Origin of the sequence: Furfurilactobacillus rossiae DSM 15814, assembly GCF_000428925.1 — a bacterium.
Classification (GTDB): domain Bacteria; phylum Bacillota; class Bacilli; order Lactobacillales; family Lactobacillaceae; genus Furfurilactobacillus; species Furfurilactobacillus rossiae.
Genome location: NZ_AUAW01000017.1, coordinates 1 through 49,696, shown reverse-complemented (window position 1 = coordinate 49,696; position 49,696 = coordinate 1). Strand labels below are relative to the sequence as shown.

The window sequence follows — 49,696 nt, the reverse complement described above, 5'->3', positions numbered from 1 at the left end:
CGAATCTATGACTTAGAATTACGTCAACATCACATCACACACAGTATGTCTCGTGGTGGTAAACCTATTGATAATGGCGCCATGGAAACCTTTTGGAGTCATATCAAAGATGAATGGTTTGATCTACGACCGGCCGGCACGTTCAAAGAACTTGTCGCCTTAGTCGACGCTGGGATCGACTGGTATAACAATGGTCGTCCGCAAGAAACACTAAACGGCCTGACTCCGAATGAATATCGGAATCAGACCGTTCGCAAAGCAAGTTAATTTATATTATTTCGACTGTTTACTTGACTGGGTCATGTCCACCTGCTGGCTTGTGGGACTTACGCATTAACTTTTTTGCCTATGCTTTATCATTCTTTTGGATTGGCCTCATGTGGATGACCCATCACAATAATTGGCAACAAGTAAAATTGGTCAATGCTCAAACGGTTATTTGCACGCTACTAATGTTGTTTTTTGCTTCTTTATTTCCATACACGACCAGTTTAGTCGCGGACAATTTTGATAATCCCACGGCGCAAGCATTCTACGGCGTGGTCGTTCTTGCTGTGACCTTCAGTAACATGGCAATCTCACATTCAGTGAATGTGGCAAACGACGATCTGTCGCTTGGACTGCTGTATACGTTATCGGACCGGGCTGTGATTATTGATATTGCCATTAAAGTAACAGGGTTAGTACTTACATTAACGGTTTTCCCACCTGCAATGATGATTGCTATTTTTATAACGATGTTCGAGATAGGCGTAGCACATTTTTTTGCCAAGATAGATTAATTTTAAACGATCAGTAATGATATTTAAGCTGGAAGATGGTTATGGCCGTATCGGTCACGCTATAGACAATTTGATTTTCTTTGTCAATTCGCCGCGACCATGTTTCTGATAATTCATATGTTAGCGGTTCAGGTTTTCCCAAACCAGCAAAAGGCCGCCGTTGAATATCATTGATAAGCTTATTGATTCGTTTTAGTGTCTTTTTGTCTTCTTGTTGCCATGCGACGTATTCATTCCAAGCTATTGGGGAGAAAACAATATTGAACTTAATCATCTTGGAGGTTCTCCCATTCCTCAGGTGTCAGAATGTGACCTTGACCGCGATCAATTTGATTTAGAGAGGCTTGAAGCGCTTTTCGATTAGCAGATGTTGCTAATAAATAGTTTGTTTCTTTTAGGGAATTATATTCTTGTTCGCTGATTAAAACGACATTCTTTTGCTTAGGGCGCGTTATAATCAGCGGTTCATTAAGATCACTAACGTCATCAGCATATGATTTAAAGTTTTTTCGAAAATCGCTGACACTAGTTGCAGAGACATTTACTGCCATGAAAGAGACCCCCCTTTAGATAGTTTAGACATAGTATAACTCAGGCCTGGATTTATGTACATTTTTATGTACATAAATCCAGGCCTTGAAATAATACACTTATTGGAAAGGGGACATTCCTATATTGTCTATCAGGAAGGATGAGCATGATTTTTTAAAATCTTGTTTGTGTTTCCTGAATGTGGTTTGTTCGCACTGGTTTAGCATCGTCGCATTCGCCACCGCAGAAAGCTGTGCCTAATCAAAAATCGATCATTGGCAAAATGCGCCAACAACCGATTTTCTATTAGTGCTCGCTTCCTACCGCGGTTGTTCGCACTGGTTACTTGTTATGAACGAAGTCAACGACGTTACGGCCAACAACCTTGTTGTCCATTAATTCTTGGATCATGTCGTTAATTTCTGATAATTTACGAGTCTTAACGATTGGGTGAACCAAACCTTCAGCACCGAACTGGAATGTTTCGGCTAAGTCTTGGCGAGTACCAACCAATGAACCAGCAACGACGATACCATCAAGAACCGTCTTAGCAATGTTCAACTTCATGTCACCTTGTGGTAAGGCAACGGCAACTAATTTACCATCAGGACGGAGTGAGTCAACGGCTTGGTCGAAGGCTGCAGTAGTAACAGCAGTAACCAAGGCAGCGTGAACACCGCCAACCTTTTCTTGGATTTGCTTGTCAACATCACCATCGTGACGGTTGATCAGCAAGTCAGCACCGGCATCTTTAGCAGCTTGCAATTTGTCAGGGTTACCATCAACGGCAACGACGTGGGCACCAAATACGTGTTTAGCGTATTGGATAGCCAAGTTACCTAAACCACCGGCACCAACAACAGATACCCATTGGCCAGGCTTTACATCAGCAACTTTGATTGCTTTGTACATCGTAACACCGGCACAAGTTAAGGAAGTTGCTTCAACAGGGTCCAAGCCATCTGGAACCTTAACGGCGTAGTTAGCGTCAACGATAACTTGTTCAGCCATCGCACCGTCAACGGTGAAGCCAGAGTTTTCAACGTTACGGCAAAGTGTTTCACGGCCAGTTAGGCAGTATTCACAGTGGCCACAGCCCTTGAAGAACCAAGCGATAGATACACGGTCGCCAACTTTAACGGCATCAACGCCATCAGCAACCTTAGAAACGATCCCAACACCTTCATGACCGATAATCCGGCCAGGCTTTTCACCAAAGTCACCGGCAGCAACGTGAAGGTCAGTGTGACAAAGGCCACAGTATTCAACATCTACTAAAGCTTCACCAGGTTTTAAATCACGTAATGTAACATCTTTAACGTCAACAAATCCGTCGACTGGTTCTCTAACAACAGCAGCTTTCATGAAGCAATCTCCTTTATGTGTCCTTATTTGTTTACGTTTACATCATAGCAGGCAAACGGTTGAATTTAAAGTGAATAAATGAGCATTTGTAAATTTTTTACATGTTTTTAATTTAAACGTAAACGAAACGAACTTTATAAAACGGCAATATACGAATTTAAAGTAAGCAACTTACATAACTATTCTTGTGAAGAAATATCAATTAGCCGTTCATAGGCGACCTAATATAGGCGTCGTGATAGAATGAAGTAAGTAGGACAAACGAACTCAAAGGAGTGGATTTTTCTGTCATCCCAACGTTCAGAAGTTAAATTTAGCTGGTTGTTTGTAGCATCCATGTTGAATAACAGCGGGGCGAGTTTCTTATGGCCACTGACGACGATTTATCTACATAATTATCTTCATGAATCACTTACTTTATCGGGACTGGTGTTATTAGGTATGTCCTTGATGATGATTGTCGGTGATTCAGTCGGCGGTTATTTATTTGATCACTGGAAACCATATCAAACGGGAGTACTGTCAGCAGCATTGGCTACTTTAGCTGTGGTCGCCTTGATATTCTGGCATGGTTGGCCGATATATGGCATTTTGTTGCTAGTCGTCGGATTCGGCGACGGCGTTAACATGACCATTTTGAATTCACTGGCCACGTGGGTGAAGTCTACCTCGACACGGCATGTGTTTAACATGCTTTACGTGTCAATGAATATCGGTGTTGTGATTGGGACGTTGATTGTCGGCTATGCCATTAAGTTTGGTATTACGACAGTTTTCATCATTGCTGCCGTTTGTTACGCAGCGTTGACGCTTGTCGTGGCCTTACACTTTAATGTTAAGCCGCAAACACAAACGAACAGGTCAACGTCACAATATAAGGATACTAAGAGCAATGTCACATCAAAGCGTTCACGGCCAACTGTTTTGATTACCTTGATTTTAGTGTTGTTGTTGGCGATTAACCTGGCATACTCACAATGGGAAAGTGTGATTTCGGTTCACATGACCAATTTAGGCATTCCTGTGTTGAATTATAGTCTGTTGTGGACCTTGAACGGGGTCATTATCGTGTTGTTACAGCCAGTAATTACGCGCTGGAGTGAGCGATTTAAGATTGAAAACGTCATTGTTGTTGGGATCACTCTATTCGCAGCGTCATTCTTTATGCTAATTTTTGCCCGGACCTACGCAATGTTTGTGGTCACTATGATCGTGCTTACGTTTGGTGAAATGATTGGTCATCCGGCCTTGCCGGCTTGGATCGCAGTTAAAGCGCCGGCTAGTGAAGCCGGCCGCTATCAAGGCTTTGCCAACATGGCGATTGCGTTTGGCCGTGCATTGGGTCCACTATTTGGTGGCTTTATGCTAGATTATGCAACATTCCCCGTTTTATTCATGGCGGTTGGTGGTGTGCAGATGATTGCGTTGGTTGCCGTTTATTGGCGCGCACACTCAGAACGGGTCAAACAACAAGCTAAAATTTCGAAATAATGATTCGTTAAATGAAAAATATCCTGAACAATGCGGCACTTGCGAACGTGCCCATTGTTCAGGATATTTTTATTTGGCCGCTTGAATGGCCGTTTTAACGATTAAATCATAAATGCGAGCGACGTCGCGGGTCGTTCCGCGCAACTCATAATCGGCTAAAAACGGGAAGCCATATTTGTCGGCATAGCGACGTGCTGTTAAACAATATTGTTCGTTGAAATTACGGTTACCAGAACCAATCACGCCTAAACATTGCTTACGGTTATCATGATAGGCAATGTATTCACCAAGGACATTTGTCATTAGCTCTTTAACGCCATTGTCGATGCCATTGCCGCCGTCTAGATAGGTCGGAACAAACGCAAAGTAGGGCTCTGTTTCATCGATAAAATCTGATTGTTCAGAGATTTCTTCAACCTTCAGTGTGGGTTTGTCAGCATTTTCTTCATGCTGTTTGTCAGCATATTCAGCAAGGTGGCTGACGAAACTGCGGGTGTTTCCTTCAATAGATATGTAGCGAATGTTTAATGTCGTCATGCATATGAACTCCTCGTTTTTGATTTAAGTTGAGTGTACAGCAAGGATTTTTTTGAAACCAGTCTTGACGATTCACAATCTAGCTTCCAGACGCATCATGAACAGGCGTAAAATGGTGTTAACGGAGGAATTGTTAATGACACATTATTTAATTGTTACAGATATTGATGGCACGTTAATTCCGAAGAGCCAAATTGTGTCACCCCTGACGAAGGCGGTGTTTGCCAAACTTCGTGCGGATGGCCACGAAACATATATTGCTAGTGGACGATTGCTTGCATTGGCGCGGTCGATTGGCAACCAGCTGAGTCCAGACATGAACGTCATTTGTTCTAATGGCGCCGTAATTGCGCAAGGTAAGCAGATTCATCAAACGCTGCTTGGCTCGGATGCCGCCATCGCTGCGTATGAAATTTGTGAGCGCTACGGGTTAACGCTCCGTTTGTTCAACTTGAAGGATACTTTTCACACATCTACTGAACACGAGGCGATTGAGCACATGCGATTCTTACGCCGCGGCGTTGACACCGGTACGATTTACTTGAACGATATCGCCGATGTTAAAACGATTGCTGATACAATTACAAACGGCCTAGCGGTGTCACACGACCACAACAAGCTGGCGTTAGCGCGTCAGGCGTTTGCCGAGACTGGTTTATTCTCATTGTCAGCATCAAATCCGTGGAACATCGAGTTAATTCCCAAGGGTGTCAGTAAGGCAACTGCGCTAAGGTCGGTGCAACAACAGTTACGTATCGACGCTGCGCATACTATTGTGTTCGGTAATGGACTCAATGATGCGCCGATGTTTAGCGAGGCGCAGACCAGCGTTGCGATGGCTGATTCTCCACAAGTAGTGATTGATCAGGCGGCGACAACAACTGTTCCCGTCGATGAAGACGGTGTGCCAAAGTTCTTGATGAAGATGTTCGGTATCACTGCGTCAGACTTGCAGGAGGTTCAAGAAAAATGAGACCTGTAATTTTGTACGTTTCTACTAGTCTTGATGGGCGACTAGCTGATGCCAATGGGGGACTAGACTGGTTAACAAATACGGCTGTTGACGGGGATGCCGGTTATGACCGTTTGATGGGCGAAATTGACACCTTAATCATGGGCCGGACTACGTATGACTATGTGATTGATCATTCGGATACATACCCCTACAAGAATCTTAACAGTATTGTTCTCACTCATCATGATATTGCCGCAGCAGATGGTGTGCAGCCTTATCAGGGAGATGTTGTGACACTCGTTGACCAATTGCGTCAAAAATCAGGAAAGGCAATCTGGATTGTGGGTGGCGGTGAGATTGTCGGTGCCTTAATTCAGGCCGAACTTATCGATGATTTGAGATTGTTTGTTGCACCTGCGTTTCTTGGTGCTGGTCCAAAGCTTTGGCAACCGGGTGAGCAGGCAAAAAACTTTGAATTAGTGAACGTATCACGTGCCGGTCAGTTGGCTGAACTGGACTATCGTGTAAGGAACAAATAGCAGAAACATATGCATGAACACAGAAAAATTGAAACTGGGGGAGTTTTCAATGTTGTTAGCATCAGATTTAGATGATGGTCGGTCAGTCTATTTAAACGGTAAAAAACTGGATAGCCCGTCTAAGGAGCCTATTTTTATTAAGACGTTATCATATGTGAATGCTTATTATCGCTTACAGCAAACACATCCAGAGACGCATATGTATGCGGAAGATGGGCAACAATACGACATTGTCTTTAAAACACCGCATACGATTCAGGATCTGACGGCCAAACGGTGCGTATATCAAGACATTGCGATCCAATCATATGGCATGTTGGGTCGGACACCAGATTTTATTGATTCCGGAATACCAGCTTTTGCTGCGCACACAAAGTTTTTGGGATGCAATAAATACGCCAACTTTTCATCCAATGCTGATTCGTACTGTGCCAGGATCAAACAGTCTGATGTATTTGTATCTCATGCGTTGCAAAACCCGCAGATAGATCGTTCAAAAGAACTGCATGAAGTCACAAAGGGCGCTACAGGAATGAAAGCCAGCAAAGTTACTAATGAAGGCATTTACGTTAGTGGCGCTAAGATGGTAAACACCTTAGCACCGCTATCTAACGAACTGCTAATCTTTAACACACCAACGTTAGCGCCGGGAGATGAGGATTATGCACTGGCGTTTTGGTTGCCAATCAATTCTGATGGATTATCTATTATTTGCAGAAAGCCTTTTAATCGACCAGATCATAGTGAGTTTGACTATCCATTGAGTAATGCTTTTGATGAAATTGATGCTTACATCATATTTGAAGATGTCTTTATTCCTTGGTCAGATGTGTTTGTTTTTCAGGATGTAGAAAAATCAAATCAATTCTTTACAGAAAGTGGCTTATTTCAGCACACAACATTACAGGACCAGGCGCGAGGGTCGGTCAAACTTGAATTTGTGACGAGCCTGGCCATTGAACTAGCACAGCGTCTTGGTGTTGACAAATATTTAAACGTTCAGGAAATGTTGGGCAACCTAACGGCTAATTTGGAGTTAGTTCGCGGCGCGTTGGTTAATTCAGAACTAACCGGTTCAATGGATGACAGAGGTGTATTTGGCCCAAACTTGCAACCGTTGCTTGCGATTCGTGCTCAGTTGCCGAAAATGTACGAATTAGCGTTAACAACAATTCAAAAACTTGGTGCAGGATCAATGATGGGTGTGCCGGACGGCCGTGATTTTGATGGAAAGTTAGGACACGTGCTGGATGAAATGATGAGTAGCACATTAATGTCGGCCGAGTATCGTGCTAAGTTACTTAACCTGAGCTGGGATGTTAGTGGGGAAAGTTTTGGTCAACGGCAGTTAATGTATGAATATTATCATGGTGGTGATCCGGTTCGAATTCGTGCACAGCATTATCATAGCGAAGATTTACATATCGGCGATGCCATGTTGAAACGGATTTTGAAATAAATTGGATGCAAAAAAGACCAGGCAAACGTCATTTGCAGACGTTTGATTGGTCTTTTACTTTAAAGAATTAGTCTTCATTTGTATCTTGTGCTTCGGAATCACTATTTGTTTCATCATTTTCAACAGGTTTACGAATCACTTCAAACCAGTTAATATAGGCGTTTTCGTAATCAAGAGCGGTAAACTGGAAGTCACCAATTTGATAACTATCCCCGGCCTTGATGTCTGGATCAGCCTCGATGATGTAACCCGTCAGCGTAACCACTTCTGACTCTTCAAACTTCTTGATATCCGTTTGGAAGTAACGTTCAAAGTCATACAACGTCATCTTCCCGGAAACATGGTAAGAGCCATCGTCTTGCTTGAAGATATATTCGTCGGAAACATCGTCGATCTCGTCATGAACAGTGCCAAATAGTTCTTCGTAGATATCCTTATCCGTAACGATCCCAGAAGTACCACCATATTCATCAACAACCACAACGATTGGCGTTTGCTTGTTGATCATTTGTTTCAAAACATCTTGGATTGGCATGGTTTCAGGAACCGTGATGATATTCCGCAACACTTTCGCAACACTGATGGAATCATCGACCTGACTTTGACGAATTAAGTCATAGTTAAAGACGTAACCCAGAATTTTATCTTTGTCACCGTCAGCAACGACAGGAAGGCGACTGAATTGTTCAGTCAGGTAGACCTGCAAGGCATCTTTAACGGTGTCAGTGACGTCAACGACTTCCAACTGTGTGCGGTCAATCATGATGTCACGGGCAACTTTATCGTTCATTTCAAACGCTCGCTGAATGAACACGTAATCTTCTTGGTCCAGCTCACCACCTGAGACGGCGTTTCGTGACAAGTTCAGAATTTCAGCCTGGCTAAAGGCTTCATCACTTTCAGATGCAGGTTTCATCCCCATCATTTTCACGATTCCGTTTGCTGAAGTGTTCAGTAACCAAACGAATGGGTAGAAAGCGACGTGGAAGTAACGCAAAGGCGTAACAACCAACATCAAAACTTGGAATGGCCGGTCAATCGCGATGTTCTTTGGTACGATTTCGGTGATAACCACTTCAAAGTAAGTCAGCAAGATAATCCCAACAACAGAACCGATAGCATGTGCCAAGGTTGTGTTGAAATTGAGGTTAACGATGCCAAACAGGTCAACCAACATCGTTGTTACTGTTTCTTCACCAATCCAACCAAGGATGATCCCACACAGTGTGGTCCCAACCTGTGTTGTTGATAAATATTCATTTAAGTTGTGGACCATTCTGGTGGCCACATCGATCTTCTTTGATGTCTTTTCGCGTTTGTCCTGTTCTTCTTCCAGAACACTTGGCCGCGTTTGCACCAGCGCAAATTCAGCCGCCACGAAAAAGGTAGCAAATACAAAAGTAATTAGCATAATGACTAAGTTGCTAATTATTTCACCACTATCCAACGGAATATTCCCCATTTCTTGTTTCAAAAGTCTGCCACAATTATAACGCGCCAGCTATAGAGAACAAAACACTTTACGCGCTTATTCGCAAATAAGTAACGATTAAGTTGTCATTATTGACCTTAAACACTGCTCTAATACGTTGTGTCTTCTATGTTTAGTCATTTATGCTGTCGCTTACGGCCGCCAACATTGAAACTCCGTCGTGGGACCGGCTCAAGCCCCCTGAAAAGCGTGGTCTTTCACCTCGCCGTAAAGCCTCGTGAAGACCGCGAGTCTTTCCGACCGTCCGTAACCTAAATTCGGTCAAATCACCGAATTAACGTTACTTTCACGACTTGGTTTCAATGTTGACACCCTCTCGCTTCTATAGTAACGAGCAACCGACAATTATAAGCTTAGACTTTTATCTAAATGTTGAAAGAAACCAAACATTACATAGTGGAGGCAAATGGAGACAGAATTTCGTGAAGGCACCACTTAGCGGCAAGGGTTGAGCCGCTTAGTGAGTGCGGGACGAGCTTGAAGACGGGGTTAGGCTTCAAGTCGAGGTCGAAGACCGTGCCTTTCGGGCTGAGACCGGTCCCATGAAACGGCGCCTCTATTTGCTGGAACGACAGATATTAGGATGGCCAGCATAAAAGAGTGAATTCGCTTACCATTTAAAAAACACAGTGCTATGCTGGATTTATAAATAAAGAGGAGATGCTGATGATGGCAGACGAGAACGGACAATATAATGATGCCAACATTGAATATGACGATGCCGACGTTAAGAAAGCCCTAGATATTATTGCAGACAAGGGCTTTATTTCAGTAAAGGACTTTCCGAAATTAGACGATCGGGATTGGGCGCATGGCTTCTCGACTAAGATTATCGCAGCTTCAGAAGACCGTAACTCAGACCCATATATTTACTTTGAACAATTTGATTACGATGATTCATCCATTCATTCCGCAATTTGGGATATGGATCAAATCAAGACGCGTGAAGACGCATTACTTGTTTTGGGTAAAGAATTGGGCGTAAATGAGTTGAAGCCAAACGGTGGTTTGGTTGAAGATGAAACCTACTAAACAGTATAGACAGTAAGGCCGCGAATTCATAAAAAGTTCGCGGTCTTTTATTGTTTCAAAATTTGTTAGCAAGACACAACAGTACAGTGAAAACCGCTGTGTAGCCGAGTGGAGCAGACTGGAAACAGAGTCCCATGTCGACACTACTTAATGGGCGTACTTTGACCATTTAGTAGTGTGGAACGAGTTCTGAGACGGGCTGAGGCTCAGAATCGAGGTTGAAGACTCCGGTTCTCAGGAGGCTGAAACGGTTCCTCATGGGACGGCGTTTTCGGTCTGCGAAACGCGACCGCATCAAACGAACTCGCCTGTACACAGACTGCAATAATTTGAAATAATAAGTCAAAACACTTGAAAGTTTGACCAATACTGACTAATATAATCTGTGTAGATGGGAATAACCATTTAAGACTATTGAAAAGGAAGGCTTTTGATATGCGTTACGATTTAAGAAATGATGATTTTAACGACCCTCAGGACGACTTTTTCTTTGGTTTCCCACGTAACATGTTTGACATGACACGTCACGGTGGCTCAATGCGCGCCGATGTGGTTGAACATGACAAGGATTTCGAAGTAAGTGCCGAGTTGCCTGGTTTTAAAAAAGATGGCATTAACTTGCAATACAACAATGATACGTTGACCATTCAAGCTGAACATGAAAACGACCGTGAGGACAAAGATGATGATGGGCGTGTTCTTCGCCATGAACGTAGTTACAGTAATGTAAATCGTTCATTCTATTTGCCAAACGTTGATCGTGACAACATTGAAGCGCATTACGATGGCGGTGTATTGACCATCAAGTTGCCTAAGACGGATGCCAATGAAGAACGTAATCACAATATTGAAATTAACTAGTTTAAACATGCTTTCTAGGTAATGGTTTATCAGATGGTTTTACCAGCACATTTCCTGCTGATAAAACCATCTTTTTTCGTTTCAAACGGACTTTTTTGCGTATGTTTAACTAGGGCTAATCAAAGACCTGCGTCAAAACCTGCGCTATAATTGCTCATAAGAGTAACCGTGAGTTTGGGGTTGTTAGGAGGAACATCATGACACAGCGTAGCGCACAAGAAATGATGACATTGATTCAGTCCGTTGCCGAGAAGGACGATAATATTCGGGCGATTGGCATGGAGGGTTCACGTAACAATCCGGCGGCCCACCAGGATCAGTTTGCAGACTTTGATATTACTTATTTTGTAAAGGACCCGACACCGTTTCGGCAAAATGATGACTGGCTAAATGTGTTTGGCGAGCGATTGATGATGCAAAAGCCAACGGGTGCACTGTTTAGTGGCACAATGCAGCCATGGTACCCATATTTAATGCAGTTTACGGACGGCAATCGTCTAGATCTCAAGATTGCTTGTGTCGGGGACATGGAAGCTTATTTAGCGGCTGAGCACTTGAATACCGTGATTTTTGACAAGGATCATCCGGTTCAGGCACAACCTGAGACTTCTGACTGGGATTTTCACATTGCTCAACCAACGGAAGAGGACTATCAAAATTGTGTAAATGAGTTTTTCTGGGTCAGCTTGTACGTCATGAAGGGACTCAAACGTGGTGAGCTGTTGTATGCCAACCAATATATGGAAACGCCAGTCCGTGCAGAACTCTTAAAAATGTTGGAGTGGTCAGTGGGCGTTAACACTAACTTTCAGATCAGTGTTGGTAAGAATGACAGTCGACTAAAGGATAAATTACCGACAGAGGACTACGATAAGCTGATTGGAACATATCGTTTGGATAGCACGGCGGCAACATGGCAATCATTGCAAACTGCCAGCCAACTGTTCATTGAAACAGCGCGAATTGTTGCAGATCAACTTGGTTTTGACTTTCCCGAGTATCCTGCCCATGTTATTACTTACGAAGAGAAAGTTATGGGCGAATCATCTGCTGTTCAGCCGCAAAAGTAGGTGTAGTTCATGAGAGAATTGCGTCAACATTCAGAAGTAAGTAATATCGAGCTGTTTTACGATTTGATTTTTGCCTATGCGATTAGTCGCATCACGACGGTTCTACATTTAGTGCATCATGACACCATTCCTGCACTGTATTTGGTCGAATTTGCCGTCATGGTGTTTATGTTTTGGACGGTGTGGACGTATCAAACGGTGTTGGTTAACCGTTTTTTTCAAGAGAACATTCAACACAGCGTCTTCATGCTGTTTGACATGTTTATCGTGATTGTGTTGTCACAGTCACTGACACCGAATTTTGCGTCCACACAGATTACCTTTCCCGGGGCAACCTCGCTGTTACTGTTTAGCATTGCCGTTCAGTACTTAATACGCAGTCGTCATTTAACGGATCCACGACAACTGAAGGTGGCTTACGGCCTGGCACGTATTTTGATTATCACTAGTGTCATCGGTGCCATTACGATCATTCCGTGGGCGCCCTACAGTGTTCGTGAGGTTGTTTATATTTTGTCGATGATTTATGCCAACATTGCGCCAATCTTTATGAAGGACAGATTGACGGCCTTTCCAGCGATGTTTGAACATCTGACGGAACGGTATTCGTTGTTTACGTTGTTACTGTTTGGTGAAGCAATTATCGCAGTTACGGAAGTTGTCAATGTTCACCATTTTGACTGGCTGTCGATTCCGTTTTTCCTCATTATTGTGTCACTGTTTTGGGTCTACTTTACGATTTACCAGCAAGGCATTGACCGGCACAAACGGACGGCAGGCATTGCGCTCATTAATATTCACTATTTTGTATTTGTCGGTTTAGATTTAATCGCCGCTGTCGTGACGTTATACTTAAAGCACGAGTTGATTGGCTGGCAATTTGCACTACTAATGACGATTGGGCTGTGGTTTTTCTTAGGCGGTTCAGCGATGATGTTAGCCACCTATGGTTCTCATCGTGCAAACGAACATTGGCGCTTATTGTTTGGCAACGCGACGTGCGCGGCTATGGTTGCTGGTGCGGTTATTTGGGTTTGTCGTGATTGGCAAGATATCGTCATGGTTCTCATTGCTTTGTTTTTACTGGGTATTGCGTGGTGGTGGAATCGGGAAGTATCACGGTTAAGTACCAATACTGCGGAGTGAATAATAGAAAAAAGTTTGATCAAATTTGGTAAACAAGGAGGCCACAATGAGCGATCACGAAAATAAACCAATTTTAATTGGCGATGTTGGTGTACCAAAATCAAAACGTTCCAAACCACATACGAGTTCAACTAACGGCGCTGACATTGCGGCCGACCTCTTGGCTAAACACAAGAAGGCGCCGACTGAGCATAGTTCACGAATCAGTCGGACTAAAAACGAAGTGACGATGATTGAAGCGCAGAAACGTGCTGGTCGTTACAACGTTTATTTAGACGGTAAATATGCTTTTCCTATCAGTGAGTCAGTTATGATCAAATACCGAATTTTTAAGGGAATGGTCATCGATAAAGACTTACAAACGGAAATTATTGCAGCAGATGATGTCGCTAAAGCTTATAATCGAGCGCTAGACTACTTATCCGGTCAGTTGCGCTCTGAAAAAGAAGTTACGGACAAGCTTAAAACGCTGGAAATTGATGATGATGTCATTGAATCCACATTGGAGCGGTTACGAGAGTTCAATCTTCTGGATGATCAAGCTTACGCAAGTGCTTATGTTCGCACAATGCGCAATACATCGGACAAGGGGCCAATCGTTATTCGTCAACATTTGCGTCAAAAGGGGATCGGCGAAAATCTGATTGATAACGCATTGGTTGAATTTAAGGACGACGAATTGGTCGAAAATGGCGTGACGGTGGCTGAAAAACTAGCAAAACATTACGCTCGAAAGCCGTTTTCGACGCAAAGACAAAAGGTTATTCAAGGACTGATGACTAAAGGTTTTCAACGCGAAACCATTGATCAAGTCATGAATCAAATTGAACTCACACGTGACGAAGATACAGAAACGGACTTATTGACTCACGAAGCTCAGAAAGTTTGGCGGCGCAATCGTCGCTATGATGATCGGGAACGATTGAATCGGACTAAACGAACTTTATATGGTAAGGGCTATCAGTTTGACGATATTAATCGGGTGTTGGATACCCTGATTGAAGGCAACGATTAATTGAGAAATTAACTAATTGGTATAGCTAAAAAGATAAAAGCAAAACGTTGTTATTATGCAAGACGTTTTGCTTTTATTTTGGATTGGTTAAGAATATATTATAGAAAAATAATGTATTGCTAAGTTTACTATCAGAACGGGGGAATCGTCATGCTTACCAATTCTGAATTGAAGAAAAATGCACGTCAGACGTTGCGTGGTAACTGGCAACGTGCAATTAAATTGACGATTGTGCCAGTGATTTTGGGATTGATCTCATGGGGTTATCTGTATGGTAACTTCAAATGGCCAAGCAATAGTTTCTTTGTTGATCAGCCCAGTTTGTCATTTACCATTGTTTCGGTAGCCTTGTCGATTGGGGTCATGTATACACTATTAGATTGGGTCAGAGATAAGGATGTCATCAACCAGTCACTACCAGCTCACGTATTTGGATTATCCATAAATACAATGTTAGCGTTATTAGTGCAGGCTCTGTTTATGAGTTTTGTTATCTTGATCGGCAGTCTCTTAATTGTCCCTGGCGTTATCTTTTGGCTAATGTTTTCGCAGTCAGTTTATATTTATAAAGATCAACACGAAGCAGATCCAAACATGAACGTCTGGTCAGGAGTAATCAACAGCGTATCTCTAAGTGAGTCGATGATGATTGGCCATAAATGGGAGCTATTCAAACTGAAGTTGAGTTTTCTTGGATGGCTTTTGTTGAGTATTGCTACTTTTGGAATTGGTTTCATTTGGTTAGCGCCGTATTATCAATTGACGGTGACAGGCTACTATGTTGCACTGGCCGCTGAAAATCGTGAACAGATTCCACAACATGCCTAAACTCATAAAAATAGTAATAGCGACAAACAATTTGTGTTTAAGCAACTTTTCAAGTACCTTTATTTCAGGGACTTTGTTGGCGTCATGCCAACAGTGTCATTTGAAAGGGGTACTTTTTTAATGAAAACAAGAGCTGAGTTAAAACAAGATGCAAAGGACTTGTTGCGTGGACACTGGGGACGGGCAATTCTGCTGGTAATTATTCCACTGATTTTGTCATGGTTCAGTGGCTCGTATCAGACACATCAGGCCAATTTTTACGCTGATATGACAAACATGAATGTTCATATGTCATTTTGGCCATTTATTTTGAGTGTGCTGGCGTGGGGCATTAATCTTGGTGTCACTTATACGTTCTTAGACTGGATTCGTAATCCCAAACGGACGGTAAATCCCGGGACTGATGCTTTTCGGGTTATCGGCTCAGCAGCTATCTTTGGCTTGCTGGCAATGGGGATAATTGCAAGTTTTATAATCGGAATCGGATTTGTGTTAGCAATCATTCCAGGATTTATTTTTGCCTTGATGTTTTCACAGTCAGTTTATGTTTATAAAGATTTGCACGATAGTGATCCACAAGCGTCCATCTGGTCGGGGGTCTGGACGAGTTTGGCACTCAGCCGTCAGTTGATGATTGGACACAAATGGGAATACTTTGTGATGCAACTAAGCTTTATTGGTTGGTGGCTGCTGTGCGGGATTTCACTCGGAATTGCAACACTGTGGGTAACACCGTATTATGACGCGACAATGGCTGCTTATTATGATGAACTTGAAGCAACTAGCAATATCAACATTGCCTTTCGTGATGTGAATGAACCATAATATAGTCAAATAACAGCTTCATCTAGTTTACAAAACTAGATGAAGCTGTTATTCTATCCTTAGAGCATAACTAGTCAAAGTGTCTAAGGAGGACAATGAGCATGGCTGATTCTTTTAATGACTATCACAAGTGGGAACAACACCTTGCGGAGGTTAAACTACCTAAGTGGGATGAGCTACCAAAGTTTGATCTCTATATGGATCAAGTTGTCGCTTATGTTAATGACACCTTGGGGCCACTGGATGTTGATTCGGTGACACCGGCAATGATCAATAATTACGTTAAACACAACATTATTTTGGCACCGGTCAAGAAGAAGTATCAGGTGATGCAGGTGGCAGATATTTTGTTGATAGGTTTGCTAAAACCAACGTATTCGATGGATACAATTCGCCAGGGAATGGATCAAGTTACTGCAAGCTTATTCCCCAAGCGCGCATATGATACGTTTATTGACCTTATGCTGGCTGGGCTGCAGGGCACGCTGAGCACAGATGCAGCGACCAACTTGAATGATCAAATGATGAAGATTGCAGTTAACGCAGTGTTAGATAAGATGAAGTCAGAAAAGTTACTGGCACTCACGAAAGAGATTGTGAAGCCAAAGCCAGTTGAACAAAAGTAGGAGAGCGGGACATAACACGTTTCGGCTTTCTCAGGTAACACAAATAACGCGTTTGTGGGTGATTTTCCCATGAACGTTTTATTTGTGTTGGATGAGCAAAAGTCAGTGTGATGTCTCGCGTTTAGAGCAATTTTTCATCCGCAAGACCTTTTGTGGCTGAAGAAAAATTGCTTGCTGAAACTTCCTGCTGAAACTGCTTGCTGAAACTACCTGCTGACATTTTGTTAAAACAAGAGGTGGGCAGTTATGTTTCAGACTTTTTTGCACAATGTATCCCGTCAATTCCATTTATTAGGTAGAATAAAATACAAAGATAACTAAACTAGACGGGGAGAAAACATGCGAAATCGCCAGAATGTAATATATGCTGTAGTAGCGGCTGTAGTTGTCGCAATTGTCTTTGGGGCGTTTACGTTGAGTCGTCAGGCCAGCGGGCCAGTCAATCAAAGTCAACAACAGACGACTCAATCCAGTCATGAACAAACATCTGAGCAGGGAAGTACTCAAGCTACGGATGCTGCTGCCTTAGCGAAGCTAACTTATGCGTCGGGTAAACCTGCGGTGGTTGCAGTCAACCATAATCGCAGTACGCTAAACAAGAACGATTGGCAACGTAATCATGTGATTTACAGTGCACTGGATAATGAAAACCGGACGTCAACGGCTAACACAGCCTATTTAGAGTCCCGCAACGTGGCCAACGATTCGCTGAGGGTTCGACAATATGTTCAACCCACGGGCTGGCATCAAAAGATGGTCAACGGTCAAGCCATTATTAATCGCGGTCATTTGATTGCCTATTCACTATCAGGCGGGATCGATCAGGATGGCGAGTACAGTCCAAACAATGAATCGGGCGATCAGAACAATCCAAAGAACTTGTTCACCCAAACGGCTTTTAGCAATCAAACGCTACAAACGATTTACGAAAGCAAGGTGCGCAACGCACTGCGTGATAATAAGAAGGTTATTTATCAGGCCCAGGCCATTTTTCAAGGAGATAACGAGATGGCTAATGGCGTCCATTTACAGGCGATTTCAACGGATGGCAGTTTGAATTTTAATGTTTACATTTTCAACGTGCAGCCTGATTTTCAGTTTGATTACGCAACTGGTCGTTCTAAGGTAGATCGAGGGATGGATGTGCCGACACCAGATGAATCACCAGAATATTAGTTTTAAATGTGGACCTTGTTTTGCTAGCCCCGTTCAGAAGTAAATCTTATTCGTTATGAGATAAATAGTCGCCGTAAAGATCGTTAAGATTTTTTACGGCGACTATTTATGTTTTACGACTACTGCGGCAATATTTATGTAAGTTAGCGCAGTACCGCACATGAATTTGATAACTAGTTTAAATATTCACAATAGCTTTTCAAATTTAAAAAAGTGCTGTTAGAAAAAATGTTACGGAACTAAATCCCTTGATGATAAAGATGTAAACGCTTACCATAATTTTATTTGTTAATTTGTGAGCAAAAGGACTTGCAAAGTTTTTACATGGTGATATGATACTAATTGTGAAAGAGATAACAATAACCTTTAAATTGATGGAGGAAATCAAACAATGGTTGTTAAAACTGATAAGAAGGCTGAAAAAGACACAACTGATATCGCAGAAACGATTCAGAAGTTAGTCGACAAAGGCCATGAAGCATTAGCCAAAATGGACGACTTTGACCAAAAACGCATTGACCACATCGTGCACGAAATGGCCATGGCTGCCTTGGACCAACACATGGAACTAGCTAAGCTAGCTGTTGAAGAAACAGGCCGTGGTGTTGTTGAAGATAAAGCAATTAAAAACATTTTTGCCTCAGAAAATATTTGGCACAAGATCAAGGATGACAAGACTGTTGGTATCATCCGTGAAGATGATGTTGAAGAAATCACTGAAGTTGCTGAACCACTTGGTGTTATTGCTGGTATCACACCAGTTACTAACCCAACTTCAACGGTTGTCTTCAAAGCAGAAATTGCCGTTAAGACACGGAACCCAATCATCTTTGCTTTCCACCCACAAGCACAAAAATCTTGTGTGGCAGCTGGTAAAGTTGTTCGCGACGCTGCGATTGCCGCTGGTGCCCCTGAGGGCATGATCCAATGGATCGAAACACCATCTATTGAAGCAACGAACCTGTTGATCAACAACGATGGCATTGCCTCAACGTTAGCTACTGGTGGTCCTGGCATGGTTAAGGCTGCTTACTCAACTGGTAAGCCTGCCTTAGGTGTTGGACCTGGTAACGGTCCTGTCTACGTTGAAAAGTCTGCTAACATCAAACGTGCTGTTAACGATATTACTTTATCTAAGACGTTTGATAATGGGATGGTTTGTGCTTCTGAAAACTCAGCTGTTATCGATGCTGACATTTACGATGACGTAATGGCTGAATTCAAACGTTTGGGCTCAGTTGTTATCAAGAAGGCTGACCAGAAGAAGTTGGCCGATGCAATGTTTAACCCAGTTACGCACGGTGTCAAAGGACCTATCGCTGGTAAGTCAGCATTCGAAATTGCTAAGTTAGCTGGTATCAAAGTCCCAGAAGACACTAAAGTGCTGTTAGCTGAAATCGATGGTGTTGGTCCTGATTACCCATTGTCAGCTGAAAAATTATCACCAGTTCTGTCCGTTTACAAGGCAGCAACACGTGAAGCAGCTTTGAAGACTTGTGAAGAATTACTAGACTTTGGTGGTCTTGGCCATACAGCCGGTCTCCAAAGTGAAGATCAAGATTTGATGAACGAATTCGGTATTCGCATGAAGGCTAGCCGTGTCTTGATTAACACACCTTCCGCCGTTGGTGGGATTGGTAACATCTACAACAACATGATTCCTTCCTTGACCTTAGGAACTGGTTCATGGGGTAAGAACGCCGTTTCGCACAACGTTTCATCATTTGATTTAATCAACGTTAAAACGATTGCCAAACGGAGAAATAACATGCAATGGATTAAGATTCCAAGTAAAGTTTACTTTGAAAAGAACTCTGTTCGTTACTTAACTGATATGCAAGGTGTCGAAAAAGTCTTCGTTGTTGCTTCACCTTCAATGGTTAAGAACGGCTACGTTGACATCGTCCGCGATCGTCTTCGCAAACGTCCAAATGCCGCAAGTATTCAAATCGAAGTCTTTGACCAGGTTGAACCAGACCCATCAACAGACACGGTTGACCGCGGTGTTCGTTTGATGAACGAATTCAAGCCTGACACGATTGTCGCCATCGGTGGTGGTTCGCCACTTGATGCCGCTAAGAACATGTGGATGTTCTACGAGCATCCAGATGCAGACTTCTTCGGTGCTAAGCAGAAGTACTTGGATATCCGTAAGCGGACATACACGTTTGAAAAGCCTAACAAGGCTAAGTTCGTTGCTATCCCAACAACTTCAGGTACTGGTTCAGAAGTAACACCATTCGCTGTTATTACTGACTCCAAGACTCACGTTAAGTACCCATTGGCTGACTACGCTTTGACACCAGATGTTGCCATTGTGGACCCTCAGTTCATCATGACTGTTCCAAAGCGGACGATTGCTTACTCTGGGTTGGATGTCTTCTGTCACGCCATTGAATCATACGTTTCAAGCTTGGCCTCAGACTACACGAAGCCATGGTCATTACAAGCATTGAAGTTGGTTTACAACAACTTGACTGCTTCATACAACGGTGACGCTCACGCCAAGGAAGAAATGCACAATGCTTCAACCTTAGCTGGTATGGCCTTTGCCAACGCATTCTTGGGTGTTAACCACTCTGTTGCCCACAAACTTGGTGGGGAATTCGGCTTAGCTCATGGCCTATGTATCGCCATCACTTTGCCACACACGATTCGTTACAACGCCCAGATGCCTACTAAGTTGGCTATGTGGCCTAAGTACGAATACTACCGTGCTGACGAAGACTACGCTGAAGCTGCTCGTTACCTTGGTTTGAAGGGTGACACAACTGAAGAATTAGTTGAAGCTTTAGTTCAAGCATTTATCGACTTGGCACACAGTGTCGGTGTTGAATTGAGCTTGAAGGCTAACGGCGTGGACAAGAAGCATTTCGATGCAACTGTCGACAAATTAGCAGAATTGGCTTACGAAGATCAATGTACAACTGCCAACCCTAAGGAACCTCTGATTTCTGAATTGAAGGAAATCTTGGAAGAGGATTACGACGGTAAGGGTGTTGAAACTAAGACTCGCGGTGCTTACTAAGATTCAGTATTCTTTGAAATAAATGATGCTTGAAAAAGTCGTTACCGATGAAAAATTGGTAGCGACCTTTTTTGTTGTCCTATTTGTTAGTGCAGTGTTTAGTTAGTGGGGAAGCAGACGCTTGCGGTTGTCAAACATGAACGCCGACGTGGGACCGGTTCAAGCCGGAAGTTCACCGTCTTTCACCTCGCCGTAAAGCCGAAGTTCGCGTCTTCACGACCGTCCTGTGGCGTAAATCCGGCATAAAAGCCGCCTGATTAACGCCACGTTCACGACTTGCATTCATGTTTGACGCCCTTCAGCTCAGATTGCGATGTACATGTGGACTTAAGTGCAAAATTTAAGCAAACAGAGGCTTTCATTAGTCTGAGGGTAATGATCAGTACAGCAACAATATTAAATAAACGATTTCGTACTTTCACCTTTATCATCTACAAAGAATCCTGTTCAAACTTCATTGAGTGCCATTTCATGTGTAAACACTGCATTCGTTGTAAAATAATTAAAAAGATTATAAATGATGATATAAGGCAGGTGTTATTTATGAAAGCAAGAATTAGTCGTTATGTCATTGGTATTATCACCATTTGGGTGATGCTATTTTTGTATCAAACGTCACAGCTTCCAGTACACATGCCTGAAATGATTGGCATACCGGAAACTAGAAATTATCAATGGCTGTTTATTGTCTTGGTGACAATTACTTCAATTTTATTTATTTGGCTGGAATTGTATACGATCGACGATGCGCGACGCTACTATGGTAATGCGTATATTGAGCATCAGCCTACTCGTAAGCATACATGGTTGATGTTTGGCGTCATGTTTTTCGCATTAATCGTATTTTTAATCATTGAACCACTCGTTAAAACGCCAATGCCAGAAAACGAGAAAATGATTGAACGGTCTATGATGGGGATGCCAATTCTTACCGCATACGTCGAAGTTGTTCTTGCACCGATAATTGAAGAATTGATTTTCCGACGGCTATTTTTTGTTTTCTTCTTCAAGGGAATGGTTAACCCGTGGAAACGAGTCTTGGGAATTGTTGTCAACGGGTTATTTTTTGCCAGTTTGCACACATCGCTACTCTCACCAGGTATGTGGGTCTACGCAGTGATGGGCATGATTTTTGCGACAACGTATGTGACAACCAAGAATGTTAAGTACAGTATTGCTCTTCATTTTCTTAATAATCTGATCTCTGTGCTTTAAAACTTCGTTAACATTAAATGACATGAGGAAGATGATTTCTTGGTAGAAGTGATTGGTTTAAAAGACATCAGCCAAATTGAGGCAAAAGATGATATTGGAAAACTGATTGTCACAGCGTTCTATGACAATGATGTTGTGATCAAACCGTACGATATATTATGCGTGACATCGAAAGTTGTTTCAGTTGCTGAGGAACGGCAAGTTTTGTTGTCTAGCGTTCAACCGTCAGCTGAAGCAATGAAGATTCATCAACAGGTTCCTCGAAAAGATGCTCGTTTAATTCAGTTAATGTTGAATGAAATTGATGATGCAAGTAGTGCACAGCTAACGATTAGTGAGAAATTTATAGGTGCACGGCTACCGAATGGCATGTTTTTAACGAGCGCTGGCGTAGATAAATTCGATTCGCAATCAGCTATTCTGTTACCAAGGGATCCAGACCGATCAGCCAAACGTATTGCGGAGACAATAACAAGATTGACTAGTGTGCCCGTTTCTGTTGTCATTACGGATAGCGATGGACGACCTGACAAAAAGGGTGCAACACAAGTAGCAATTGGTGTGTATGGATTAACGCCAATGCGGTCTACAGAAACATTGTGTGATATGGTCGCTGCTGCGGCTGGGTTGGAGATGGGACAGCGTGATGCAGGTATTCCAGTTGCAATAGTAAGTGGTCTAAAATATCAGTTTGATACCAATGCGAAGATTACTGACGCACTCAATTGACCGTATTTTCTGAATTTGTCAAAATTGCGCGCAAACTGTGCAAATTTGACACCGTTTCCGTTTGAGGCGATAATTATGCATTAAAGTTATTGTTTTGTTCTTAAGCAGCAACCCCCTGAGGAGGTTTTTATGCGGCCCCGCAATTATATCTATATTTTAATCGTTGCTTTGGCAGCAATTGGTGTCGGCGCTCTGACCGTTAAACCGGTGGCAGAGTCGAGGCCAGCCACTAGCCAAGCGCAGTCAAGTTCAACAAAGGCAACATCCAAGAAAGATTCATCAAAATCGGCTTCACAGAGTTCAACTAAAAAAACGACACCTAAAAAAGCACCTGCCAAAAAGATCAGCACAGAAACAGTTAGCAACTACACGCTGACAAAAACGGCGACTGACTTGCCGTCTGGCTTAGCAAGTGGACAGGCACCGGCAGGATGGTCAGCCCCGATCACCTTAAGATTGTCTAGTGCAGCATTGTCTGGTACATCAGAACAAAATATGGTTCGTTTTGATGGCTTACGCGCAGGAAGTCATTATCGTATTTGGGTCGCTCCCGTAACGTCCTCAGGAACTGCTAAGGCTTATAAAATCGATTATGAGCCAACGACATCATCGTCGTACGTTCCGACGCGTTTGTTGAGAACGGCATTGACGGAGGCACAGCAATCCGGCGATAGTGTAAGTCAGTTAGCGTTATACAACGTAAGAGAAAACGGCTAATTGAATATAAAAAAATTCGTAGATGGCCTTTCTAGTGAAGATTAGCCGAAGGGCGTCAATATTGGAACCAAGTCGTGAAGGTGCTGTTGATTCGGTGTTTTTCCGAATTTACAGCACGGACGGTCATGAAGACGTGGGTTGCGGCTTCATGGCGAAATGAGAGACTGTGGTTCAACAGGCTCGAATCAATCCCACGGCAGCGTTTCAATATTGACAACCGCAGGCGGTAGTAAAGCTTGTACAACTTCAAACAGTATGATAAAAAACACGCTGACTTCTCAGTTTTTTGAGAGGCTAGCGTGTTTACGTTTGCTAATATAAAAATTAGTCAAGGCAGTTTTCCTTGCACTCACCGCAACATACTGCCTATGATATGCCTAATAAATGGATTAAAAGTGGTGACGATAAATGACAGCAGACCGTATCAGAAGATATCTAATGGGAGCCGGCGCAATGTTTGGCCTGTTCCTGCTTGAACAAGTGGCAGCAACGCCTTCACAACTACCCAGCGTGCTAAAATTGACGAGTGTACCTGCTCAAATCACGTTGGGCGTAATTACCACAATATTAAGTATTCTAGTGTTCTGGGCGTTATGGAGAGCCTATAAAAATGGATTAGCTAACCGTGCACCGCGTTATTTTGATCAACAACCTACCCGTCGTCACAAATGGCTCGTACTTGGCCTGATGGCGTTGGCACTGATTGCGTTGATCGTGGCAGAAGGCTTGATTCACAGCAAGTCGTCGGAAAATCAAAAGGCCATTGAACAGATGTTTAAGACAACGCCGTGGTTAACTTTGTACTTTGGCGTGTTTGGCGCACCGATCCTGGAAGAACTCATTTTCCGTGGCCTGTTTTTTAATTACTTCTTCATGAAGTTGAACAAACGGTGGGTGAAAGTCCTGGGAATTATCGTGAATGGCCTGCTGTTTGCCCAACTGCACACAAATTTGTGGACACCAGATGCGTGGGTGTACTTTGTCATGGGTGCTATCTTAGCGACAACTTATGTTCAAACAAAAGATATCCGCTTCGACATTGGCCTCCACTTTGCAAATAATGCGTTTGCAATGTTCGCAATGCTAATCTAAATTTGCTGCAACTTGCTTTAGGTAGTCGTATGATTTGAGCATTTCGGTGGCTTTGGTAGGATCTGCCAGATTGATTTCGAAAATGCTGGATGCTTTAGGATTCAGCAACGGCAGCACGCGAGCCCAGTCAATTCGGCCAAGCCCAAGTGTTAGGCTATCGTGCGTTAGACCCATTGAATCGACGAGGTGGTAGTGAACGACATGATCACCCAGTTTGGCTAGGGATGCCGCTAACACGTCATTGCTGCCGTGATTCTTGATGAAACAATGGCTGGTATCAAACGCTAACCGGTAGTTACGATCGAAAATAACTTGATCCATGTGAGGATCACCATAGAAAAATAGTGGCGAGATAGAGTTTTCGAACATGATGTGATTGCCGCCTTGTTTGGCGTATTCATCCAAACGTTCGAAGACAACATGTTGAGCTGTTTCAAAATTGGGATACAGATCGATGAAATGCTGCGTTTGCCGTGAGTAAGAACCGTGCAGTAATAACTGAATGTCGTTTTTAACGGCTAAATCTAGCAATGTGTCGGAACTGTACCGCAGAAAATGGTATAAGTCCGGCATTTCTTTTTTCGGCGTGACCATTTCGTTGAACCATTTGCCATATCGCATCGGTTGGTGCATCACAATCCGTGACGTGACAGCCTTTGCTTCATCAATGGCATCCTGCAAATGAGCGCGGCCTTCTGGGGTCAAGTCATGCTGATCTAAATAAAATTCGAACACATCGGGATGATACTGGATCCGGTTGCGGTATTGTGCGGGATCCGTGCTGCCTTTTAACCCAAGTAATACTTTCATATAAACCTCCTATGTTTTTAGATAAAGATATGTGACAGCCTATTAAAAATTGGTTATGTTCAATTCAAACGAACATAGCCAATTTTTTTACGTATGTTAAGTGTACGAGGAGATGGCTCAAGCAATTTTAGAAGGCAAACTTTTCTAAAAATTGAGCGACCCCGTCGTCATCGTTGTTACCCGTAACGTCGGTTCCCGCTGCTTTGATTTCGGGTTTGCCATTATCCATAACTACGCCGACTTTGGCTGCCTTCAACATACCTAAATCGTTTTCAGCGTCGCCGAATGACATCAGGTTATCAAACGTCATGTTGTAGTGCTTTAGCAGTGCGCTAAGACCAACGTGTTTGTCCATGTCTTTATCCAAAAATTCAAGAATTTTTGGTTGTGAGCGAACTGCGTGATATTTAGCATTCATTGCCGGTGTGAGGTTCGCAACGGCATCATCCAGTACATCTGCGTCATACGACATGACTGCTTTGCTGTAGTCACCCTCTGGCAAGTCTTTGAAATCGCGGTGAGTAAAGGTTAACCCGGCGTTGAGCATTTTTTCGTAATAGGAGTCAGGCAAGTCAGCCAGTGGCCACACTTGTTCAAAGTCCAAGACATCGAGTGGATAGTGGTGTTCATTACAATATTCGTGGAGTAAGGATAAATCTTCCTTTCTAATGCCTTGTTGAAAGAGCTTTTGGTGACCGACATTTTGAATGACTAATGCGCCATTAAATGTGATGGTGTAGTCGTCTTCATTAGTAAGTCCCAACTGTTCAATGTATTTCCAAATAGCGTTGATTGGTCTGCCAGTGCAGAGCACCACTTTGATGCCTTGTTGATGGAGTTGTTTTAGAATCTTTTCATTACGTGGACTGATTTTTTTGTCACTCGTCAGTAGAGTGCCGTCTAAGTCCAAAGCAACCATTTTAATCATGATAACCCTCCGTATTTGTGGACGATGCCACCGTGTTTTCAGTCTAATTCGTAAGGAAAACGAACACTAACGAATCAAACAAACTTACATCATAACGGTAGCATAGTTTGTTCAATCGAGAACAAGTTTTTCGTCAATTTCCAAAAAGGGGCGTGTTTTTGCTTAATTTGATTTAACTTTGTTAGGGAAGCCAGTAAAATAAAGTTAGCAAGAGAATTGCCCAGAATTTTAGCAAGAAAGTTGGGAGTGGGTAGGATGAATTATGAAAGTGAATATCGTTTTGATGGTAGCGAACGGCTTCATTTAAAGAATCAAGCAACCAGTTTGCCAAGCCCGGTGCCAGACAAGGATAAAATCAAGGCTCAGTTAGCTGACAACATTACGAAATTGGCCGATCTCCAGTCGCGTCTATATGCACAAGCTAGCTATGGTGTGGTTGTGTTGTTGCAAGGAATGGATGCAGCCGGTAAGGACAGCATGATTCGTCACGTGATGAGCGGTCTAGATCCAGAAGGCACATCAGTTGTGAGCTTCAAGCAACCAACAAGTAATGAGTTGGCCCACGATTATCTATGGCGAATTTCTTCTGCACTCCCACGTCGCGGCAGTATTCAAATTTTCAATCGCTCTCAGTATGAAGATGTGTTGATTAGCCGGGTTCATCCGGAAATTCTGTTGGGCCAGCATTTGCCTGGTATTAATCAGCTTAGCGACGTCACGGACGACTTTTTTAATCAACGTTTTCGTGACATCACACACTATGAAGAATATTTAAAACACAATGGTTTCATCATGGTGAAATTTTTCCTTCATTACTCGCGCGATGAACAGAAGCATCGGTTTGAAAAACGCATTGAAGTGCCTGATAAGAACTGGAAATTTTCCGCAGCTGACATTAAAGAACGTGCCTTTTGGGATGATTACCAGAAAGCCTATGAAGATATGCTGAATCACACGGCTACAAAGGAAAATCCGTGGTACATCATTCCATCAGATTCTAAATGGAATTCACGGATGGTTGTTTCGGATATTTTAACGACTAGATTGGCGGCCTTAAAGCCAGAATATCCAACCGTTACCGACGAGCAAAAGCAACAGTTACACGAAATTTTGAATCATTTGCAAACGGACAAAAAAGCGTGAAATAAGCAAGAGGGGGATGTCATGGCCAAAGGAAGTTTATATGGCGCAATGGTGATTAGCGCGCAGGACATGCAGCTAATTATTGTTGATGTTAAGAGACAGGCAGTCATTGAGCGGGTCAGTGCACCCATTCATCTAGGCAACGATTTGTTTGCGGGGAAACGAATTGACCCGGAACGGTCTGACGAAGTTGTTACGATTCTTCAGCGTTTCTTACAGTTGCTGAAGGACTATAACGTGACGGATTATCGCCTGGTGGCCTCACATACAATTACCAGAGCGGAGAACATTGATTACATTCGTGATCACATCTACATCATGACGGGCGTGACCTTGCATTTTATGACGGTCAATGAGGAATCGCTGTTTTCTTATGAAGCAGCGCAGTTATTGCCAAATTTCAACGAGCTCATTAGTGGTCGAACCGTGTTGATGCAGGTTGGTGCCAGCATGGTGCATTTCATGATGTTTGTTGATGGACATTTAACGTTAACCCGGGAGTTGTTCCTAGGTCCGCTTCAAGTTGCGACCCAGTTGCAAAATTTGGAGCATAAAGTGGAATCCTATCAGGAAGTTCTTAGCGATTATTTGCATTCAAAGCTAGTAAGTCTCTATCAGTACTTACCCGATGAGCCGTTTGATAAGGTGATTTTGATGGGTTCCAAGCTGAATTTGTTGGAGAATCTCATCCCTAAGGGAAAACGGTACGTTCAGTTAAGTCGCAAAGATTTTGATAAACAATTCCAGTCAGTTGTACAAATGACACCACAGGACATGTTGAATCAAAACAATCTGCCGGCTGATCAAGTTAATGAGGTGTTACCACTCTTTCTATTACTGGATGAGGTCTTCAATCATTTGCACACAAAGTCCATTCACTTAACTGACTTTAAAGTGATCGATGGCTGTGTCGTAGATGAAGAAATGAGTCGGAAGAAACACCCGCGGAATACCGATGCAGTTAGTCAGGTTATGTTGGGGGCCGCTTATGAGTTGGCTCGTAGATTTCACGTCGACGAGCGGCACCAACAGTCTGTCGTGTTATTTGCAACTCAATTGTTTGACCGCTTGAAAAAGATTCATGGGTTGGGTTCCCGTGAGCGCCTGTTACTTCAGTTGGCCGCTATTTTGCAAGACAGTGGTCTATTCATTGACAGTACGCAACATGCTTTTCACTCCGAGTACATTATCAATCACTCCGAAATGTTGGGCTTGCGCGCCGATGAACAGGTCGAGGTGGCGGCCATTGCCCGGTATCACAGTTCTGAAACGGTATCAGCTGATTTGAGCCGTTTTAACATCACAATGGATAATCGGTTAGTGATGGTTAAGTTGGCGGCTATTTTACGTTTGGCAGATGCGTTAGATGACAGTCGTCTGCATAAAATTTCTAAAATCAGCGTTTCCATCAAGAAACCAGAAATTATCATCCATGCCACTGCTAATGATGACATTGAATTAGAAACTTGGACTTTCAATGGCAAACGTAAATTCTTTGAAGAGGTTTATGGCATGACGCCGATTTTGAGAAGAACTGGTCGATTTTAGTGTAGATTACTGGTGTTGGTTAATAGCGATGAAACGACAGGCGTTTAGTGTGAATCAAATAAGCAAGCATGTATGAGAGTCGAACCAACAGGAGGGATAAGGATGGATTTTTCAGATCCAAGTTTATATGTCAACCGTGAGCTAAGTTGGGTTGACTTCGACGACCGTGTATTGGAAGAGGCGCGTGATAAAAACAATCCGTTATTGGAACGAGCGCGGTTTATTGGGATTACTCAAAGTAACCTGGATGAGTTTTTCATGGTTCGTGTAGCCTCACTGCGTAAGATGGAGGATGTTAATTACACCAAACCAGATGTGTCGGGGATGCAACCTAGTGAACAGCTGGAAGCAATCAGTGAAAAGGTTCACCAATTGGTTGAGAAACAATACAGTACGTTAAATCGTTCGATCGTGCCCCAGATGGAAACAATTGGCATTCATTTGCGTCAGTATGACGAGTTGAATTCTGCTCAAGTCAGTTTCTTGACGCAGTATTTCCGTGAAGTGTTGTACCCAGTGCTGACGCCAATGGCAGTGGATGTTTCTCGACCATTTCCGTTTATTAGCAACAATACCTTAAACATTGCCTTACGGTTGGTTAAGAACACTAAAGATGAAGAAAGCGGCAAAAAGGAACATCGTTTTGCGACGATTCAGGTACCGGATACATTTAACCGAGTGGTCAGTTTGCCTGGCACGAATGAGTTTATCTTGTTAGAAGAAGTCATCAAGCACTTTTTAGGTGAACTATTTTCTGGCTTTAAAGTGAAAGAAGCTCGTGCGTACCGAGTTATTCGAGATATGGACTTTGACGTAACCGAAGAGGATGCCAGCGACTTGCTAAAGGAAGTTGAACATGAACTAGCTGTCCGTGATCATACACAAGTTATGCGTTTGGAAATCGAAGCTGACATGTCCAAACAGTTGAGAAAACAACTGATTCACGATTTGCAGGCGCGAGAAAAGGACGTTTATGACATTAAAGGTCCCATCGATCTACGTTTCTTGAGCAAGCTAGTTAAGCAGGTGAAAGGGCACAGTGAGTTGATGTATCCGTCGTTCACCGGGTATATTCAACCAGCGTTGCGACAGGATAACTTGTTTGACGAAATTAAAAAACGCGATATCTTCGTTCAACATCCGTATGATAGTTTCGATCCAGTCGTAAAGTTTGTGCATGAAGCGGCGACGGATCCAGACACGCTAGCCATTAAAATGACGCTGTACCGGGTTTCTTCACAATCACCAATCATTAAGTACTTGGCGCAGGCCGCACGTAATGGGAAACAAGTTACCGTGCTTGTGGAATTGAAAGCACGGTTCGATGAAGAAAATAACGTGAAGTGGGCGCAAATGCTCGAACGCGAAGGTTGTCATGTTATTTATGGACTAGTTGGTTTAAAGACGCACTGCAAGTTACTGTTAGTCGTTCGTCAGGAACCCGATGGCATCAAACGATACATGCACATGGCGACGGGGAACTACAACGATGTGACGGCGCATTTATATACTGACATGGGGCTGTTTACAGCGGATCCATTGATGGGCATTGACGCTTCAAATATTTTTAACATGTTGTCCGGTTTTAGTGAGCCTGATCATTTTGAACGGGTGGCCATTGCGCCGACGACGTTACGTGGCTTTTTGTATGATCGCATTGATGATGAAATTGCTAACGCTAAGGCTGGTTTACCGGCGGCCATCAAGATGAAGATGAATTCACTGTCCGACAAGGGCATGATTGAGAAATTATATGACGCCTCGGCCGCTGGCGTTAAGATAAGCCTGATTGTCCGCGGCATTGTATGTTTAAAAGTTGGTGTGCCTGGTGTATCTGATAACATTACCGTTCATTCTATCGTTGGCCGCTTACTGGAACACAGCCGTATCTATGACTTTTATGCGAATGGCGAGCATCAATTGTACTTATCATCAGCTGATCTGATGACACGGAATATTAGCCGTCGGGTAGAACTACTCTTCCCCATCCTCCAGGATGACATTAAAGAACGGGTGGGTCACATTTATGATCAAATGTGGCATGATAATGTCAAAACGCGTGTGTTGCATGCAGATGGTACGTGGCAAAAGGTGGATCGACGTGGCTTAGCACCATTAGATGTTCAAGATAGCTTAATCAAAGAGGCTGCTCGCAAATCACAGGCAGATGCTAAGTTAGCAACCAGTCAACCGCAGACGCCATTCGTGCCGCTGATGCGACCATTGGATGAAACCACCACAGATGACGATGATTCTGATGACGAGTAATTTGAGATTAAACGTTGAACGAGTTTGATAAGGAGGGTAATTGTGGAAAATTTTGCGGTCATTGATTTAGGCTCCAATTCGTGTCGCATGACAGTTACGGAAATCAACGACGATGGTAGTTTTAAACGTAGCCAAATGAGCAAACAGTTTGTCCGTTTGTCAGAAGACATGGGGCAGTCTGGCGCATTACAACAAGCCCCCATGGATCGAACTATTGAAGCACTGAAGGGCTTTTATGAAGAGTATTCACAACTCCCAAACCTCACGTTAAAAGCTGTGGCAACGGCGGCAGTCCGGAATGCATCCAACCAGAAAGTGTTTTTAGATCGGGTTCGCTCAGAAGTTCATGGATTAAACATTGAAGTGATTTCTGGCACGGAAGAGGCCCATTATGACTACCTAGGGGTGATCAATACGTTACCCGTGACTAACTGCGTCATTATGGATACTGGTGGGGCTTCTTGTGAATTGGTTTTGGTTCAAAATGGACGAGAACAAAATTTAGTGAGTTTGCCTTTCGGATCAGTTAACTTGTCAGAAACCTTTTTAAAGCACGGCTTGGATCAGCTCGCCGCAGTGGACTTATTTAGACTGTCAACGGCTGTTCAGCGATTGTTTAATGGACTGTGGTGGCTTCAACGGGGGCAGAATTTGCCCCTCGTCGCATTGGGCGGGTCAAACCGAACTTTGGCAAAGATTCGGCGAAAGCAAAAGAATGTGGCTGATTTTGAGGATATTCACGGTTTTCGCATGAGTGTTTCCGAAGTTGACAATGTTTATGCGGAAATTATTGAACATAATTTGGCGGAGCGAAAGGCTATTCCTGGTCTCTCAAAAGATCGCGCGGATATTATTGCAGCAGGGATTACGCCAATTGTCACAATTATGCGATTTTTGGACTCTGGCCGCGTCATTTTCTCAGAAAATGGGGTTCGTGAAGGCATTTTGTATGAACATCTTGATCAGTTGCGGGCTAAAGGAAAAATTGGTAATAAGAAAGATAATATTTCCAACACTAAAAAGAGTGCTGGTAGCCGTAAGAAAGCTGATAAAAAATGAGTGCGTTTGAAATTGATCATTTTGTCCTTACAGTGGCCAGTATTGATCGGAGCGTGAAATTTTATCGGGATCGGTTAGGATTGACCACCGAACAATTTGAAGACGGTCGGACAGCGATTCGACTGTCTTCAAATCAGAAAATTAATCTCCAGATAAAAGCGCACCCTCATTTGCCGGTAGCTGCGCACCCGACGTTTGGTAGCAGTGATTTTTGTCTCATGACGGATAAGACGCCGAAGACCTTAGTCACATGGGCAGAGCAGCAACATTTAATTATCGAAACTGGCCCTGTGGTTCGCCATGGTGCAAGGGGGACGATGACATCGTTGTATGTTCGTGATCCGGATCAAAACTTGGTGGAACTAGCGGCTGTGGGAACGTTGTAGTCGTTTCCAGCAGAACTTATCGCAGAGATTCCAAAAAGAATAAGAAAAGAGTGGCAACTTAACGTAACTAACAGTTTATCAATCCGTTAGTTAGGCTAAGCCGCCACTCTTTTTAAATGATTTTTATTTTAGTTGTGCTTTAAGCACGACGATTGTCGTTTTCTGAATTAATGCAGAACGTTGTGAAGCCGACATTTTAGAATCTTGTTTAACTGCCTTAGCTACCTGCTCAGTAACCTTTGTTTTAATCGCTTGTTGTCGGACAGGTGATTTCATAATCTTGGCAAGTTGTTTGGCCTCAGTGGTGCTGAGACTTAACCACGTTTGTGGCAAACGGAACGTGTAATCACGGTGGGCAACACGGTTTTGTTCGCCAGAAAATGCAAACAGCGCATGTTGCCAATCGTTACGATATTGCCAACGAGAGGTGGTTACGGTTAAAGTTGCCTGATCGCTCGTCGCTATTTTTAGTTTGGAACTGACATGCTTAGTTGGCACTGCCTGTGGTTTGGCTTGCGACGTGTTGGTCCGGTACAGATAGACCTTTTCTGTGCCATTTCCTAAGGGTTGATAGAGAAGGACATTAGGCACACTAGCGGGTTGGTTCGGAATACTGGAGACCAACGTTGATGTCGTTCGTTGATGCGTCTTTACCATGCCGTACTGAAAATTGTCGTTTGCTATCAGTAAACCAATCATGCCCAAGAATAAAATCAGAAAACCGCCAATTAGCCAGCGGCGTAATTGATGACCATTGAGAAGCACGACGGCCCAAAATAACCCAAGCGTTGCAATAATTAATGCGATAATGACCATTATCCACGCCTCCTTAAGTTACCCGGTTTAATGCGGAAGGCTAGCACGAGACCAATTAATGCAAAGATAGTTGCAGTGAGGAAAGCTGCATGATAACCTGCCAGCGTTGCGGATAATGCGTGTGTACCATAGGTGAGTGGTGTGCTGTGCAGCAACGATTTAGCTGGCATATTAGAGTTGGTCACGTTTGTTAATACAGAAATGAGGATGGCCGTTCCCATTGACGAGAAGACCTGACGTCCAGTGTTGTTAACAGAGGTTCCGTGACTCATGAGGCTTAACGGTAGGGCGTTCATCCCGGTTGTCGTCACTGGCATCATGACCATTGAGATCCCAAACATTCGGATGGTGTACAGGATGGTAACGAAGATGATCGGGGTTGTTTCCGTCAATGTGACGAAGAATGCTGTTCCAATCGTCAGTAAGAACATCCCGGTGATTGCCAAACGGCGGGCTCCAATGCGGTCGAATATGCGACCGGTAATGGGACTCATGATTCCCATCATTAACGCTCCAGGCAACAGAATCAATCCAGAGTGAAAGGCTGATTCACCGCGAACTGTTTGAATATAGAGCGGCACCACCATTTCGGCGCCCATCATGGCCATGTTAACAACGGCTACTTCAATGACGGACAGGGTGTAAATTGGTGATTTGAACACCCGCAATTGCAGTAGCGGATTTTCGATCGTCAGTGACCGCCAAATGAATAAGCCAACGAAAACAAAGCCGATAATTAAGGTGATGTACACTTTCGGCGCCGTCCACGAGCTGGATCCGACACTACTGAATGCGTAAAGCATGCTCCCAAAACCGATTGTGGACAGTGCGACTGACACCCAATCCGCACTGGTTTTCTTTGTTGGAAAAATCTTACGCATGGTGAAGATAGCAAGGGTGAAGACGATGACTGGGAATGGCAAAATGACGACGAACAATGCTCGCCAAGAGTAATTGAGCAATAACCACCCAGACAGGGTAGGTCCGATGGCAGGCGCTAATCCGATAACAATTCCGGCTAAGCCCATGGCCGACCCACGACGTTCAGGCGGGAAGATTGTCAGCATTGTTGTTTGAAACGTTGGCGCGGTGATTCCAACGGCAACGGCTTCAATCAAACGGCCGGCTAGAAGCACGCCAAATGTTGGCGCAATCATACAAATAAAGGTACCGACAAAGAAAATGGCCATCGCGGTTAAGTACAGTGCCTTGGAACTGTAACGTTGCAACAGAAATGCGGAAATAGGGATGGTGATGCCCATCGCTAGCATGAATCCAGTGGTCAACCATTGAACGGAATCGGCATCGATATTGAACGTGCGCATTAGAGTTGGAAATGCGGTGGTAAGGGTCGTCTGCACGATAAATGTGCTAAACGTCCCTATAAGCATTGTGATGATGAGAAGCAAACGGTTATAGGGTTTGCCATTGGCATCGACCACTTTAAATTCGGATGATGAATTGGACACGAAAAAGCCTCCTTGTGAACAACATTTATGTAAACAGTCATAAAAATCGTTTTGACAATGAAATAGATAAGTGACGCTAACGAGGACAGTGACTGCCTCAGTCAATTGTGAAGTTGGCACAGTCAGGTACGTTAGCGCTAAAATAGATTGAACCAATCATTCAAAATGATGAAAGTCCAACAAAAAATTATACGCCATTTACTGATAAATTGTTAGTAAAAGGGCCGGAGGCAGATTGTGACAACAATGACCACTGTGATGAAGCAATTAAAACGCAATCGTTTAGTTTGGCTACTATGCGTTTGTGACATCCTATTGCCACTTGGGCTCACCGGTTGGCTCGCGTCATTACACGGCGTTGAGTTCGCAACAGTTGTGCCAATATTAGCGCAAACACGTGTTTTTGTGTTCTTTTTATCATGGGTTGTATCCGGCATTTTAATTAGCATGGCAAAAAAGAAAAATGGCAATGTGACGGGCAAACAAAGCTGGCAAAACCTCTTTTTAATGACGCTTTGTGTTGATATAGCACTGATGGTCGTTAATCAGGTGATATTACTAACTACTGGAACATTATTTTTAGGACATAACATTGTCTTCCCGTGGCGCCAGTACTGGCGAATGCAGTTAGGTCTGTTCCCACTGATATTAAGTGGCCAGGTGATCTATGAGGTCATTGGTATTCATAAGGTAAGCCGTATGGCGACAATGTGGTGGACACTAGCAGCGACATTTGGGTTAACTATTTTTATTGCTGTTGGACGGTTAATGTTTGACTGGTCGCAACAATTGCGATTAATATCAGTATTTAGTTTAGTGAGCGCGGGCTATTGGAGCACTTGGAATCAGGTATTGGCAAGCTGGCTTAGTAGCATGATTACCTGTGTACTGGCCGTATTAATCAGTTACTGCTGGCTCGGCAGGCACAAGCATTCGTCAAAGTAGTGTGCAAACGACAATGGTGCCGCGTTCAGGGATTGGAGATTGACAGTGAAAAAGAGAACAATGGTTAGTTTGGCAGCGCCATTTGTGATTGCAACGGGTGTTGCCGGCATTTCAGAACAACTGTATCGGTATGCCTTCAACCGCGTAAACAAGGTTCCTGAAACTTCGAAAGAGAAACAGAAATACGCGGATGCCTACTACGGTTATGTTGACTGGTTACGTAATCAGCCAACGCAGGTTTGGCATTTGCACGAGGATGATGCCGCGCATAAATTGGCAGCTACTTATTTAGCAGCAGATGTACAAACGACGGACACGGTGATCATTTCACACGGTTACAAGGGCAACGGCGAGACGATGGCCAACTACGCGAAAATGTTTCACGAGTTAGGTTACAACGTATTATTGCCTGATGATCGGGCGCATGGCCGATCTGCTGGTCGCTACATTACGTTTGGCTGGCTGGACCGCTTGGATTATTTGGATTGGATTCAGCGCGTTATCGAAGACACTGGTCAGGATGCGCGGATCGTCTTATTTGGTGTATCAATGGGCGGTGCCACGGTTGAGATGATGAGTGGGGAAGTCCTCCCAGAGCAAGTGCGTTGTATCATTGCGGATTGTGGCTATTCCAGCATTGATGACGAGTTGGTGTACTTGCTCAAACGAAATTTCCATTTACCAAAATACCCGTTTTTGCCAGCGGTGAACGCGATTAATCAGCGCAAACAAGGGTTTAGCCTGACGCAGGTTTCATCGGCTGAGCAACTCAAACGTAATCGCCGGCCAATTTTCTTCATTCATGGTGAAAAAGATATTTTCGTTCCTGCTGAAATGCTGGCGGCTAATTACGATGCGACTCAGGGACCAAAGGAAAAATGGGTCGTGAAGGATGCAACGCACGCTGAAAGCTTTTGGATTAATCCGGCAGCCTATCAACAGCATGTTAAACAATTTCTTGATCAATATTTGACCTATCGATTGCCACAAGAATAATTGTTGACTAGGTATTGATTAACGATAGATATATGGACATTGTTCTAGTCTAAAACGCTTCATCCCGTCATTTTGTTGTGACGACGGGATGAAGCGTTTTTGTGTTCAACATAGAGTTGAAGGTTTATTAACAATGAGTTGCAGCTTTAGTACCAATATAAATGCCACTTACGGTTGTCAATTTCCTGAGAGTGTCATTTAACGTTCAATGATGCCATGTAAGTAGCGGTTTATTTATCTGTAATAGGAGTGGAGCTGATTGGAAACAGAGATCCGTGTCGACAACACTTGGCGGCGTGAATTTGGCCGCTTAGTGTTGTGGGACGAGTTCTGAGACGAACTTTGGCTCAGAATCGAGGGAGAAAACCGTGGCTTGTGCGGGTTGAACCCGATCCCCACGGAGCGGCGTTTCCAGTCGGCGTAACGGGAGACGGCTGGACAAGTTGCAGTTTTTAACTTTTTATAGTTAGTTGGCACTGTTCAGATCACGCAACTGATATCCGATCAGTCCAACAACAAATAAAACCGCGGCTATCCCAGTTTGCCACCAGAATACAGACCAGTTCAGCGGCGAAGCGGGCACATGACCAATGAATCCAAATGGTGACAATTTGGTTGCCCACTCAGGTAAATCAAATAAGCGACCGAAGTAGTTCATCACAAAGGTTGCACCAAGGTAGAGCCAAACAAGACTGCGTAGTTTAGGCAGCCAACCAACGAGTAACGCACCGGCACCTAAGAAAATGAGTAGCGGCGAGATGTTGGCGAGCAAGCCATGAATAAATAGTTTGTTAGCCAAGGGGTGGTCTAACACCATGTTCGCTGCAACGGCTAAACCACCGACAGCTGCCACAAGCGCTAATAAACTGATGACGATGCCCCAAAGACTGAGAACCACGTTAAGCCGGAGACGGGAAACGGGCCGGGCATGCAGCATTTCAAGCATTCCCCGTTGCTCATCCGTGGCGATTCGATAAATAATTTGTAGACCGGGAATGATTGCACAAACCGTGAAAATGATCATTAGCAGGGCAATAAATGATTTTAGAACTTGAGTAGTGGCTAACGCGGCAGTATGAGGATCAGCTAACAATTTTACCGTAATAGGATTCGACTTGAGAATGTCAGCGACGGTGTTAAAAACGGAACCGTACATCGCGCCAAAAATACAGAGACCGATTACCCAAGCTAGTATAGTATTGCGCTCCAACCGGCCCACTAGTGAAATTGGCCCGCGAAGAAAAGGGCTGGCATGCCTCCGACCAGGCCGGGTGGCCAAAATACCTGCGTTAAGATCCCGGCGCGCTCGAAGCATGATTGCGAGGACCATGAAAACAACGATAGTGAGCAGCATTAACATGGCTGGAAGCCAATTGTTGTTGCGGTACGTTTGCAACTTTTCAACCCAACCAAGTGGAGAAAGCCATGTGTAGCGGGGATGTGAAACATCGGTTAACATGCGCCCAAGGTAGACAATGCCAAAGAGTAGGTAAGCAAGACTTGTTGCAGCACGGCTACTAGATGTTAGTTGTGCACAAACGATAGCAAGCAGACCAAACATCAGACCACTGAGTCCAAGGCTGACACCAAGAACAAGGTTGCCACCCGTATTAGTGCCATTTAAACCAGCAATTTGCAGGCCGCCTGCGTAAAGTAACGCTAACAGGCCGTTTGCAACCACTAATTCACTAATTGCTGCCATCATAGTGGCATAAGGGCCGACGTAGCGCGCTGATACCAGTTCCGTCACACCGCTATCTTCGTCACCACGTGTCAGTGCAATGGCTAATGAATAGTTCATAATGACTCCGAAAATGGCCATAAAAACCGTCATCTCGCCGGCAAAGACATCAGCGGAACTGTACGGGCCATGGGGGAGACGCCCAAAAAGTGAAATCATTGCCGGCGTATTTAACGTGGCAGTAATTTTTTCAATGGCGGTTTTGCTTCCGTATAAGTTATTGAACTTGGCTGCAATACTTGCGAATAAACCTCCTAGCGCAATCAGCCAAATCAACAACTTAAGCCAATCGCGCCGAAGATTGATTCGTAAGATTTGGCCTGTTTGAAAGAACGGTTGCTTAGGCATCAGGACCATCTCCCGTCGTTGAGTTCACAGGCCGCTCATTTTCACGGCCATAATAGCGTAAAAATAGATCCTCTAAAGTTGGCGGGGTGCTTCGTAACGTTAGGATTTGATGATCGGCTAAGTATTGAGTAATTGCAGTCATGGCGTCTGAATCGGCCGCAAAAATTGCCGTAGTTGGATTAGTTTGTTTGAGTTGATGAACACCAGGTTGATTGCTTAAGTCGGTCAATGGCGTTTTAGTAGTCACTGAAATCTGCGTGCGGGTCAAGTGTTGCATTTCCGTGAGCGTACCTGTTTCAATAATTTGACCTTCACGGATGATACCAATACGATCACACATTTGTTCAACTTCCGACAAAATATGGCTAGATAGCAAAATTGCTTTGCCAGCCGCCTTTAAGGCTTTTACTTCGTCCTGGGAAACCTGCTCATTGAGCGGGTCGAGGCCAGATGTTGGCTCGTCGAAGATATATAAATCGGCCCTTTGCGATAAGGCAGCAATCAGGGCAACTTTCTGCCGATTCCCCTTGGAATAGGTGCGTGCTTTCTTACCGATATCGAGTCCAAACGCCTTAATTAACTCATCCGTTCGTTTAGAATGTTGCTGGCGACTGAGCCGGAGAAATAGGTCGATAATTTCACCACCTGTAAGATTAGGCCACAAATAAACGTCGCCAGGAACATAGGCGATATTTTTATGAATACTGACCGCGTCGCGAAAAACGTCCTTCCCAAAAATGGTGGCCGTACCACCTGTTGCTCTTAATAGACCAAGTAATGTGCGAATTGTTGTTGATTTTCCGGCTCCGTTTGGACCAATAAACCCAAATACTTCACCAGGTTGTACGTCAAACGAGACATCGTGTAATGCTTGAAATTTACCAAATCGTTTTTGAAGATGAGATACGTGAATTACTGGGGATAATTGCATGGTTCAATGCCCCCTTTAGGCAGATGAAATTGCAGTTGGAAGACTTGTCAATTTGCAGGTTAAATATCCTGTCGCTGTCAGTGTAGAGTGCTATTCTGGGGGTGTCAATTTTAAAATTTTGCAGATGATAAAATAGTCGGAATATCGGCCGTCTCAGTTTAAATAAAAGACGTGTGATACAAATTCATTAATTAAATTGACGAACAACTGACAGTCTGCTGATAATTTGGGACGTAAATTGATTAAAATGGGTTTGCCGTGCGCATTTGAGCGGGCGGGTGCATTACAATCAATTGCGGGACAGCATTTAGCATGACAAATCAGAAAATTTATTTGCGTTGTCATGACCGTGTGGAAGTAGTCTTTTAGGAGCTACCTTCAAGTGCCGGTTCGGCGGCGACGCTTTTTCGTTAGAATCGTAGTAACAAAGTTTACTTGATGATGGATCATGGACGATGTGATCAGAGCGTTAGAGGTCATTGGTCCGCAGTAGGCCAGTAATCGTATCGGCAAATGATATGAGCAACGATAGTTTAGACGTTTTTGAACTAATGTCCGCTTTTTTAGAATGATGAATAGTTTTCAGTTGATAAAATGAAGACAAGTTGGTGGCGATACAACGTATATTGATTTAAGAGTTTATTGGCAACATAAAAAATAACGAGGCCCGATAAACGTAAGCACGATTGTTGGGATGTAAACAAGGTAAACAAAGGAGAAATCGTCATGATTCTTTACGTTTGTGAAGATAATTTAAAGGAACGACTATGGCTGACAACTTGCCTTGAAAACGAACTTAAAGAATTAAATATGGACATTCCGATTGAAAGCGAAGGGCGACCGGAAAAAGTGTTAGCAACATTGGCTGACCATCCGGGCCCAAACATTTATTTCTTGGACATTCAGCTTAATGCGGCGGTTGATGGTATTGAACTGGCTCGACGAATTCGCGAGGTGGACCCCTTAGGCTATATTGTCTATGTCTCTATTCGTGAGGATCGTGCGTTTGAAACAATCACGTCGATGACCATGCCTACAGGATTTCTTTCCAAGGAATTTATGTTTGATGCTGAGAAGTTTAAACCTCAGCTTCGCCAAATTTTAGTGACGATTCAGGATCATTTGAATCAGGTCCATCCGAACCAGCCGGCTTATTTAGAAATCAAGAACGGTGGTTTTTTAATTCGGTTGCGCCAAGATGATCTGTTATATATTGAAAAGGTGCGTCGGTTGAAAAAAGTTACGGTCGTCACGACAAATAACCGTTACGAGGTGAATGGCAGTATTCATGAATTAGCTAGTCATCTGACAGCAGACAATTTTTTTAATGGCTTTCAAAGTTATATTCTCAATACAGAACATATTCAGACCGTCAACTTTACGTTGGGGCATGTTACGATGAGTAACGGTGACGAGTTGAATTTCTCGCGTGGCACCATCAAAAAATTACGCGATTTTATTCGCGAAAAGTAGGCGACAGTATGGCAGAGGGACTGACCCCAGCAGAGCAAACACAATTGGATAAAATTGAGTCTTACGCACGTCAGCAACTTGGTAGCGATCGTTCGGGACATGATTTTTTCCATTTAGAACGGGTCGCAAAGTTAGCGGATCGAATTGAATTAATCGAACAAACAGGACAACGTTTTATTGTTTTAGCAGCGGCCTATTTGCACGATGTTATTGATGATAAGCTTGTTGAAGATCCTGAGGCCGCCCACGCGGCGTTGAAAGAACAACTTTCAAGCTGGGATGTGAATGAGGACAATGTAGCGGCTATTTTTGCAATTATTGATCACATGTCATTCAGCAAAAATCTTGGGCAACATCAGGCGCTGAGTCCGGCTGGTCAAATTGTTCAAGATGCCGATCGCATGGATGCCATTGGTGCGATTGGGATTGCTCGGACATTGACTTATGGTGGACATCATGACCGGGTACTGTATGATCCGGAGATTGAACCTCGTCACGATATGACCAAGGCAGAATACCGCAAAGCGGATGGCACCACGATTAACCACTTCTATGAAAAGTTGTTGCTTATTAAGGACCAGATGAATACGGTTACCGCAAGAAAAATGGCAGAACAACGCCAACGGGTGATGCTTGATTTTTTACGTGAATTCAAACAAGAGTGGAACGGCGAAGCCTAACCTTTTGAAGTGTAACTGACCAGAGACTAAAAACGCGCTGATTTCCAGAAAATGGAAATCAGCGTGTTTTTAGTTTTGGTAGAAGAATCATTTTATTTATCTTTAGTTAACCAACGAGTTACTAAATTTACGACTGCTGAAAGCACAACAACCAGACTAAGTGCAAAGAAGACGGGCACCAGGTGGGCACGAGACCACTCTGTAAATGTGCTGGTTAAGACGCCTGCACTTAAGCCAATTAAGCCGAGGAGCACGATGTAGGACGAAACGCCTGCACCGGAATTTCGTAAGTCAGCACTGCTGAGATCAAACCCACCAACGCTAAGATTCGTTACTAATACTGCCCAGATTAGCCAACGTCCCGTGTTGACTAATAGATTACCATCGGCCGTTGCCGGTTGAAACAGATTGTTAAGACTGGGGTGCATTGCAAACATTACCCAGTTGTGGAACATCGTTGGCCATAGCCAAGCGGTGAGTCCGAAAATAACGGCACTGACGCCGATAATTGGTGCAAAGCCGATAAAAAAGTTTCCCATCGTTTGGTAACTGTTGCCACTGTTCCAGCGGTGATTGACATAGCCGAGGGTTAACGCTTCTGGATCAGTGGCTTGTCTGTCCGGATGGGCAAATTTAATCAGCCTCAAACCAGTAATTTTATGACCAAATAATAATGCCATGATTAAATGGCTAGACTCGTGAACGATGATACCAAGGAATCCTAGGTAGACTTGAGCGTTCATACCATAGTAAGTGGCGAGCTGTTGTTTGGTATTTCGATTGATCAGTGTTAGCACCCAACTAAACAAAAGCGGTAGTGCTAACCCGTAAAAGAAGATGGTCAGCAGACTGATTAAAATCTGCTGACCTAACGTGCTAAATGACATTAAGTTATTCCTATTCTTCCTCTAAATCGGTAAATGTACCGTGAACTAATTCTGCGACAGCCGTTGCATCGACCTGAACAGAACGGCCAATTTTTCCTGATGAAACGACGATTTCACCTTGCTCTTGTGCAGCCGTGTCGAAGTAAATGGGATATTGGTATTTTTCCCAGATACCGATTGGCGTATTAGCGCCATGTTCATATCCAGTGGTGTTTAGCAAGTCTTTCAATGGCACCATGCCAACTTTTTTGTTACCAGAAGCTGCCGCCAACTTTTTATAACTCAGGTGGGTGTCAAGCGGAACAACACCGACCAGTGGACCAGTCACGTTGCCGGTTAGAACCAGTGTTTTATAGATATTGTGTTCATCATAATCTTCGTGATCAACATCCAGTTGAGCAACGTCTCCAGCTTGGTGGGTGGCAAACTCTATTTGTTTGTATGGAATCTTCGCCTTATCTAAGATTTTTTCGACGAGTGTTTTCTGAATTCTTTTTTTCTTAGCCATTAAATTGGACCTCCAAGAGATTAAAAATTGGTACGAACCTAAAACACAATTGGCCGGACCAATATTTTTCTGGTATACTCTCAATGAGTAGTATACAAGAGAAAGGAACCTTGCGTCGAGATGGCAGACTTAGTTTATAAAAATGTAATGCAAGACTTAAAACGTCGCATTAACGATAATCAGTTTCCAGATAAACGGCTGCCTGACGAGCGGAGCTTGAGTGAATCATACGAGGTGAGCCGTTCATCTGTTAAGCGAGCACTTAATGTACTGGCGCAACAGGGAATTATTTTTAAAAAGCGTGGGTCTGGTACGTTTGTGAACCCATTGTACATTAAAAATCAGGCTGTTTTCAGTTACGAAGGACGGAATCTTGGGGTTACGGATTCAATGAGAGTGGATGGCAAGAAGCCGAGCATTAAGTTACTCGACTTTCAAGTGATTCCGGCAACACCAGAATTACAGCAGGATCTATTCTTGAACGCCGATGATTTTGTGTATCAAATTAAACGTCTGCGATCACTTGATCAACAACCAGTGATGATTGAGACAGGGTTTATTCCAATTAAGATAATGCCAGAACTGTCAACAACGGTTGTATCAGGTTCGATTTTTAATTATTTGGAAGACAACAAACACGTCTCAGTCACCAAATCATTCATGACCGTTGAAGCCGAGCCTTCGGACGACAAGGATCAGGAATTGCTATCGCTGAAGCCAACTGAACCAGTCGGTGTGATGAGCGGGATTTTTTTCTTGGATGATGGGACCCCATTTGAAGTGTCAAACATGCGAATTCACTACAAGTATATGAAATACAACAACTTTGTGGATTTGGATGCAGACTAAATTAAATACGAGTTATTAGAAAACACTAAGAATATTAAGTTCTCAGTGTTTTTTAGGTTCAATTTAAGGCTTAATTTGTTAGCATTGGGGCGGATTAGCGAGGAACCGATCCCTATAATGCCGCTCTTTGATATGCAAATAAAGGCAAACTAACCAATAGAAACATTCGATCACGGTAATTGGGTCGTACCAATTTTCTAAAAGGTTGACTTTTATTTAAAAGCGTCTATTATAGTAACTGTAAATTGACCGGTAAAAAAGTCGGTGGATTTCACAGCAAATTTCGTGTTATTAAAAATTATCTCGAAGGAGTGTAAATATTCATGGCAGTTGATTACGACTCACAAGAATACTTAGACAAAGTTGACGCTTACTGGCGTGCGGCTAACTACCTTTCAGTTGGTCAGTTGTTCTTAAAGGACAACCCATTATTGAAGGGCGACTTGACGGCAGAAGACGTTAAAGTTAAGCCAATCGGTCACTGGGGCACAATCGTTCCACAAAACTTCATTTACGCACATTTAAACCGTGCCATCTTGAAGTATGACTTGAACATGTTCTATATCGAAGGTTCAGGTCACGGTGGTCAAGTTATGGTTTCAAACGCTTACCTTGACGGTTCATACACTGAACGTTACCCACGTATCACACGTGACGAACAAGGTATGCAACGCTTGTTCAAGCAATTCTCATTCCCAGGTGGGGTTGCTTCACATGCTGCTCCTGAAACACCAGGTTCTATCCACGAAGGTGGAGAACTTGGTTACTCTCTTTCACACGGTGTTGGTGCTATCTTAGATAACCCTGACGTTATTGCTGCTGTTGAAATTGGTGACGGGGAATCAGAAACTGGCCCATTGGCTGCTTCATGGTTCTCAAGCAAGTTCATCAACCCAATCCACGACGGTGCTGTATTACCAATTATTCAAGTTAACGGGTTTAAGATTTCTAACCCAACTATCCTTTCACGGATGAGCGATGCTGACTTGACTAAGTACTATCAAGGTATGGGCTGGAACCCTCGTTTCGTTGAAACTGATGGTTCAGACCACAAGAAGGCTCATCAAGACATGGCTAAGGCCATCGATGCATCTGTTGAAGAAATCAAGGCCATTCAAAAGAATGCCCGTGACAACAACGACGATTCATTACCTGTATGGCCATTGATCGTGCTTCGTGCACCTAAAGGCTGGACTGGTCCTAAGAAGGACTTGAACGGCGACCCAATTGAAAACTCATTCCGTGCTCACCAGGTTCCAATTCCGGTGGACGCAAACCACATGGAACACAAAGACATGTTGGTTGACTGGATGAAGTCATACAAGCCTGAAGAATTATTTAACGAAGACGGTACTCCTAAAGAAGTATTGTCAGAAGTTGAACCTAAGGGTGACAAACGTATGGCTATGAACCCTATCACTAACGGTGGGATTCACCCAGAACCATTGAAGATGGATGATGTTCGTAAGTTTGCCGTTCCTGAAAGTGACTTGAAGGATAACTCCAAGCAACGGATGGACATGGAAGTTATGTCACACTTTGCTGGTGACATCATGAAGGAAAACCCAACGAGCTTCCGGATCACTGGTCCTGATGAAACTCAATCAAACCGTTTGTGGGGTCTATGGGATGCTTCCAAGCGTCAATGGATGGAAGACATTCACGAACCAAACGACGAAAATGTCGCACATTCTGGTCAAGTTATTGACTCACAATTGTCAGAACACCAAGCTGAAGGTTGGCTTGAAGGTTACGTTCTGACTGGTCGTCACGGCTTCTTCGCTTCATACGAATCATTCACGCGTGTTATTGACTCAATGTTGACTCAACACTACAAGTGGTTACGTAAGGCGCAAGAACAAAACTGGCGTCATGACTACCCATCATTGAACATCATCAACACTTCCACTGTGTTCCAACAAGACCACAATGGTTACACTCACCAAGATCCCGGTATGATTGGTCATATGGCTGAAAAGGGTCACGAACTGGTTAACGAATACTTGCCAGCTGACGCTAACTCATTATTAGCTGTTATGAACAAGGCTTTGCAAAGTCGCGAAGTTATCAACTTGATTGTTGCTTCCAAGCACCCACGGACTCAGTGGTTCTCCATTGACGAAGCTACGGAACTTGTTAACAACGGTTTAGGTATCATTCCTTGGGCTTCTAACGATGATGGTGCAGAACCAGATGTTGTCTTTGCAGCAGCTGGTACTGAACCAACAATGGAAAGTTTAGCTGCAATTACCTTATTGCACGACAGCTTCCCTGACTTGAAGATTCGCTTCATCAACGTTGTTGACCTATTGAAGTTACGTAAGAAGGGTGACGACCAAGACAACCGTGGTTTGACTGACGAAGAATTCGACAGTTACTTCACGACTGACAAGCCTGTTATCTTTGCTTTCCATGGCTTCGAAAACACATTGCGTGGTTTGGTTTACGACCGTCATAACCACAACATCCACTTCCACGGTTACCGTGAAAATGGGGACATCACTACACCATTTGACATGCGTGTCTTGAACGAATTGGACCGTTTCCACTTGGCTAAAGATGCCATCAATGCAACTAGCTTTGCTGAAAAGGCCGGCGAATTCAGTCAACACATGGACGACATGGTTGCTAAACACAACCAGTACATCCGTGATGAAGGTACTGATTTACCAGAAGTTAATGCATGGCAATGGAAAGACATTAAGTAGTCTAAACATTGATATAACAGGGTTTGCGTACTCCACTCGGAGCAATGCAAACCCTGTTTTTTTTGTGTGAAACGAGCTTTACTTGAATTTGGGCTGGTAATCATTTTGGTAATCATTTGGGCTGGATTTGACAATTTCAGCGTCCAATTCGTCCAATTTTGAGATGGCATTTTGTTTAATTTCTGGGGTAACTGTCGCATAGGTTCTGGTTGTAGATGGATCAGGGTGCCCCAATAAATGAATAGGGTTCACACAGTCCGTTTGGATTGCGTGAACCCTGTTTTTTTGTTTTCAATCGCAGAGTGGTGGATGAATGACGTCTTCGGTTGCCAAAACTGAACTCCAGCCGTGGGACCGGTTCGAACCCCTGAGATGCGGGTTTCTCACCTCGCCGTGAAGCCGAAGGGGCACGTCTTCACGACAGTCCTGTGCAGTAAATTCGACTCAAACCGTCTCATTAACAGCACCTTCACGGCTTCCTTTCAGTTTTAGCTCCCTTCCACTCCGCTACATTTCTGTTTTTGAATCTTAAAAAATCTGATGGAGCTTTAGTGTTTATAACCAAAGCAGAAGATAAAAAGAACATATATTCGCAAAATTTCATGATTGCAAAACCACTGTATTAGCAAGATAATATAGCCACGCTGTCAAAAACGCACAGACAAACGAGGAGGGTAACATGGCGAAGACCGAAGAAGTTGAATTGACTAACATGGTATTGGTGTCAGATAACGAAACCAACCAGATTTTGGTTGAGGATCGCAAAAATCCTGATTGGCCTGGTTACACATTTCCGGGTGGTCACGTGAAAGCCGGCGAAAGTTTTGTAGATTCTGCGATTCGAGAAGTAAAGGAAGAAACAGGCCTCGACATTCATAATCCCGTTTTTTGTGGGATTAAAGAATTTATGACTGAACATGGACGTTATGTTGTCGCCCTATTCAGAACGGATTCGTATTCAGGTGAGCTACGATCATCTGATGAAGGAAAGGTTTGCTGGATGCGCCGTGACGAAATGTTTCAGCATGAAATTGCGGATGGCATGGACAAACTGTTGAATGTTTTTGAAAAACGGAGTGTGTCTGAACTTACTTATTTAGAGAACCCGGACGGCGAATTTAAATGACCGAAGAAGCTGACGATCTGTTGTTTAGGCGTAGTAAACGAACGTTTAACGTGCGCGCGAGTGGACTGCTAGTCCGAGGGGACAAAGCGTTGTTTCATTGTAGTATTGATGACGATGGTCAGCCGTATTTTGCGTTAGTTGGCGGCAAAGTTAAGTTTGGTGAGTCCTCTGTTTCGGCGATTGAGCGCGAATATCGGGAAGAGCTGCATATCGATGTGAGGCCAAAATGTCTGTTATGGGTGATGGAGCATCAGTTTGGTACGTCAAAAGATGTCTGGCAACAGGTCAATTTCGTTCATTTACTCGACAGTCCACAATTAGGAAACTTGCCAAACGGACGTTTTACCATCGGTCGTCACACGTTTGAATGGATTGGCTTAAAGGATTTTCCGACCATGCCAATTTATCCAGCAATCGTTGGGCGGTCATCGACATTGCCCGCTGGCGTTCAATACGTGAACGATATTGACGACTAAAGTGATTGCTCGCTCGAAAAATGGTCACAAGTCGGGTATGATGAATGTACACAAATGGTTGCGAGAAATTTAGTGGCAATCAATAAAAATGAAGCGAGGCAGCGGGATGAAAACAGCTGTGATCACGGACAGCGCCAGTTACTTAGATCCTGAAGTAGCGAAGGCCGCTGGTATCCGAGTGGTGCCAATTACGGTGATTTTTGGCACCCAAACCTACTTAGAAAATGTTGATATTACCAGTGAACAGTTTTACAAACGAATGCGCGAAGAAAAGGCGATGCCATCTACTGCCCAAGTGACAATGATGCAAATGCAGGAGCAGTTTGATGAACTAATTAAAGAAGGTTATGACGAAGTGATTTGTATTCACTTGTCGAGTGGTATCACGACGTTCCTACAAAACCTTGAAGCCTATGCACCAACTGTCAAAGGTATCAAAGTCTATCCGTTTGATTCACGGATGGCTAGTGAAGGTGAAGCTTGGTTGGCATTACTGGCTGCTAAGATGGCTAAGGCTGGCAAGAATGCTGCTGAAATTTTGCCAGTGCTTGAACATTTGCGTGAGACGACCCATGTGTACTTTGTGGTGGACGATTTAAGTCACTTGTTACGGACGGGTCGGATTACGAACAGTTCCGCTTTTGTGGGGAACTTATTGCGGATCAAACCGATTCTGACGTTTGAAGATGCTAAAATTGTGGCCTTAACGAAGGAACGAACGGCCAAACGTGCCTTCCAGAAAGTTAAGCGTGATTTTGAAGCGTCATTGGGCGATGAAGATTATCCGGTGCGTGTTGGCGTGATTGACGGGAACAACCCCGATGCCAGTGCCACTTGGATGAGTGATTTAACCAGTGAAAACCTGAAAACGGACGGTGGCAAAGATCCTCAGTTTGAGGTTGCTCATATTGGGCCTTCCATCGGTGTCCATACTGGCGAAAAAGTCATGGGCCTCGTCTGGGCCGAAGACTGGCAAACACTGGGAGAAGAATAATAGAGTGATGCCGAAGCCCGGGAGAAACCGAGCAATAACGGGTAAGGCGAGACATTCGGTGGGCTTGCGAATGACTTGACTTACGTGTTATGCACA

General features: G+C 43.7%; 47 protein-coding genes. 34 read left to right on the top strand and 13 right to left on the bottom strand.

Translation table 11 applies throughout. The features are described from left to right. Positions 1-267: integrase core domain-containing protein (locus G400_RS0110315; RefSeq protein WP_027827224.1), on the top strand; the 267-nt coding region annotated here is incomplete at its 5' end. 23 nt (positions 268-290) lie between these two features. Continuing rightward, positions 291-782 carry a TMEM175 family protein gene (locus G400_RS15080; protein WP_049973573.1) on the top strand — a complete coding sequence of 164 codons (492 nt, stop codon included), beginning with the start codon at positions 291-293 and terminating at the stop codon, positions 780-782. Positions 783-792: 10 nt separating this feature from the next. On the opposite strand, the gene G400_RS0110305 is transcribed toward G400_RS15080, so the two are convergent. From G400_RS0110305 to adhP, 3 genes are all read right to left on the bottom strand, one after another. Next, entirely contained in the window at positions 793-1,056 is a 264-nt protein-coding gene (locus tag G400_RS0110305) for a Txe/YoeB family addiction module toxin (RefSeq protein ID WP_017261596.1), read from the bottom strand. Then, the gene (locus G400_RS0110300) at positions 1,049-1,333 is read right to left on the bottom strand and encodes a type II toxin-antitoxin system Phd/YefM family antitoxin (RefSeq protein WP_017261595.1); all 285 of its coding nucleotides are present in this window, start codon (positions 1,331-1,333) and stop codon (positions 1,049-1,051) included. Before G400_RS0110300 ends, G400_RS0110305 begins: the two co-directional genes overlap by 8 nt. Positions 1,334-1,655: 322 nt before the next feature. Further along, the gene (gene adhP / locus G400_RS0110295) at positions 1,656-2,678 is read right to left on the bottom strand and encodes an alcohol dehydrogenase AdhP (protein WP_017261594.1); all 1,023 of its coding nucleotides are present in this window, start codon (positions 2,676-2,678) and stop codon (positions 1,656-1,658) included. A gap of 321 nt (positions 2,679-2,999) precedes the next feature. On the opposite strand from adhP, the gene G400_RS0110290 reads away from it, so the two are divergent. Continuing rightward, a complete protein-coding gene (locus tag G400_RS0110290; protein WP_263640340.1) occupies positions 3,000-4,169 on the top strand; it encodes an MDR family MFS transporter in 1,170 nt (389 codons plus the stop codon). 69 nt (positions 4,170-4,238) lie between these two features. On the opposite strand, the gene nrdI is transcribed toward G400_RS0110290, so the two are convergent. Continuing rightward, positions 4,239-4,706 (bottom strand): class Ib ribonucleoside-diphosphate reductase assembly flavoprotein NrdI, encoded by a 468-nt coding sequence (gene nrdI / locus G400_RS0110285; RefSeq protein ID WP_017261592.1) that lies wholly within the window; start codon positions 4,704-4,706, stop codon positions 4,239-4,241. A gap of 136 nt (positions 4,707-4,842) precedes the next feature. On the opposite strand from nrdI, the gene G400_RS15075 reads away from it, so the two are divergent. Genes G400_RS15075 through G400_RS0110270 form a run of 3 tightly spaced genes read left to right on the top strand, consistent with a single transcriptional unit; the run spans position 4,843 to position 7,659 of the window. After that, positions 4,843-5,679 carry an HAD family hydrolase gene (locus G400_RS15075; RefSeq protein ID WP_017261591.1) on the top strand — a complete coding sequence of 279 codons (837 nt, stop codon included), beginning with the start codon at positions 4,843-4,845 and terminating at the stop codon, positions 5,677-5,679. After that, a complete protein-coding gene (locus tag G400_RS0110275; protein WP_017261590.1) occupies positions 5,676-6,200 on the top strand; it encodes a dihydrofolate reductase family protein in 525 nt (174 codons plus the stop codon). The genes G400_RS15075 and G400_RS0110275 overlap by 4 nt, the downstream gene beginning before the upstream one ends. 49 nt (positions 6,201-6,249) lie before the next feature. Continuing rightward, positions 6,250-7,659, top strand: a complete 1,410-nt coding sequence (locus G400_RS0110270) for a 4-hydroxyphenylacetate 3-hydroxylase N-terminal domain-containing protein (RefSeq protein WP_017261589.1) — start codon at positions 6,250-6,252, stop codon at positions 7,657-7,659. Positions 7,660-7,726: 67 nt separating this feature from the next. Here the strand turns inward: G400_RS0110270 and G400_RS0110265 are convergent, their stop codons facing one another. Continuing rightward, positions 7,727-9,106, bottom strand: a complete 1,380-nt coding sequence (locus tag G400_RS0110265; protein ID WP_017261588.1) for a hemolysin family protein — start codon at positions 9,104-9,106, stop codon at positions 7,727-7,729. 711 nt (positions 9,107-9,817) lie between these two features. On the opposite strand from G400_RS0110265, the gene G400_RS0110260 reads away from it, so the two are divergent. The 14 genes from G400_RS0110260 (at position 9,818) to G400_RS15060 (ending at position 24,511) form a co-directional block, all read left to right on the top strand. After that, complete coding sequence (locus tag G400_RS0110260; RefSeq protein ID WP_017261587.1) at positions 9,818-10,183, top strand: hypothetical protein; 366 nt, start codon at positions 9,818-9,820, stop codon at positions 10,181-10,183. 435 nt (positions 10,184-10,618) lie between these two features. After that, on the top strand, positions 10,619-11,044 hold the full coding sequence (locus tag G400_RS0110255; protein WP_017261586.1) for an Hsp20/alpha crystallin family protein: 426 nt from the start codon (positions 10,619-10,621) through the stop codon (positions 11,042-11,044). A 197-nt stretch (positions 11,045-11,241) separates the two neighbouring features. Continuing rightward, positions 11,242-12,114 (top strand): aminoglycoside 6-adenylyltransferase, encoded by an 873-nt coding sequence (locus tag G400_RS15070; protein WP_017261585.1) that lies wholly within the window; start codon positions 11,242-11,244, stop codon positions 12,112-12,114. Between the two features lie 9 nt (positions 12,115-12,123). Further along, complete coding sequence (locus G400_RS0110245) at positions 12,124-13,260, top strand: low temperature requirement protein A (RefSeq protein ID WP_017261584.1); 1,137 nt, start codon at positions 12,124-12,126, stop codon at positions 13,258-13,260. A gap of 229 nt (positions 13,261-13,489) precedes the next feature. Further along, entirely contained in the window at positions 13,490-14,275 is a 786-nt protein-coding gene (gene recX / locus G400_RS0110240; protein WP_152323522.1) for a recombination regulator RecX, read from the top strand. A 150-nt stretch (positions 14,276-14,425) separates the two neighbouring features. Continuing rightward, a complete protein-coding gene (locus G400_RS0110235; RefSeq protein ID WP_017261582.1) occupies positions 14,426-15,103 on the top strand; it encodes a DUF975 family protein in 678 nt (225 codons plus the stop codon). 120 nt (positions 15,104-15,223) lie between these two features. Continuing rightward, on the top strand, positions 15,224-15,928 hold the full coding sequence (locus G400_RS0110230) for a DUF975 family protein (RefSeq protein ID WP_017261581.1): 705 nt from the start codon (positions 15,224-15,226) through the stop codon (positions 15,926-15,928). Between the two features lie 101 nt (positions 15,929-16,029). Continuing rightward, positions 16,030-16,554: a DUF1836 domain-containing protein gene (locus G400_RS0110225; RefSeq protein WP_017261580.1), complete on the top strand. Its 525-nt coding sequence runs from the start codon at positions 16,030-16,032 to the stop codon at positions 16,552-16,554. 339 nt (positions 16,555-16,893) lie between these two features. After that, the gene (locus G400_RS0110220; RefSeq protein WP_017261579.1) at positions 16,894-17,730 is read left to right on the top strand and encodes a DNA/RNA non-specific endonuclease; all 837 of its coding nucleotides are present in this window, start codon (positions 16,894-16,896) and stop codon (positions 17,728-17,730) included. Between the two features lie 391 nt (positions 17,731-18,121). Further along, positions 18,122-20,758 carry a bifunctional acetaldehyde-CoA/alcohol dehydrogenase gene (gene adhE, locus G400_RS0110215; protein ID WP_017261578.1) on the top strand — a complete coding sequence of 879 codons (2,637 nt, stop codon included), beginning with the start codon at positions 18,122-18,124 and terminating at the stop codon, positions 20,756-20,758. A 543-nt stretch (positions 20,759-21,301) separates the two neighbouring features. Continuing rightward, positions 21,302-21,973: a CPBP family intramembrane glutamic endopeptidase gene (locus tag G400_RS15815; protein WP_017261576.1), complete on the top strand. Its 672-nt coding sequence runs from the start codon at positions 21,302-21,304 to the stop codon at positions 21,971-21,973. Between the two features lie 48 nt (positions 21,974-22,021). Continuing rightward, positions 22,022-22,702 carry a coenzyme F420-0:L-glutamate ligase gene (locus G400_RS0110200; protein WP_225351490.1) on the top strand — a complete coding sequence of 227 codons (681 nt, stop codon included), beginning with the start codon at positions 22,022-22,024 and terminating at the stop codon, positions 22,700-22,702. A gap of 129 nt (positions 22,703-22,831) precedes the next feature. After that, positions 22,832-23,419: a hypothetical protein gene (locus G400_RS0110195; RefSeq protein WP_017261574.1), complete on the top strand. Its 588-nt coding sequence runs from the start codon at positions 22,832-22,834 to the stop codon at positions 23,417-23,419. A 408-nt stretch (positions 23,420-23,827) separates the two neighbouring features. After that, positions 23,828-24,511, top strand: coding sequence for a CPBP family intramembrane glutamic endopeptidase (locus G400_RS15060; protein WP_081495835.1), 684 nt, complete (start codon positions 23,828-23,830; stop codon positions 24,509-24,511). Here G400_RS15060 and G400_RS0110180 read toward each other — a convergent pair. Both G400_RS0110180 and G400_RS0110175 read right to left on the bottom strand, forming a co-directional pair. After that, positions 24,503-25,321, bottom strand: a complete 819-nt coding sequence (locus tag G400_RS0110180; RefSeq protein ID WP_017261571.1) for a TIM barrel protein — start codon at positions 25,319-25,321, stop codon at positions 24,503-24,505. The genes G400_RS15060 and G400_RS0110180 overlap by 9 nt on opposite strands. A gap of 127 nt (positions 25,322-25,448) precedes the next feature. Next, positions 25,449-26,249 (bottom strand): Cof-type HAD-IIB family hydrolase, encoded by an 801-nt coding sequence (locus tag G400_RS0110175; protein ID WP_017261570.1) that lies wholly within the window; start codon positions 26,247-26,249, stop codon positions 25,449-25,451. 255 nt (positions 26,250-26,504) lie between these two features. Between G400_RS0110175 and G400_RS0110170 the strand changes: the two genes are divergently transcribed. The 5 genes from G400_RS0110170 (at position 26,505) to G400_RS0110150 (ending at position 32,653) form a co-directional block, all read left to right on the top strand. After that, on the top strand, positions 26,505-27,392 hold the full coding sequence (locus tag G400_RS0110170) for a PPK2 family polyphosphate kinase (RefSeq protein WP_017261569.1): 888 nt from the start codon (positions 26,505-26,507) through the stop codon (positions 27,390-27,392). A gap of 21 nt (positions 27,393-27,413) precedes the next feature. Then, positions 27,414-28,940 (top strand): Ppx/GppA phosphatase family protein, encoded by a 1,527-nt coding sequence (locus G400_RS0110165; protein WP_017261568.1) that lies wholly within the window; start codon positions 27,414-27,416, stop codon positions 28,938-28,940. A gap of 102 nt (positions 28,941-29,042) precedes the next feature. Beyond that, a complete protein-coding gene (locus G400_RS0110160) occupies positions 29,043-31,208 on the top strand; it encodes an RNA degradosome polyphosphate kinase (RefSeq protein WP_017261567.1) in 2,166 nt (721 codons plus the stop codon). A 39-nt stretch (positions 31,209-31,247) separates the two neighbouring features. Further along, a complete protein-coding gene (locus tag G400_RS0110155; RefSeq protein WP_179108747.1) occupies positions 31,248-32,267 on the top strand; it encodes a Ppx/GppA family phosphatase in 1,020 nt (339 codons plus the stop codon). Then, the gene (locus G400_RS0110150) at positions 32,264-32,653 is read left to right on the top strand and encodes a VOC family protein (protein WP_017261565.1); all 390 of its coding nucleotides are present in this window, start codon (positions 32,264-32,266) and stop codon (positions 32,651-32,653) included. The genes G400_RS0110155 and G400_RS0110150 overlap by 4 nt, the downstream gene beginning before the upstream one ends. A 123-nt stretch (positions 32,654-32,776) precedes the next feature. On the opposite strand, the gene G400_RS15055 is transcribed toward G400_RS0110150, so the two are convergent. Both G400_RS15055 and G400_RS0110140 read right to left on the bottom strand, forming a co-directional pair. Further along, on the bottom strand, positions 32,777-33,469 hold the full coding sequence (locus G400_RS15055) for a DUF4811 domain-containing protein (RefSeq protein ID WP_017261564.1): 693 nt from the start codon (positions 33,467-33,469) through the stop codon (positions 32,777-32,779). Further along, positions 33,469-34,938, bottom strand: coding sequence for an MDR family MFS transporter (locus G400_RS0110140; protein ID WP_017261563.1), 1,470 nt, complete (start codon positions 34,936-34,938; stop codon positions 33,469-33,471). The genes G400_RS15055 and G400_RS0110140 overlap by 1 nt, the downstream gene beginning before the upstream one ends. Positions 34,939-35,175: 237 nt before the next feature. Between G400_RS0110140 and G400_RS0110135 the strand changes: the two genes are divergently transcribed. Then, complete coding sequence (locus G400_RS0110135; protein WP_017261562.1) at positions 35,176-35,883, top strand: hypothetical protein; 708 nt, start codon at positions 35,176-35,178, stop codon at positions 35,881-35,883. A gap of 60 nt (positions 35,884-35,943) precedes the next feature. Continuing rightward, positions 35,944-36,879 (top strand): alpha/beta hydrolase, encoded by a 936-nt coding sequence (locus tag G400_RS0110130; protein ID WP_152323521.1) that lies wholly within the window; start codon positions 35,944-35,946, stop codon positions 36,877-36,879. A gap of 466 nt (positions 36,880-37,345) precedes the next feature. On the opposite strand, the gene G400_RS0110125 is transcribed toward G400_RS0110130, so the two are convergent. Together G400_RS0110125 and G400_RS0110120 are read right to left on the bottom strand one after the other, a co-directional pair. Further along, positions 37,346-38,968 (bottom strand): ABC transporter permease, encoded by a 1,623-nt coding sequence (locus G400_RS0110125; RefSeq protein WP_017261560.1) that lies wholly within the window; start codon positions 38,966-38,968, stop codon positions 37,346-37,348. Next, entirely contained in the window at positions 38,961-39,899 is a 939-nt protein-coding gene (locus G400_RS0110120; protein WP_017261559.1) for an ABC transporter ATP-binding protein, read from the bottom strand. Before G400_RS0110120 ends, G400_RS0110125 begins: the two co-directional genes overlap by 8 nt. 726 nt (positions 39,900-40,625) lie before the next feature. Between G400_RS0110120 and G400_RS0110115 the strand changes: the two genes are divergently transcribed. Together G400_RS0110115 and G400_RS0110110 are read left to right on the top strand one after the other, a co-directional pair. Beyond that, a complete protein-coding gene (locus G400_RS0110115) occupies positions 40,626-41,372 on the top strand; it encodes a LytR/AlgR family response regulator transcription factor (RefSeq protein ID WP_017261558.1) in 747 nt (248 codons plus the stop codon). An 8-nt stretch (positions 41,373-41,380) separates the two neighbouring features. Then, positions 41,381-42,052, top strand: coding sequence for an HD domain-containing protein (locus tag G400_RS0110110; protein WP_017261557.1), 672 nt, complete (start codon positions 41,381-41,383; stop codon positions 42,050-42,052). A gap of 92 nt (positions 42,053-42,144) precedes the next feature. On the opposite strand, the gene G400_RS0110105 is transcribed toward G400_RS0110110, so the two are convergent. After that, positions 42,145-42,939: a hypothetical protein gene (locus tag G400_RS0110105; RefSeq protein ID WP_017261556.1), complete on the bottom strand. Its 795-nt coding sequence runs from the start codon at positions 42,937-42,939 to the stop codon at positions 42,145-42,147. 10 nt (positions 42,940-42,949) lie between these two features. Next, on the bottom strand, positions 42,950-43,447 hold the full coding sequence (locus G400_RS0110100) for an aminoacyl-tRNA deacylase (protein WP_017261555.1): 498 nt from the start codon (positions 43,445-43,447) through the stop codon (positions 42,950-42,952). A gap of 120 nt (positions 43,448-43,567) precedes the next feature. Between G400_RS0110100 and G400_RS0110095 the strand changes: the two genes are divergently transcribed. The 5 genes from G400_RS0110095 (at position 43,568) to G400_RS0110075 (ending at position 49,600) form a co-directional block, all read left to right on the top strand. Continuing rightward, positions 43,568-44,296, top strand: a complete 729-nt coding sequence (locus G400_RS0110095; RefSeq protein WP_017261554.1) for a GntR family transcriptional regulator — start codon at positions 43,568-43,570, stop codon at positions 44,294-44,296. Positions 44,297-44,619: 323 nt separating this feature from the next. Further along, positions 44,620-47,004: a phosphoketolase family protein gene (locus G400_RS0110090; protein ID WP_017261553.1), complete on the top strand. Its 2,385-nt coding sequence runs from the start codon at positions 44,620-44,622 to the stop codon at positions 47,002-47,004. Between the two features lie 679 nt (positions 47,005-47,683). After that, positions 47,684-48,130: an 8-oxo-dGTP diphosphatase gene (locus tag G400_RS0110085; RefSeq protein WP_017261552.1), complete on the top strand. Its 447-nt coding sequence runs from the start codon at positions 47,684-47,686 to the stop codon at positions 48,128-48,130. Further along, the gene (locus G400_RS0110080) at positions 48,127-48,606 is read left to right on the top strand and encodes an NUDIX hydrolase (protein WP_017261551.1); all 480 of its coding nucleotides are present in this window, start codon (positions 48,127-48,129) and stop codon (positions 48,604-48,606) included. The genes G400_RS0110085 and G400_RS0110080 overlap by 4 nt, the downstream gene beginning before the upstream one ends. Positions 48,607-48,712: 106 nt before the next feature. Next, entirely contained in the window at positions 48,713-49,600 is an 888-nt protein-coding gene (locus G400_RS0110075; protein ID WP_017261550.1) for a DegV family protein, read from the top strand. The last annotated feature ends 96 nt before the right edge of the window (positions 49,601-49,696 follow it).

What these genes read in the sequence shown, in the direction of transcription:
- G400_RS0110305 (WP_017261596.1), bottom strand. Translation starts at nt 1,056, where the DNA reads ATGATTAAGTTCAATATTGTTTTCTCCCCAATAGCTTGGAATGAATAC.
- G400_RS0110300 (WP_017261595.1), bottom strand. Translation starts at nt 1,333, where the DNA reads ATGGCAGTAAATGTCTCTGCAACTAGTGTCAGCGATTTTCGAAAAAAC.
- adhP (WP_017261594.1), bottom strand. Translation starts at nt 2,678, where the DNA reads ATGAAAGCTGCTGTTGTTAGAGAACCAGTCGACGGATTTGTTGACGTT.
- nrdI (WP_017261592.1), bottom strand. Translation starts at nt 4,706, where the DNA reads ATGACGACATTAAACATTCGCTACATATCTATTGAAGGAAACACCCGC.
- G400_RS15075 (WP_017261591.1), top strand. Translation starts at nt 4,843, where the DNA reads ATGACACATTATTTAATTGTTACAGATATTGATGGCACGTTAATTCCG.
- G400_RS0110275 (WP_017261590.1), top strand. Translation starts at nt 5,676, where the DNA reads ATGAGACCTGTAATTTTGTACGTTTCTACTAGTCTTGATGGGCGACTA.
- G400_RS0110270 (WP_017261589.1), top strand. Translation starts at nt 6,250, where the DNA reads ATGTTGTTAGCATCAGATTTAGATGATGGTCGGTCAGTCTATTTAAAC.
- G400_RS0110260 (WP_017261587.1), top strand. Translation starts at nt 9,818, where the DNA reads ATGATGGCAGACGAGAACGGACAATATAATGATGCCAACATTGAATAT.
- G400_RS0110255 (WP_017261586.1), top strand. Translation starts at nt 10,619, where the DNA reads ATGCGTTACGATTTAAGAAATGATGATTTTAACGACCCTCAGGACGAC.
- G400_RS15070 (WP_017261585.1), top strand. Translation starts at nt 11,242, where the DNA reads ATGACACAGCGTAGCGCACAAGAAATGATGACATTGATTCAGTCCGTT.
- G400_RS0110245 (WP_017261584.1), top strand. Translation starts at nt 12,124, where the DNA reads ATGAGAGAATTGCGTCAACATTCAGAAGTAAGTAATATCGAGCTGTTT.
- recX (WP_152323522.1), top strand. Translation starts at nt 13,490, where the DNA reads ATGATTGAAGCGCAGAAACGTGCTGGTCGTTACAACGTTTATTTAGAC.
- G400_RS0110235 (WP_017261582.1), top strand. Translation starts at nt 14,426, where the DNA reads ATGCTTACCAATTCTGAATTGAAGAAAAATGCACGTCAGACGTTGCGT.
- G400_RS0110230 (WP_017261581.1), top strand. Translation starts at nt 15,224, where the DNA reads ATGAAAACAAGAGCTGAGTTAAAACAAGATGCAAAGGACTTGTTGCGT.
- G400_RS0110225 (WP_017261580.1), top strand. Translation starts at nt 16,030, where the DNA reads ATGGCTGATTCTTTTAATGACTATCACAAGTGGGAACAACACCTTGCG.
- G400_RS0110220 (WP_017261579.1), top strand. Translation starts at nt 16,894, where the DNA reads ATGCGAAATCGCCAGAATGTAATATATGCTGTAGTAGCGGCTGTAGTT.
- adhE (WP_017261578.1), top strand. Translation starts at nt 18,122, where the DNA reads ATGGTTGTTAAAACTGATAAGAAGGCTGAAAAAGACACAACTGATATC.
- G400_RS15815 (WP_017261576.1), top strand. Translation starts at nt 21,302, where the DNA reads ATGAAAGCAAGAATTAGTCGTTATGTCATTGGTATTATCACCATTTGG.
- G400_RS0110195 (WP_017261574.1), top strand. Translation starts at nt 22,832, where the DNA reads ATGCGGCCCCGCAATTATATCTATATTTTAATCGTTGCTTTGGCAGCA.
- G400_RS15060 (WP_081495835.1), top strand. Translation starts at nt 23,828, where the DNA reads ATGACAGCAGACCGTATCAGAAGATATCTAATGGGAGCCGGCGCAATG.
- G400_RS0110180 (WP_017261571.1), bottom strand. Translation starts at nt 25,321, where the DNA reads ATGAAAGTATTACTTGGGTTAAAAGGCAGCACGGATCCCGCACAATAC.
- G400_RS0110175 (WP_017261570.1), bottom strand. Translation starts at nt 26,249, where the DNA reads ATGATTAAAATGGTTGCTTTGGACTTAGACGGCACTCTACTGACGAGT.
- G400_RS0110170 (WP_017261569.1), top strand. Translation starts at nt 26,505, where the DNA reads ATGAATTATGAAAGTGAATATCGTTTTGATGGTAGCGAACGGCTTCAT.
- G400_RS0110165 (WP_017261568.1), top strand. Translation starts at nt 27,414, where the DNA reads ATGGCCAAAGGAAGTTTATATGGCGCAATGGTGATTAGCGCGCAGGAC.
- G400_RS0110160 (WP_017261567.1), top strand. Translation starts at nt 29,043, where the DNA reads ATGGATTTTTCAGATCCAAGTTTATATGTCAACCGTGAGCTAAGTTGG.
- G400_RS0110150 (WP_017261565.1), top strand. Translation starts at nt 32,264, where the DNA reads ATGAGTGCGTTTGAAATTGATCATTTTGTCCTTACAGTGGCCAGTATT.
- G400_RS15055 (WP_017261564.1), bottom strand. Translation starts at nt 33,469, where the DNA reads ATGGTCATTATCGCATTAATTATTGCAACGCTTGGGTTATTTTGGGCC.
- G400_RS0110130 (WP_152323521.1), top strand. Translation starts at nt 35,944, where the DNA reads ATGGTTAGTTTGGCAGCGCCATTTGTGATTGCAACGGGTGTTGCCGGC.
- G400_RS0110125 (WP_017261560.1), bottom strand. Translation starts at nt 38,968, where the DNA reads ATGCCTAAGCAACCGTTCTTTCAAACAGGCCAAATCTTACGAATCAAT.
- G400_RS0110120 (WP_017261559.1), bottom strand. Translation starts at nt 39,899, where the DNA reads ATGCAATTATCCCCAGTAATTCACGTATCTCATCTTCAAAAACGATTT.
- G400_RS0110115 (WP_017261558.1), top strand. Translation starts at nt 40,626, where the DNA reads ATGATTCTTTACGTTTGTGAAGATAATTTAAAGGAACGACTATGGCTG.
- G400_RS0110110 (WP_017261557.1), top strand. Translation starts at nt 41,381, where the DNA reads ATGGCAGAGGGACTGACCCCAGCAGAGCAAACACAATTGGATAAAATT.
- G400_RS0110105 (WP_017261556.1), bottom strand. Translation starts at nt 42,939, where the DNA reads ATGTCATTTAGCACGTTAGGTCAGCAGATTTTAATCAGTCTGCTGACC.
- G400_RS0110100 (WP_017261555.1), bottom strand. Translation starts at nt 43,447, where the DNA reads ATGGCTAAGAAAAAAAGAATTCAGAAAACACTCGTCGAAAAAATCTTA.
- G400_RS0110095 (WP_017261554.1), top strand. Translation starts at nt 43,568, where the DNA reads ATGGCAGACTTAGTTTATAAAAATGTAATGCAAGACTTAAAACGTCGC.
- G400_RS0110090 (WP_017261553.1), top strand. Translation starts at nt 44,620, where the DNA reads ATGGCAGTTGATTACGACTCACAAGAATACTTAGACAAAGTTGACGCT.
- G400_RS0110085 (WP_017261552.1), top strand. Translation starts at nt 47,684, where the DNA reads ATGGCGAAGACCGAAGAAGTTGAATTGACTAACATGGTATTGGTGTCA.
- G400_RS0110080 (WP_017261551.1), top strand. Translation starts at nt 48,127, where the DNA reads ATGACCGAAGAAGCTGACGATCTGTTGTTTAGGCGTAGTAAACGAACG.
- G400_RS0110075 (WP_017261550.1), top strand. Translation starts at nt 48,713, where the DNA reads ATGAAAACAGCTGTGATCACGGACAGCGCCAGTTACTTAGATCCTGAA.